Genomic DNA, 57,163 nt, shown 5'->3' on the forward strand with positions numbered 1-57,163 from the left:
CATAAAAAGGAAAAGCTTAATAATGAAATTAAAGAAGTAATTAGTAAGGAAATAGATGAAACAATAAGCAATGTTAATAGTTATGAGGAAAAAAAGGAATATATTTTTCCAAGTACTGATTTGCTTAATCCAAATAGTAAAACGCAATTAAATAGTTCTGATAAAAAAGATTTAATAGATAATGCTAATAAATTAGAAGAGACTCTAGGAAGTTTTGGAGTAGAAGCTAAGGTACTACAAGTAACAAAAGGGCCTTCGGTAACAAGGTTTGAGCTGCAACCTAGTCCAGGAGTTAAGGTTAGTAAAATAGTAAATTTAGCAGATGACATAGCATTAGGGCTTGCCGCTTCAGGAGTAAGAATTGAAGCACCTATTCCAGGAAAGGCTGCAGTAGGAATAGAAGTTCCTAATAAAAAGCAAACACCAGTATTTTTAAGAGAAGTGCTAGACTCAGATGAATTCAAAAATTCAAATAAAAAATTAGCATTTGCATTAGGTAAAGATATAGGAGGGTCTTGTGTTGTTGGAGATTTAAGTAAAATGCCACACACGTTAATAGCTGGGGCCACAGGGTCAGGTAAGAGTGTATGCATCAATTCATTGATAATAAGTATCTTGTATAAGTATTCTCCTGATGAAGTTAAACTTTTAATGGTAGATCCAAAAGTTGTAGAATTAAATGTTTATAATGGGATACCACATCTTTTAATTCCAGTAGTTACAGAACCTAAGAAGGCTGCGGCTGCTTTAAATTGGGCTGTAAATGAAATGACTAAAAGATACAACTTATTTGCAGAAAAAGGTGTAAGAAATGTGGATTCATATAATGCCTTATATGAAAAAGGGAGCGTTGAAGAAAAACTTCCTTATATAGTTATAATTGTAGATGAACTTGCAGACTTAATGATGGTTTGTCCAAATGATGTTGAAGATTATATTGGTCGTTTAGCACAGATGGCAAGAGCAGCGGGTATGCATCTTGTAATTGCTACACAAAGGCCATCTGTAGATGTAATAACGGGAGTCATTAAGGCAAACATACCTTCAAGGATATCTTTTGCAGTTTCATCTCAGGTAGATTCTAGAACTATTTTAGATAGCTCGGGAGCAGAAAAACTTCTTGGAAAAGGAGATATGCTGTATGCTCCAGTAGGAGAAAATAAACCTCAAAGAGTTCAAGGATGTTTTATTTCAGAGGAAGAGGTTGAGAATGTCATACAGTTTATAAAACAAGATGACAAAGAAATAATTTATGAAGAATCTATATTAGATCATATAAATAATGAAACTGAGGGAAGTAATTTAAGCGAAGGTGATGATGTAGATGAATTACTATCTGAAGCTATAAAATTGGTAGTAGATTATGAGCAAGCATCTACATCTTTTTTACAGAGAAGATTAAGGATAGGATTTAATAGGGCTTCTAGAATAATGGACCAACTTGAAGAGAGAGGGATCATTTCGCCAAAGGATGGAAGTAGACCAAGACAAGTATTATTAAGTAAAGATGAATTAATAAATTCTTCAGAAGATGATAATGAAAATTAGCTTGTAATCCCAAGTAAAGAGTTATAAAATTGATTTAGTAAACATAAAGGATACGCAGGAGGAAAATAACTTGAAAAAATATAAAGTAGGTATGGTAAGTCTAGGTTGTGATAAGAATAGAGTTGATTCGGAAATTATCCTAGGAACCATGAGTAAAGAATATGAAATAACTAATAATGCTAAAGAAGCTGACATTATTATCGTTAATACATGTGGGTTTATAGAAAAAGCGAAACAAGAATCTATTGATACCATATTAGAAATGGCGGAGTATAAGAAAAAATACAATTGTAAGCTTTTAATTGCTACAGGTTGCTTAACTCAAAGATATGGAAAAGAACTTAGCGAATTGATGCCAGAAATTGATATAATGCTTGGAGTTAATGATTATAAAAAGATAGATGAGCATATTAAAGTTTACATAGAAAATGAAAAAAAATCTTTAGAAGTCAACTATTCAGATGTAAATATAAATGAAGGGGAAAGAATATTAACAACTGATAAATATACAGCTTATATTAGAATTGCTGAAGGATGCAACAATTTTTGTACTTACTGTATAATTCCTAAGATAAGAGGAAAATTTAGAAGTAGAGAGATGGATAATATTCTTAAAGAAGCAAGAGAGCTAAGTAATAGCGGTGTAAAAGAGATCATTCTAGTTGCGCAAGATACAACACTTTATGGCACTGATATATATGGAGAAAAGAAACTGCATATATTATTAAAAGAGCTTTCCAAAATTGAGGGAATTGAATGGATTAGAGTTCTTTATTGCTACCCAGAAGAAATATATACAGAACTTATTAGTGAAATAGCATGTAATAATAAAGTAATGAAATATCTAGATTTACCAATTCAACATATAAGCGATAATATACTTAAATTAATGGGGAGAAAAACTACCAAGGAAGATATCATAAGAAAAATTAATGAACTTAGAAATAAAGTTTATGGAATTACATTAAGAACATCATTAATAGTAGGGTTTCCAGGAGAAAGTAAAGAGGATTTCAATGAACTTAAAGAGTTTTTAAAAGAATTTAGATTAGATAAGGTTGGAGTTTTCAAATATTCAAGAGAAGAAGGTACCCCAGCATCAGTGATGAAAGATCAAGTTTTAGAAGAAATTAAAGATACAAGAGAAGAAGAACTTATGTTGGTTCAAAAAGAAATTTCTAAAGAGATAAATGAATTGAAAGTTGGCAATGTTTATGATATTCTTGTTGAAGGGGATAATGGAGAATATTATTATGGAAGGAATTATGAAATGATTCCGGAAATAGACGGAAATATATTCTTTAAAAGTACTAGAGAGATAAGAAAAGGTGCAATTGTTTCAGTTAAGATAATTGACTGTACAGAATATGATTTAGTAGGAGTTGTAGATTATGAATCTTGCGAATAAATTAACTTTAGTTAGAATATTTTTAGTTCCAGTTTTTCTAATATTTATAGCTGCTAAAGACATTCCTTATGGTACATTTATTGCTACATTTATATTTGTTTTAGCATCATTAACTGATAAGTTGGATGGATATATAGCTAGAAGCAGAAATCAAATAACTAACTTTGGAAAATTCATGGACCCTCTTGCAGACAAGCTGCTTGTAACATCTGCATTAATTTCACTGGTTGAACTTCAAGTAGTTCCAGGATGGGCTGCAGTCATTATAATTGCACGTGAATTTGCAGTATCAGGACTTAGAACAGTAGCAGCTTCTGAAGGGAAAATAATTGCTGCTAGTTGGTGGGGAAAAATAAAAACTGTTATTCAGATTGTCGCTATTATAGTTTTACTTTTACAAGTAAATATAGGAACATCAGCATATTTAACAAAGTTGGTAATTGATACTGAATTCTTTAAGGATTTCTTTCAGTTTATGCCACAGATATTATTGGATGTAGCAGTAATAATTACGTTAATATCTGGAATGGATTACTTTAGAAAAAATAAAAATACTATTTCCACTAACAAATAATTTGGTTTGCATTTATGCAAACCTTTTTCATTGAAAGTTGAAATGATTAATTTAATACTTTTTAGGATAGAATATAGAAAATAAAAAAGTATGTGGGATATAATAGTATTTTTATTGACGAGAGAAAAATCATATATTATAATATACATATAGAACATAAGTTCGAAAGCAGAGAGGTGTAAAATATAATGAGTAATATAAATGTTGATAAATTAAAAGCTATAGAAAGTGCTATGGGTCAAATAGAAAAGCAATTTGGTAAAGGGTCTGTAATGAAACTAGGTGAAGATAGTCATTTAATAGTAGATGCAACTTCAACAGGTTGTCTTGATTTAGATATTGCACTAGGAATTGGTGGAGTTCCTAAGGGAAGAATAGTAGAAATATATGGACCAGAAAGTTCTGGTAAGACTACAGTAGCTTTGCATATTGCTGCAGAAGCACAAAAAAATGGTGGAGCTGTTGCATTTATAGATGCAGAACACGCTTTAGATCCAAGTTATGCTAGAAAGATTGGAGTAGATACTGAAAATTTAATAGTTTCACAACCAGATACAGGAGAACAAGGTCTTGAGATAGCGGAAGCATTAGTTCGTTCGGGAGCTATAGATGTACTTATAGTAGACTCGGTTGCAGCTTTAGTTCCTAGGGCTGAAATAGAGGGGGAAATGGGAGATTCACATGTAGGTCTTCAGGCTAGATTAATGTCACAAGCGCTAAGAAAGTTAACAGGTACTATAAAGAAGACCAATTGCGTTGCTATATTCATAAATCAATTAAGAGAAAAGGTAGGAGTTATGTTTGGAAATCCAGAAACTACTACCGGAGGTAGAGCTTTGAAATTCTATGCATCTGTAAGACTTGATGTTAGAAGAATAGATTCCATTAAAACTGCTGATGCTATTATTGGTAATAGAACAAGAGTGAAAGTTACAAAGAATAAGGTTGCACCACCATTCAAACAAGCCGAATTTGATATCATGTATAATGAAGGAATTTCTAGAACAGGAAATATAGTAGATGTTGGAGTAAAAGAAGGTATTGTTCAAAAAAGTGGGGCGTGGTTTTCTTATGGTGATGTGAGATTAGGGCAAGGAAGAGAAAATGCAAAAATATATTTAAAGGATAACCCAGAAGTAGCTTTAGATATAGAAAATCAAATAAGAGAAAAATACGCACTTCCTCTAAACACTAATTTACCACAAGAGCCTTCAGAAGAAGTAGACAAAGTTGAAGTAGAAGATAAATAATAAGAAAATATTTTAAGGTACACCTTGCTATTTATATATAACTAAATAGCAAGGTGTATATTTTATTAATTTATAAATAAAATAAATAATAGAGCTATTCGTTTAACAGACCTAAGTAAAGGTTTTCTTAAAGCGCGATAGCATGAGAGATTCATAGGAAAATCAAGTATTTATGAGATATAGCTATATTATATATTTATGAATCCCATTATTAATGAAACTTGACATAATTCTATTTTTCAGCTAAAATAATAACAAATACTGGTTTATCACATTCTTACTATTAGTGAGAAAGATATGACACCTAAACTACGCTTTCTTATTTATTTAAGATAGATAGTAAAGGCTAGGAGGTGTTTACGTGCCAACGTATTTAATAATAATAATAATAGATATACTTGTGCTGTTTATATTAGGTTTTATATCCTATAAGAGTATTCAAACAGCGTCAAAGAAGAAAATTGAATCGCTAGAAAATGAAGCAAAAGAAGTTTTGGTTGTAGCAAAAAAAGAAGCTGAAGCAACTAAGAAGGAATCTATATTAGAAGCAAAAGAAGAAGTTCATAAATTAAGAACTGATTTGGATAGAGATTCTCGTGAAAGAAGAAATGAGCTTCAAAGACTTGAAAGAAGGTTGATTCAAAGAGAAGAGTTACTTGATAAAAAGAGTGATGCTCTTCAAAAGAAAGATGATGCACTCAATGAGAGAATTGTTGAAATCGATAATATGGAAGTGAAAGTGAAAGAACTTGCTGAGCAGAGAAGGACGGAACTTGAAAGAATATCTGGACTTACTAGTGAAGATGCTAAGCAAATCCTATTAGATGAAATCAAGAAGGAAATTACTCATGATGCAGCCTTAATGATTAAGGACATCGAAGGTAGAGCTAAGGAAGAGGCAGACAAGAAGGCTAGAGAAATTGTAACAACTGCAATTCAAAGGTGTGCTGCTGATCATGTGTCTGAAACAACTGTTCAGGTTGTAGCTTTACCAAATGATGAAATGAAGGGAAGAATAATAGGTAGAGAAGGAAGAAACATTAGAACCCTTGAAACATTAACAGGAGTAGATTTGATTATTGATGACACTCCAGAAGCAGTTATTTTATCAAGCTTCGATCCTATAAGAAGAGAAGTAGCTAGAATGGCACTAGAAAAGTTAATAGTGGATGGAAGGATTCATCCGGCTAGAATTGAAGAGATGGTTGAGAAATCTCAAAGAGATGTTGAAAATGAAATCAAGGAAGAAGGAGAGCAAGCAGCTCTAGAAACTTCAGTGCATGGATTACATCCTGAGATAATAAGACTTCTTGGAAGATTGAAATATAGAACTAGTTATGGTCAAAACGTTTTAAAGCATTCCATAGAAGTTTCGTATTTAGCTGGTTTAATGGCTTCAGAATTAGGTTTAGATGTTACTCTAGCTAGAAGAGCTGGTTTATTACATGACATAGGTAAGGCCGTAGATCAGGAGCAAGAAGGTCCTCACGCCTTAATTGGTGGAGATCTAGCTAAGAGATACCATGAGTCTCCTATTGTAGTAAATGCCATCGCAGCCCATCATGGGGACGTAGAGATGGAATCTTTAGAAGCTATTTTGGTTCAGGCAGCAGATGCTATTTCCGCTGCAAGACCGGGTGCAAGAAGAGAGACCTTAGAAGCATACATCAAACGTTTGGAAAAGTTAGAAGAAATTGCAAATTCTTATGAAGGCGTAGAGAAGTCATATGCAATTCAAGCTGGTAGAGAGATTAGAATTATTGTTAAACCAGATCATGTTGACGATGTCGGAGCAGTAGAACTAGCACGTAATATTGTAAAGAGCGTCGAAGAACAATTAGAGTATCCAGGTCAAATTAAAATCAATGTTATTAGAGAAACTAGAGCAGTTGATTTTGCAAAATAAAGTTGAAAAATACATTTTGTTTATCAAAATGTATTTTTTATTTTTATTTATTAAAAAAAAAGAGGAATTTTACAATACAAGTAGAATATATTAAGTATGCATGATTGGGGGATGTCAACCTATAATGTAAACGATTAGTAAAAATGCTAGGAGGAATAATAAAAATGGAAGTATTAAAAGTGTCAACAAAATCAAATCCGAATTCAGTAGCAGGTGCTTTAGCTGCAATAATTAAAGAAAAGAGTATAGTAGAGATACAAGCAGTTGGAGCTGGAGCTATAAATCAAGCTGTTAAAGCTATTGCAATAGCGCGCGGCTTTGTAGCGCCAAGTGGTAAAGATATTGTTTGTGTACCTGCCTTCACCGATATAGAGATTGATGGAGAAGAAAGAACAGCAATAAAGTTAATTGTTCAACCACGATAATTTACACAATTATGGATAAAATTGAAACTTGGGGGAAAGCTAAATAAAGTATTGAAATTATTTTCAAAGTCATATATAATAATAAAAGTTAAGTGAATACTTATAGTTTATTTAAAGAGGTGAATACGATGGTTTCAAAAGAGGTTTTAGTAAAGAATGGTACTGGTTTACATGCTAGACCAGCTACATTATTAGTAAAAAAGGCTTCATCTTTCAAGTCTGATGTAAGCATTGAGTTCAATGGTAAAAAAGCAAACGTTAAGAGTTTAATTGGTGTTTTATCATTAGCTGTTACTAAAGATTCTTTAATTAAGGTTATAGCTAGCGGTGATGATGAAGCATTAGCTTGTGAGGAAATTGCTAAGTTAGTAGAAAACTTAGAAGATTAATTCATAAAGAAAGGCCCTTTAGGGGGCCTTTTTAATTTGCAATTTTTTTATTATATAATGTTTTATGTATATGGGAATAATTTAATTGAGTGATGTAATTATATTAAAATTGAATTTTTAAAATTAAAATATGAATTTTTTTTAAAAAGGTGAAAGATTTTAGTTTATATGATATAATACGAATGATAATAAAGAAAAAGCGAAATATATTCGTGCGGAGGTTGAAGATGAGAGATTTATATAATAATCCTTTAAATTCGAGATATGCATCTAGAGAAATGAGTTATATATTTTCAGATGATATGAAATTTACAACATGGAGAAAGCTCTGGGTTTCCTTAGCTGAATGTGAGAAGGAATTAGGATTAAATATTACTGATGAACAGATAATTGAGTTAAAAGCTCATATAAACGATATTAACTATGAAGATGCAGCTAAAAGAGAAAAGGAAGTAAGACATGATGTAATGAGTCACGTGTACGCCTATGGACTTCAATGTCCAAGTGCAAAAGGAATTATACATCTAGGCGCTACAAGCTGTTACGTTGGAGATAATACGGATATAATAGTGATGAGAGATGCATTACTACTGATAAAGAGAAAGATTGTTACAGTATTACATAGATTAAGCAATTTTGCAATGAAGTATAAAGATATGCCTACATTAGGCTTTACTCATTTTCAGCCAGCTCAATTAACTACAGTAGGTAAAAGAGCAACATTATGGATGCAAGATTTAGTTATGGATATTGAAAATATAGATTATTTGATATCTACGCTTAAATTAAGAGGAGTCAAAGGAACAACAGGAACTCAAGCTAGTTTTATGAATCTTTTTGAAGGTGATGAGGAAAAGGTTAAGCGACTAGATAAAATGGTGGCAGAAAGAATGGGATTTAAGAAAAGCTTCGGGGTTACAGGCCAAACCTATCCTAGAAAATTAGATTCAATTGTATTAAATACACTTTCAGAAGTTGCACAGAGTGCATATAAGTTTTCTAATGATTTGAGATTGTTACAAAATATGAAAGAAGTTGAAGAGCCATTTGAAAAGCACCAAATTGGATCATCGGCTATGGCATATAAGAGAAATCCTATGAGAAGTGAGAGAATGGGAGCTCTAGCAAGATATGTAATAGTTGATTCGTTAAATCCTGCTATTACAGCTTCTACTCAATGGTTTGAAAGAACACTAGATGATTCAGCTAATAAAAGAATAGCAGTAGCAGAGGCGTTCTTGGCTTTAGATGGTGTATTGAATCTTTATATAAATATTGCGGAAAATATGGTTGTCTATGATAAGGTTATAGCTGCGCATGTAAACAATGAACTACCATTTATGGCCACTGAAAATATAATGATGGAATCTGTAAAAAGAGGTGGAGATAGGCAAGAACTTCACGAAAGAATTAGAGAACATTCTATGGCAGCAGCGCAAAGAGTAAAAGGAGAAGGATTAGATAATGACCTTATTAAACGAATAATAGAAGACGATGGATTTAAGTTAACTAAAGATGAAATTATAGAAATAATTGATCCAATGAAGTTTGTTGGTAGAGCACCAAGTCAAGTCGTTGAATTCGTCAATGAGTATGTTAATCCTATTATTCAGGAAAATAGAGAGGCTATAGATGTTAGAAGTGAGATAAATGTTTAATTAGTAGAGAATTAAAAAGTTGTTTTAAAATGTAGATAATATATTTTAAAACAACTTTTATATTTTTAACAAAGAAATAAATATTTTATTAGGATAGTTGAATACGTATTCAATAATTGTTATAATATGTATTAAGAGATAAAAATTTCAAAAGGGTTATAAATAATTCAATAATGCTATGAATATTAATGATTATATATGTAAATAATAATTACTAAATTGGAAAGGGAGGGATTGAAATGGATAATAACAATTGTATACCATCTTTAGATAATTATGTGGCAAAGTTTATGGATGAAACAGGTTGTACGTTTGAAGAAGCGTGTGATGAACTAGGAATAAAGGAAGATGACTTTATCAATAAAAGGACCATAAAAGGTTAGTTTTTTAGGATCAAATTTTCAATTAGAGAAAGCAAAGAGTCTTGCTCTAAATCTCTAATTGAAATTTGGTCGTTAATTATATTAAAGTTAATAAATAGAATTAAATTTTACTTGTTATGTGATAATTTTGACCTTTTAGTATATTTCTTGCCATTTTCGTGAGAACCGATTTTTTTCCCATCTATTATGCCAATATCAGATCCAGCCTCAGAGTACATCTTACGTAATTCAGAATTAGATTTTGGATGATCTTTTAGTCTGTTCTTATTGTTATCCATATAAATGCCTCCTTTAGATATTCTTCTGTTACTAGGTTTCCCTATAAAATTAATATTATTTATCAACTGTAAAAAGCTATTTTTATTTATATTTAGAGTTACTAAGAATTTATGTTCTTTTTAAGTATGTTAATATATATAGAGAGAGTATAGGAGGAGTGATTCTTTGAATGAAAAAACTTTAAAAATTTTAGAAAAATATTATGGATATAAAAACTTTAGAAAAGGGCAAGAAAAAATAATCGAAAGTATTTTAGAGAAAAAAGATTTGCTAGCAATTATGCCAACTGGTGCTGGAAAATCAATTTGTTATCAAATACCTGCATTGATTTTTCACGGGATAACTATAGTTATATCTCCATTAATATCATTAATGAAGGATCAAGTCGATTCTTTGAGGTCAATTGGGATTGAGGCAGCATATATTAATAGTAGTCTTGATAATGATGAACTTAAAGAAATTTTTTATGGTTTGAAAAATAATAAATATAAAATAATATATGTTTCGCCGGAAAGGCTCGATTCAAAAATATTTTTAGAAGTAGTTGATGCAATTGATGTGTCGCAGATTGCTATAGACGAGGCACATTGCGTATCTCAATGGGGACATGATTTTAGAGTAAGTTATAGAAAAATAGGAAGTTTTATAAGTAGAAGAGACAATAAACCAGTCATAACAGCATTTACAGCCACAGCATCCTTGGAAGTTCGAAATGATATAGTTAGAATGTTAAATCTCAATGATCCGGAAATATTTGTGAATGGTTTTGATAGGGAGAATTTGGAAATTAGTATAATTAAAGAAGGAAGAAAAGAGAGATTTTTAAAGGAGTATATCCAAAAACATTCTGATATTTCAGGAATAATATATTGTGCAACTAGGAAAGATGTTGATTCAATTTATGAAGAAATTACGAATTTGGGATATCAGGTGGGAAAGTACCATGCTGGACTTAAAGATATGGAGAGAAAAGAATTTCAAGACATGTTTATCAAAGATAAAATAAATATTATGATTGCAACAAATGCTTTTGGTATGGGAATAGATAAGCCTAATATTAGATTTGTAATACATAACAATATGCCTCAAAGTATAGAAGCATATTATCAGGAAATTGGTAGAGCTGGTAGGGATGGTGAAAAAAGTGAATGTATTTTATTATTTACTCCAGGGGATATTCATTTGCAAAAGTATTTAATAGATACAGGACTTAGAAGTGAGCAGCGGAAGATAATTGCATATAAAAAACTTCAAGATATGGCCTCGTTAGTATATTCAGCAGATTGTTATAGAAAATATATATTAAACTATTTTGGTGAGGAAGCTATAGATAATTGTAATAACTGTAGCAATTGCTTAAGTGAAGGTGAAGTCACTGATAAAACAGTAGAAAGTCAAAAAGTTTTATCATGTATTGGAAGAATGAAAAGTGGATTTGGAATAACTATGGTTGTAGATGTATTAAGAGGATCTAAGAGCCAAAAGATTATTAATTATAATTTTCACACATTATCAACCTACGGAATTATGAAAGAATATAAAAAAGACGAGTTAATAGCTTTTGTAAATACGCTTATATCACATGGTGTTATAGATCAAGTTGAGGGTACATATCCTATATTAAAATTAAATAACTTATCTGTTAAGGTGCTAAAGGGCGAACATAGAGTGCTATTAAAAGAAGCTAAAGTAAAGGATTATGGATTTAAGGAAAATAATTTGTTTAATATATTAAAAGAAATAAGATTTAGCATAGCCTCTGAGGAAGGTATACCTCCTTATATGGTTTTTGGAGATGTGACATTGAAAGAAATGAGTACTAAATTACCAGAAACTAAAGAAGAATTACTTGAAATTTCAGGAGTAGGAGAAATTAAATGTGATAAGTACGGATTTAAATTTGCTGAAGAGATTAGAAAATATATTATTGAAAATAATACTATAAAGTCAAATAACGATGTGAATAGTATTAATAACAAAAAGTTTTATGTAAATAGTGACGAAAATCTATATCAGAAGCTTAGAAATTTGAGAGAAACTATAGCATTGAAAGAAAACAAAATTCCGTACTCTATAATCCATCAGAATTCATTAAAGGAGATTAGTGGTAGGTATCCTTTAACATTGGAGGAATTGGGTGATATCAGTGGAATTGGACCAAAAAAGATAGAGGCATATGGAAGAGATATAATATGTATAGTAAAAAATTATATTGAAGATAATAATTTAAATAGAAATTGGCAGGTAAAAGGAAGGTTAAAACTAGTTATTGATGGGGAAGAAAGAGAGAATGAAGAAATAGTTATAGATATGCTTAATGAGGGATATGAAATTAGTGAAATTTCAAATAGAACAGAAATCTCATTATCTACTATATTAGGATATGTTACTGAATATATTAAAGAAAATGGTGAGATTTTATTTAAACTGAATATAGATAATCTTTACAAAAAAGAAGAGGAAGAAGAAATTTTAATGGCTTGTAAAAGGTTTGGAGTTGAAAAAATAGGAGAAATTAAGAAAAGTTTAGACCCTAGAATTAAATATGAATCAATAAGAGCTGTAATTTTAAAAAATTATTATAATATAGTATAACAAGATAAGGAGAATAAAACTATTCTCCTAGATTTTAACGTCCCCTACGAGATGTTGTGATTATATATTCATTGTCTGTGAACTCATAGTCAGAAGTAGGGGTGTTAAATGATTTGTTTGGAGTTGGCATCTTTGTATTTGCCGAATGAATTACTCCTGAAGTTCTTTTTTTCTTGTCATTTTTGCTCATAATATCACTCCTTATAAATATATTATTTCTTAGATTCATTATAATAGTCATGAAAATTTGTTTTCTTAAATAGAAAATTAGTTTAATTTATGATAATATAAAGATGTTGGGACTCATATATTTATATTTAGGGGGGAAATATTATGGCTAAAGTAATTGGTTGTAGTTTAATAATTAAGGATGACTTTCACAATATTTTATTGTTAAAGAAGAAAGTCAAAAGAGGAGAAGTCGAAGTTTGGTCTTTGTTAACACAAAAACTTAGGGGAAAGGAAAGCCATGATAAATGTATTGCTAGAGGTGCAAAAGATATATTAAAATCTGTTATATTTGATGTGGAACCAGTTAAAGAATACATAGTAAATTCAGATGAAGATGAATGCGTTATGGTTTATACAGGTAGAATAAAAGAGAAAGCTGTACTCGATAAAGCATATAAAGAATGTAAGTGGATTGGATATAGAAACTTAGAAGACTATAATATTTTGCCATATGAAAAACAAATTTTATTAGATTTTTTTGAAAAGTAGATATAAATTCTTTTAAAGAAGGGAGCTAAATTAATATTAGCTCCCTAAATTATATATTAATTATTCGAATTTTATCATAAATTAAGGGATAAACTTCACTTAAGGGATAATTAAGTTTATTAAAGCTGTGGCAACAATATAAACAATTACCATCAGGAAAAGTTTCAGTTATAATTCCTGAATGAGAAAAAAAACCTTTCTTTATAGAGTGAAATTGAATAATGGCTGCTGGTTGTGTATGGAGTGAAGAACTAGTTTTTCTAAAGCCATTTTCTAAAAGAAAGTAATATAATTCATTTACTCTTATCCAAGTAGTTGTATATGGCTTCCATGTTAATGATAATGGTAGTCCTCCAAAGTGGAGACACTGGGAAATAAAATTGGTACAGTCTCCACCATCGCTATCAAAGTTCTTATATGCCTTGTTGGGAATAAGTGCATATTGTTGTGCATATTCAATCATTTTCTTTTTATCTAAAGAAAAATTTGATTGCACATTATTATCTCTATTAATATCTAAGGTATTATCAAGAAATTTTTCGTAAAATAAATTTATGTCTCTTACATTCTTGTACCAGAGTTGTATTGGTAAGTTATTTTTTAATCTAATTAAGATATCCTTTTCACTAGGGAAGTTTCTGGCTAGGGAATCGTATTCAATTGGGGATTCTTCTTTATTGCACATATATAATATTTTCATATCTTTTATTATAAAGAGATATTCAATTTCTTCTTTACATGTATGTTCCACAGATGAATCTATGAAAGAGAATGAGTGGTGAAATTTACTTAATAGCATAACGTAATTGTCTGTCTTTATAATTTTTAGTTTCTTTAATGTATAGTTATTCTTGTGAACTATTGTGTTTAATTTAGATCTCCATAAAGATTGAAATTTTTTCTTTAACATTATGAAATCAATAAGATCTTTATTAGATATAAATTCATTTAGTTTATTATATCTTCCGTTTTTATAAGGTTCTTTAAAAGTGTTAATAAATCTATATAAAAATAGTCTAAGCATTAAATTCCTCCAATTTATTCAGAGATTTTATAGTTAATATATGTTTCTAGCCATTTAAGAGTTACAGTGGTATAATATTCAAGAGTTCATTAGATTATCATATTATGATGAAATTTGATTATACAAAATGTTAAAAGAGAGGAATTTAATATGAAAACAATTTTTATTGTCGTAATATTTTTTATGGTTTTGTTTAATTTCTTTTGCTTTGTTCAAAGTAGAAAGTACTTAAAAAATGTTACTGGAAATGATGAAGAATCAAATAAGAACTATGAAAAAGCATTAAGGTTTATTAAAATATCTGTAGTTATATCTGTATTTATATGTTTGGTAGGTGCTACTGCAGTAATATTTATACAAATATTATAGTTTTTTATAACTGCTTGAAAGCTAGTATTTATATCCTAGTTTTCAAGCAGTTTTTTTACCTTTTTAGTATTATTATGTGAAATTTAGGAATAATAAATTTAGATTGATTTTTAGGAGGGTATTAAATGAAAAAATATGTTTGTACAATTTGTGGATATATTCATGAAGGAAATGAGCCACCAGAGATTTGTCCTATCTGTAAAGCAGATAAAAATAAGTTTAAAGAAATTAAGGATGAAATGAATTGGGCAGATGAACATGTTATTGGAGTTGGAAGAGATTTAAGTTCAGATATAATTGAAGATTTGAGGGCAAATTTTATGGGTGAATGCACAGAGGTTGGAATGTATTTAGCCATGAGTCGTCAGGCGGATCGAGAAGGTTATCCAGAAGTGGGGGAAGCCTATAAGAGGATAGCTTTTGAAGAGGCAGATCACGCATCAAAGTTTGCTGAAATATTAGGAGAAGTTGTAGTAGCTGATACAAAATCTAATTTAGAAGCTAGAGTTGAGGCTGAGTATGGAGCTTGCGAGGGGAAGAAGAAATTAGCTGATAAAGCTAAGGAACAAAATTTAGATTCTATACATGATACTGTTCATGAAATGTGTAAAGATGAAGCGAGGCATGGGAGAGCTTTTAAAGGCTTATTAGATAGATATTTTAATGATAGGAGAGATAGCTAATGGATAGAATTGAGTGTAGTGTAACAAGTTGTTCGCATAATAAAGGCCATGTTTGCTATTCAAACAGAGTAAATATTGGAGGGAAATCGGCAGAAAAGGAAGGTCAAACTTGCTGTGGATCATTTTTGAATAGAGTTCTGTATAGTGATCTTACAAATAACACAAATAGTCAAGGATCCTGCGATACTCTTGTTTGCTTTGTTAAGTCATGTAGATATAATGAGAATACTTTATGTGATTTGAAGCAAATTCATGTGGGGGGAAATTCAGCAGAAATTTACGATGAGACATTGTGTGAAAGTTTTGATAAAAAATAAATGCTTCTATAGATTATTAATATATGATAATTCCAATTATATCATAGTTTATTCGTTGGTTTTTTGTAAAAACTACATATGACAATGAATATATGGAGGTGATATAAGGATGAAAAACAAAAATATGAGCAATATAAAAGGAAAAATGAGAAGAAGAGAAGCAAAAGAAAACTTGTTAATGGAGTTAGCAGAAGATATGATGGATTTTGTTATGAAAACTAAAACATTTAAAAAAATGAAAAAAAGGCTAAAATAATAAATTGTAATTAATAGAATCGTAATAAAAAAAGGAAAAAATCACATAACTTTAATATTTTCGTTTGTTGAGTAATTAATTGACAAATAATTGAATTGCATGCTATTCTTTAGTTAATAAGAGAAAAGAAGCGTATGACGAAGATGTCATGAAATACTAAAAGTATTTCTGGCATCTTTTTTTATTAAGTTTTGTATACAGAGTGCAGAATTCTAAATAATTAAGGAGTAGTAATATGAAGAAAGTATTTGTAAAAAATTCAAGTGGTGTGTTAAAGAAAGTGCTAATGTGTAGGCCGACTTTTCTTAAAGCTGTTCCTATAAATGAAATTGCAAGAAAGTGGCAGGATGTAGGTTTAGATGTAGAGATAATGGAAAAAGAGCATAGGGAGCTTGTCAAAGCCTTCGAAGATAATGGAGTAGAGGTTGTAATGGTTGAAGCAGATTCAAGGCGTGGAAATTCAGTTTTTTCTAGAGATTTTGGAGGGTGTATAAGAGAAGGATATATACTAGGAAGATTTAAGGAGCCGGTACGTTTTTTAGAAAGAGATGTATATGAAGAGAAGATGAAAGAGTTAAATATACCAAAGGTTGCAGAATGTAAAAATGGATTATTTGAAGGAGGAGATTTTACATTTTTAGATAATGATACATTAGCAATTGGTATCGTTGAAAGAAGTAATGAAGAAGGAATTGAAGAGATACGAAAATCTTTATCTAAATATGGATATAAGGTAATAGAAGTTCCTTGTGACAAAAAGTATTTACATTTAGATTTATGTTTTAATCTAGTTGATGAAAAACTTGCAGTAGCATACAGAGATGGTTTGCCAGAAACTTTTTTGAAAGTATTAGATGAAAAGGGAATAGCTACAATTAGTATTACAGAGGAATGTGTGTTTAAACATGGGTGCAATTTACAATCAATAGGAGATAAAAGGGTAATATCATTAAAAAGCAATGGTTATGTTAATGAGGAGCTTAGGAAAAGAGGATTTAAGGTGATTGAATTAGATATAACTGAAATACTAAAAGCAGGTGGGGGACCACATTGCATGACTTTTCCATTAAGTAGATTGTAATTAACTTGAAAGAGGAGTGAATAATATATGGGGAGGCTTGAGGTAATAAAGAAGAACCAAACATTATCTGATAAAGCGTATGAAGTTATAAAAGAAGCAATAATATCGAATAAGTTAAAACCTGGGGAAGTACTTGGTGAAGAGAAATTGGCATATCAACTTAAAATAAGTAGAACTCCAATAAAAGCTGCTCTTTTAAGGCTTGTATATGAAGAAATTGCAGAAGTTAATGAAAGTAAAAATGTTGTTGTTTCAGATATAACTAAGCAAGATATCGATAATATAACAATAGTTAGAAAATCGTTAGAACCTTTAGCAGTTTTACTTCTAGCTAATAATCTAAAAAATAGAGAAATTAAAATATTAAGAGAGATTTTAAAAGAACAATCAAAAATGGTGTATGAAAAAAATAATAAGGATTATATTGAATTAGATTATGAGTTTCATATAAAAATAGCTGAATTTAGTAAAAATTCATTTTTGATAGATATGGTGAAAAAAGCAAATTTAATTACTAAAAGATTTTTAATTTTATCTGGAACAGTATCTAACTATAATAGAATAGCAAATGATGAACATTTAAAAATAATAGAGTATTTGGAGAATAAAAAGTATACATTAGCAAGTGAAGCAATGCGAGAACACCTTGATAACGTAAATATGAGAATGTTAAAACATTAATTTAGGAAAGGAATTAAATTCATAATATGTATGAGGAAATATTAGATTTAACTAAAAAATTAGTCAATATACCTAGCGTAAATAATACAGTTGGAGAAAAAAATATAGCCTGTTTTATTGAAAAATATTTAAGAGCAATTCCTTATTTTAAAAAGTATCCTACAAGAGTATTTCTAGGAAAATTAAATGATTCTTTAGACAGAAGAAATGTATTTGCTTTGATTAAAGGAGAAGGAGGAATTAGCAATAACACAATAATTTTACATGGGCATATGGATACTGTTGATGTAGATGATTTTGGAAATATTAGATCTCTAGCTTTTAATTGTGAAAAGTTAGAAGAGAAATTAAAGGAATTGGAATTGCAAGATGAAGTTGAAAGTGATTTAGAATCAGAAAAGTGGCTTTTTGGCAGAGGTGCTTGTGACATGAAAAGCGGTGTTGCAGTTTTCCTGGTGATAATAAAAAAATTAAGTGAGTTAGTTGAAAAAATAGATGGAAATATACTTTTATCGATTAATCCTGTAGAAGAAAATTCGCATACAGGCATTATTAAGGCATTAGATACTTTTAATGAATTAAAAGAAAAGGAAAAATTAAATTATCTTTTTGCAATAAATAATGATTATATATGCCCATTATATCCGGGTGATAAAACAAGGTATATCTACACAGGATCTGTAGGAAAACTATTGCCATGTTTCTATATACAAGGTAAAGAAACACATGTGGGACAATGTTTTGAGGGATTTGATGCTTCTACTATTGCAAGTGAATTAATAAGACAAATTAATTTAAATATAGATTTTTGTGATGTATACGAAGGTGAGTATACTTTGCCACCATCTGTTTTAAAGATAAAAGATTTAAAAAAGCAATATAATGTCCAAACTGCTTTTGAAAGCTTTGTTTATTTTAATTATTTTGTTCACAATGAGTCTATTAGTAATATTATAAGAAAATTAAAAAAGGTTAGCTTGAGAACATTTGAAAATGTACTAGCTTTAATTAATGAAAATTATAAAAAATACTGTAATATTACAGGAATTGGTTATGAAGAGATAAATTACAAAGTACAAGTCATGGAATATGATGAACTTTATGAGTTTGCTAAAGATAAATATTCAGGAAATCTGGAATGTATGATTGATAATCTTACAGATAAGTTTTTAGAAAATGGAGAAGATGTAAGGGAAATATCTCTAAAGATCACCAAAAAATTAATCGAAATATCTGATATTAAAATTCCAACAATAGTAATTTTTTTTGCAGCTCCATATTGTCCACATAACACTCTTAAAAAGGAGATAGAAGAAGAAAGAGAGTTATTTGATAAAATTAGTGAAATAGCAAAAGAGTTTGAAATAATTAGTGGTGAAGAGTATAAAGTTATGAGATTTTTCCCGAGTTTAACAGATAGTAGCTATTTAAAGGTTGATGACGATTATGAATCAATTGAAAGGTTATTTAGAAATTTTCCGGAATATATGAAATTATACAATGTACCAATAGAATTAGCTAAAGAACTTAATATACCAGGAATAAACTATGGATGTTTTGGTAAGGATGCTCACAAGTGGACCGAAAGAGTATATAAGCCCTATTCTTTTGATGTTTTACCAAAGCTCATTATGAAAACATTAGAAAGATATTTAATAAGGGGGTAATAATATGGAGAGCTTATATGAAAGATGTAAAAAAGTCATGCCGCCAGTAAGTGGTAGAGCCACTACTTTAGGGGTTTTAGGTGGTAAAGGAAGCTATTTAATAACAGAAGATGGAACAAAAATTCTTGATTTTGCTAGTGGGGTCGCTGTTTGTAATTTGGGACACAATAATGAAAAGATAGTTAAGGCAGCTATAGATCAAGTAAATACTTTAATACATGGGGGCCATAATGTAGTTTATTATGAATCCTATGTAGCTTTAGCAGAAAAGTTAGTTGAAATAACAGGTGGAGATACCATGGTGTATTTTAGTAATAGCGGAGCTGAAGCAAATGAAGGAGCTTTAAAGCTTGCTAAGTATATTACTAAAAGACCTGGAATAATAGCCTTTAAGGGTTCTTTTCATGGCAGGACTTTAGGGACAACTTCTATAACTACTTCTAATTCTGAGTATAGAAAGAACTATGAGGGACTTTTACCATCAGTTTATTTTGCTGAATATCCATATTTATATAGGACTTCTTATAAATACGATGGTAGAAATTGCCCTAAAGAATATTTTGAACAATTTAATGATATATTCAAAAAAATAATTGAACCATATTCAGTAGCAGCCATAATTATGGAGCCAATTCAAGGAGAAGGTGGTTATATAGTACCTCCAGTGGAATTTTTAAAATATGTAAGAGAAATCTGTGATAGATATGGAATTATGTTAATATTTGATGAAGTGCAAACTGGTTTTGGAAGAACAGGGAAGATGTTTGCATATGAACATTTTGGAGTAAGTCCAGATATTTTTACTACAGCAAAAGGAATTGCATCAGGATTTCCATTAAGTGCAATAATAGCAAAGAAAAAATATATGGAAAATTGGGTGGCTGGAGCTCATGGAGGCACATTTGGAGGAAATCCAGTTTCTTGTGCAGCTGCATTAAAAACCATTGAGGTATTACAAGAAGAAGCTATAGAAAATTGTAGTAAGATGGGGAGAATTTTAAAATCAAAGCTTGAAAGTTTAATGAAAAAATACAAATGTATTGGAGAAGTTAGAGGCATTGGATTAATGTTAGCTATAGAGATAGTAGATGAAGACGGTAATCCAAACACAGATTTTACAAAGAAGATAATATTATCATCTTTAGAGAAAGGACTATTGTTACTTTCTTGCGGATGTTATAAAAATGTAGTGAGATTTATAGCACCTACTACAGTTAGTGAGGAAGAAATAGATAAGGCAATTACTATTTTAGACAATGTCTTAGAAAAGCTATAGACAGTTATTTTATATAAAATAAATGGAGGTAAAAATGAGTAGATTTTTAAGTAATGAATTAAACAACTTAGAAGCATATGTACCTGGTGAGCAACCAAAAGATGTGAAATATATAAAACTTAATACAAATGAAAGTCCGTACCCACCTTCACCAAAAGTTATAGAAGCAATAAATAAGCTAGCGGTTGAAGGATTAAATTTATATTCTGATCCTGATACTCGTGAATTAACATTATCACTTGCAAAATTTTATTCAGTTAAGCCAGAACAAATTTTTGTAGGTAATGGATCTGACGAGGTATTAGCATTTATATTCAGAGCATTTTTTGATAAGGAGAGAAAAGGGTGTTTTCCGGATATAACATATGGATTTTATAAAGTATATGCAAAATCTTTCGGGATAGATTCAAATCAAATACCTTTGAGGGATGATTTTACTATAGATATAAATAATTATATAAATTGTGGTAGAAATATTATTATTGCTAATCCTAACGCTCCCACAGGATTAGTATTAAGTCATGAGGAGATTATTAAAATTCTAAAAACGAATACAGATAGGGTAGTTGTTATAGATGAAGCTTATGTGGATTTTGGAAGTAAGTCTTGTATAGATTTAATAAATAGTAATCATAATTTAATAGTAGTTCAAACCTTCTCTAAATCACGTTCCCTAGCAGGAGGTCGTATAGGGTATGCTATAGCGTCAGAGGAAATAATAGAAGATTTAAATAAAATTAAGTTTTCTTTTAGCCCATATAATATAAATTCTTTATCATCTATAGCAGGAATAGCATCAGTAAAGGATGAAGCTTATTTTTACGAATGTAATAAAAAGGTTATCAGAACTAGAGAAAGAGTTAAAGAAGAATTTAGGAAATTAGGATTTAAGGTGTTAGATACGAAAACAAATTTTGTATTTGTATCTCATGAAGATATGGCAGCCAGAGAATATCACAAAAAACTTAGAGAAAATGGAGTGTTAACACGTTATTATGACGAAGCAAGGATAGATAATTATGTGAGAATTACAATTGGTACTGATGAGGAAATGAATGAGGTTATGAAAATAACTGAAAAAATTTTAATTGAGTTTGCTAGTTTAGGAAAAGTTATTTGACTAAAAAGGGGGACTATTTTTGAAAATAGTAATATGTGATTATGAGGATGTACTAATTAGAGATATTGAATATGAAAAAAATCTTATTATGAATGGGTTAGAAGGGGCAGAAGTTATTATATATTCTTATAATAGTGGCAAAAAAGAATTTATTGAGACTATAAAGGATGCAGATGGGATAATTACAGCATTTTTAGAGATTGATGAAGAGGTTTTAAATAGAGTAGAAAAGTTAAAATGCATATCAATAAATGCCGTAGGTTATGATAATGTGGATATAAAAACTGCAAGTGAAAAAGGGATAGCAGTATGTGCGATAAATGAATATTGCACACAAGAAGTTGCAGATCATACATTAGCATTAATTTTATCTCTAACAAGAGGCATTAAGCATTATACAAATGATTTAGATAACAAAAGAATTTGGCAATATCAAACTATAAGTGGACTAAGAAGATTAGAAGGGCAAAAACTTGGTATATTTGGTTATGGGAAAATTGGTAAGGCTGTAGCTAAGAGGGCATTAGCATTTGGTATGGAAGTTATTACATTTGACCCATATGTATCCAAAGAAGATTGTGAAAGTGATGGTGTTCAACTTGTAAGTGCTGAATATATATTGGAAAAATCAGATATCATAAGTAATCACATGAGTCAAAGCAATGAGAATAAAGAATTTTTTAATATAGAAACATTTAAAAAGATGAATAAGTCCCCCTTGTTTATAAATGTAGCTAGAGGATCAAGTGTTAATGAGGATGATTTAGTTAAGGCATTAGATGAAGGATATATAAGTGGTGCTGGATTAGATGTTTTAGGGAATGAAAATCCAGAATTAGGGCAAAATAAACTTCTAAACAGAGAAAATGTCATTATCACTCCTCATGCAGCATTTTATTCAGATACTTCGATGAAAGAACTTCAGAGAATTTCTTGTGAAAATATGATAAATTACTTGAATGGTGAATTAAAAAAAGTTTCTAAGATTATAGCTACTAACTAATTATGTGCTACATTATAAAGAAAAGAGGTTGGAAAATGAAAAAAAATATATTGAAAAAATTTATTGGAATAGCCTTAATTACAGCCATATCAGTATCATTTGTAGGATGTGGAGGAAATAAGAAAGCATCAGAAGAAACCTTAAATAAAATTAAAGATAATGGTAAGGTAATAGTTGGACTAAGTGCTGATTATGCACCATATGAATTTCATGCAGTTATTGATGGTAAAGATGAAGTTGTTGGATTTGATATAGATTTAGCTAGAGAAGTAGCTAAAGACATGGGTGTAGATTTAGAGATTAAAGAGATGGAATTTGATCCTCTAATCGGGGCTCTTAAAGCTGGGCAAATCGATATGATTATTTCAGGTATGAATCCAGATGAAGAAAGAAAGAAACAAATTGATTTTTCAGATATATATTATGAAGCAAAGCACGGAGTATTAATTAAGAGTGAGGATAAAGGAAAATATACAAAGGTTGAAGATTTGAATGGCAAGAAAATTGGTGCTCAATTAGGTTCAACACAAGAAAAAATAGCACAGGAAAAAGTAAAAGATGCAGACTTGCAGTTATTGGCAAATGTTAATAATTTAGTCCTCGAATTAAAAACAGGAAAGGTAAATGCTTTAATTACAGAAGAACCAGTAGCTAATATGGTTATAAAAACTAACCCAGAACTAGTACTTTCAAGTATTAAATTTGAGGATGAGGGTGGAGGAAATGCAATAGGTATAAGAAAAAATTCACCAAAGCTTCTAGAGCAACTTAACAAAACAATAAAAAGATTAAAGGATTCAGGAGAATTAGATAAGTTTATTGTTAATGCAAATGATTTAGCGGCAAAGAATCAAAGTAATTCTTAAGCTAAGCTAAAATAGAGGAGGATAATGATGTTTAAGTTTGACTTTTTAGGTAAGTATTTCGGTAAGTTTTGTGAAGGGGCATCTATAACATTAGGCATATCCGCAATTACAGTATTTTTAGGAATTATCCTAGGATCTATTTTATTCTTTATGAAGAATTCAAATGTAAAAATAGGAAAGTTTAATCCACTAAGAATTATATCATCAGTTTATGTTGAAGTAATTAGAGGGACACCTATGTTGTTACAAATAATGATGGTTTATTCAGGTTCTAAATTAATATTTGGTATAGATATATCAGCATTTACTGCTGCTATAATTGCTATATCTTTAAATTCTGCAGCCTATGTTTCAGAAATAGTTAGAGCAGGAATAGAGGCTGTAGATCCTGGTCAGCTAGAGGCTGCTAGAAGTCTAGGAATGAAAAATTCTATGGCTATGAAATTAATAATTATACCTCAGGCTATTAGAAATATCTTGCCGGCTATTGGAAATGAATTTGTTGCAATAATTAAAGATTCATCTATGGCATCAGTAATAGGTGTTGGTGAATTAATGTTTTCATCAAAAATTGTACAAGGTGCTACTTATTTATCCCTTGAACCACTAATGATTGCAGCTGTATTTTATTTCATGATGACATTCTTATTGGGAAGATTTATGGGATATGTTGAAAGGAGATTAAAGCAAAGTGATATACGTTAAAGATTTACATAAAAATTATGGACCTAATAGTGTGCTAAATGGAATAAACGAGCATATTAAAAAAGGTGAGGTAGTTGTTGTAATAGGCCCATCGGGATCAGGAAAATCAACTTTTTTAAGATGTCTTAATCTATTGGAAGTGCCTAGTTCTGGAGAAATAATATTTGAAGGAAAAAATATTATGGAAAAGTCTATGGATATTAATAAACTTAGAGAAAAGGTAGGTATGGTATTTCAACATTTTAATCTTTTTCCTCATAAAACTGTTTTAGAGAATATAACTATTGCACCAATTAAGGTGAAAAATATAGAGCAAGAAGAAGCTAGTGAAAAAGCAATGGAACTTTTAGAAATGGTGGGTTTATTAGAAAAGAAAGATGCATATCCAGCATCCTTATCAGGAGGACAAAAACAGAGGATAGCCATAGCTAGAGCCTTAGCTATGGAACCAGATGTAATGTTGTTCGATGAGCCTACTTCAGCTTTAGATCCTGAAACGGTAGGAGAAGTATTAGGTGTCATGAAAAAGTTGGCTAAGGCAGGAATGACTATGATTGTAGTAACACATGAAATGGGGTTTGCAAAAGAAGTTGGTGATAGAATTTTGTTTATTGATGGAGGAAAAGTGTTAGAAGCAAATACACCGGAAGAAATTTTTAATAACCCTAAAAATCCAAGGACTATAGAGTTTTTATCAAAGATTTTATAGAATTATTGGCATAAGATTAATTTTAAGATATAAAATTATATATAAGTGTAACATTTTATATGAAAAGGAGTCTATAAAGATGGAAAACTTTTGTTATTCAATACCAACAAAAATTTATTTTGGTAAAGGGCAAATTCATAACCTTGGTAATGCTATAAAGAATTATGGAGATAAGGTGCTTATTGTTTATGGTGGTGGAAGCATAAAAAAAATAGGTTTATATGATAGAATGATTAATATATTAAATGAAAATAATATTACATATAAGGAACTATCAGGAGTGGATCCAAACCCAAGAATAGAATCTGTTAGAGAAGGAGCTAAGATTTGTAGAGAAAATGATATTCAAGTAGTCTTAGCAGTTGGGGGAGGAAGTACAATAGATTGCGCAAAGGTTATTGCAGCAGCAGTTCACTATGAGAATGACCCATGGGATCTTGTAAAAAATCCAATAAAAATAACTAAGGCTTTACCAATAGTTACTGTATTAACTCTAGCAGCAACTGGTTCAGAGATGAATAAAAATGCAGTTATTAGTAATATGAGTATTAATGAAAAAGTAGGTACAGCAAGTGAACTTATTAAGCCTAAAGTATCAATTATGGATCCTGAGTACACCTATTCAGTATCAAAGTATCAAACAGCAGCAGGTACAGCAGATATTATGAGTCATATTTTCGAAAATTATTTTACCCATACTGAGGCTGTAGATATTCAAGATAGTACAGCAGAAGGTTTATTAAGAACTTGTATAAAGTATGGAAAGATCGCTGTTGAAGATCCAACTAACTATGATGCTAGAGCAAATTTAATGTGGGCATCAAGTTGGGCTATTAATGGGCTTATATCTTATGGAACCAAGAATATAGGATGGACAGTACATCCTATGGAGCATGAGCTTAGTGCGTATTATGATATAACTCATGGTGTTGGACTAGCTATTCTAACACCACACTGGATGAAGTATTCCTTAAATAATAGTACAGTAAATAAACTTGCTCAGTATGGAATTAATGTGTGGGGTATAGACAAAAACTTAGACAAATTTGAAATAGCTAATAAAGCAATTGATAAAACATCACAATTCTTTAAAGAACTAGGCATTCCTATGACATTAAGAGAAGTTGGTATAAATGAAGAGAAGTTTGAGATAATGGCAGAGAAGGTAACAGCAAAAGGAAAACTCGGGACATTATATCCGCTAACTAAAGAAGATGTAATAAATATTTATAAGATGTCTTTATAAGTCTATTGAAAAATATTCCAGAATTATTTACTATTATTGAATGTTACTGTATAATTAGCTAGTGGGATAAGGTAATTAAAATGGGTAAATAAAGAATAATAGGAGAGAATATATGAGGGTAAAAATGGAGAGGCAAAGTGTGTCTATGAGAGATGATAAAAAGGCGCCAAATAGTGAGATTATTGAGGTAATGGGTAATTGTAAATTGAAGAATTTTATACAGATACTTGTTGAAAATTATTGTCCAAAAGTAGATAAGGATAAAGCAATTTGGGTATTATGGGATAGACATAAAGCTGTGGCGGTTTTTGACAGTGTAAATAATTATTATAAATGTTTTTATAATGAAGATTTACAGTTAAATGAAATATCAAAAGATGAAGAGAATGCTAAAATGTATCTATATTATAGAGAAGAAGAAAATATAGATAATGTATATAATGAGATAAGAGAAGAATTAATAGGGTAGTTGAATAAATGGATCTGTATTAAAATTTATATACAGACCCATTTATTTATTTATTTATTTATTTAGGTAATTGAGATAACATTTTTGCCCATGTTACAAACTTATTTTGAAGATAATAGTGATAAATAGGTTCACGTTGAATCATTATTTCAAAGTGATCAATGTTATCAATCTTTTCAAGGTAATTCCAAACACCAATTTTTGGAGTCCCGTCATAATTTACTATTTTATCAGATGAGCCTTCATGTGGACCAATAGCTGATCTTACACTAACTAGGCCATCATTTTCCCACCAACTGGCATCAACCTTTACTTTATTTGGTTGATTTTGTGTGTATACTCCCATATCTATTGCACTTTTAATAAGTAGAGGATGCATATTTATGTTAGGCAATTGATATTTTGTAGCTGGATCTTTATGTGTGTCGGAACAAGCAATAGAGAAATAATATATATCATTTTCAGCAGATACTAAGTTATTAAATTCTCGAGCACCTTCTAAAGATAAATCCCAAATGCTTAAATCTTTTGTGTTTTTCCAAATATTACTTTGAAAAACTCTTTTTAGATAATTATCAAAAGATTCATTAGGTGTTTTTCTAAGTCCCCATTGATCCATTCTTAAATCAAAGTTTGGACTAGTTGATGGATCTAGACCAGCACTTGCTGCAACTGATGCAAAAAATTGATGTACAAAAGGTTCGAAATTTTCTTGTATCTCAGCTTCCTGACTGCCATCGTGAGGTGTTGCAATTGTTGTTATACTGTCAATCCAATGCTTATTTCCTGTAAATAAAGTACTTGTGTTATTACCTGTTGCATTAATTTCGTCCTTATCTCCATGTTCAAGTAAATGAGCTAGCATTCTACTAGTTTCTCCACCCATACTGTGGCCGATTAGATGAATTTTTTGCAATTCGTTTTTATCTGAATATTCTCCGAATTTAGGGTACACTCCAGGAAAAGTTCTTCCATAACGGGCATGTCCATATTTTTTTGAGTGAGCTTCACCATAATCAACAGTACCACCTTTTAAATAGGCATATAATTCACAAGCTCTATCCCAGTTACTAGATATAGGGCCAATGGTTGGAGTAAATACGGTATAGCCTTTGCTAATTAATAATTCTCTTAAACTTGAACTTCCACCCCAATAGTTTTCATTAAACATTTCTTTATTTCCCCAACCACAAAGACCATGTACCATTACAATTGGGTAATTATTATTAAAATTGGGTATGTCGTTAGAAGTAGAAACCTTTGCTGTATTTGAAGATTGATTATTAGATCCTGTTGAAGCTAGTACATTATAAGGTATAGCAAAGATAATAAAAATGATAGATAGAAAATAAATAGCAATTTTTTTAATCTTTTTATTCATAAAATCCTCCTAAAAATCATATATTGTACGTACAACCATATAATACCATGGTTTACAGAATGTATCAAAATGCTGTATTTATGACTAAAAGTCATTTGATGCCATAATAGGAGAATAGCTAGATATATGTAAGTTTAAGTTTGTTTTTTGTTTTTTTAATAAATTATAGGTTTTACAGTTTATTAATTATGGAAAATTAAGATGTATGAAAAGGAGATTTTATAAAGCATACTGTTATTATATTTATTGAATATTGAGTACATAAATATAGTAGAATCATATACTATTAATAAAGTATTTTTAGGAGAATAATAATGATTAATGAAAGAAAGTACGTAATTTTATCTCTTGAATTGCATTTGTTTTTTTTGAGAATAATGAAAGAGCATGCATTATTTATGGAAGTTACATTTGCACCTAAGAATTCAAAGCTAGTAAAAGAAGCAGCTTATCATAGAGTACAATTTGAAAAAGCTTTAAATGAAGTAGTAAAACTCAGCAATGGGGTGGTTAGAGAGCGTATTTTAGAGTCAGGAGAAATAGTAACAGACTATACTTTAAGTATAGAAGGAAAAACTGAGCACTATACGGGTATTCCAATAAATAGAAGGATTACTAGTGAAGAATTAAGGTTAGAGTGTGGCATGGATTCTAAGATTAAATCAGATCTTGTAAGACGTGTAAAACAATTAAATAGAAGAATTAATAAAATTCTCGATGATTTAATAAATTTTAAGGTTAAAGTATTAGAAGGGGTCTTATCATGCAATTTGTTTACAATGAATTATCCATCACTTATTAAGCATATAATACATGAAGCAAATTACTATAAGGCAAATTTAATTGAAATTGAAAATAATAATAATATGGATTATAAGGATATTAAAGAAGGGGAAGTGTTTTGGGATGAGATTATGATGGAACATGCATTAACTTTGCGAGGTTTACTTGATCCATCAGAAAAAGCATTAATTGATACAGCAAATATGTTTTCAGAAAATTATAATTATCTATTAGATAATGCTAAGAATATTACAGAAAGCAACATATTAGGTATAACAAACGAAAATTTAAATGAAACTTTAAAGTTGAGAGATTTTAAAGAAGTTGGACTAAAAGGAACAGAAGAGTGCAAAATACAAGGAATTATTTTACCGCTTCTTCTTGATCATGTACTTAGAGAGGCTAATCATTTTATTAGGTTATTAAAGGATTATAATAAGAAAATTAATAGATAGAAAAACATTTAATATAATTTTAATATTCAAAAAGATATAATCTGAAATTTTCTCTAACACTTTTTTTAGTTATGAAGGTGTTGGAGATTTTTTCCTCAACTTTCCGCACATAAATTTATTTATTATTATAATACTAATAAAGTCAGGAGGTGATAAATATGAAGTTAGCACCACATGAGGCAATTGAAGCTCGTGAATTTATAAGTCAAGAAATGTTAGGGATAAAAAAAATTAGTGCAAGTATGAATATGGTTACTGATAGTGAGTTGAAAAGTTATATGCAAGATTGTATAGCATCTAAGAAAACTGCTCTTAAAAATATTCAGGCTACACTTCAAAGTCAGCAATAAATAAAAATAAGAGGTGAGAAAAGTAATGAATCAAAGTACTACTTTAACAGAAAAAGATGTTGCAATTGATTTACTTACAAGTTCAAAAGCAACAGTAACAACTTTAGCTAAAGCAATAACAGAAACAACAAATCCACAGTTAAGAGATACTCTTAGAAATCAATTAACTGCATGTGTTAATTCTCATTGTAGATTATCTGATATAGCAATAAATAAAGGTTGGTACGATGCATATGCAACGCCTGAGCAACAATTGCAAAAAGATTTATCAGAAATCAGCACAGTAACTCAGTAGTTGTACTAAAATAAGAGGCTAACAAAAGTAGGAGAAAGAATATGGAAAATAAGAATATGTTGACACCTCATGAAATGATTGAACTTAGAGAATTGATAGATGTAAATATTATTGGAGCAAAAAAAATACAGGCATCTATGTCAATGGTAGATGACGATGAGTTAGAATCATTTATGGAAAAATGTTTGAAAAATAAAAAAGAAAATATTAGTAGTATGGAAACTTTTATTGAGAATAATTTGAATGTAAAATAGAGGTGGTAATAATGTCATTTCTTAATATGTTACTTGGAGATAATGATAAATTGACAGAAAAAGATATTGCACAAGATATGATTAAAGATTCAAAGTTTGGAGTAACTTCTTTAACAGGAGCAGTAGCAGAAGCTACTAATCCAGAACTAAGAGAAATGCTAAAATCACAGCTAGATAAAGCTGTTAGTGAGCATTTTGAATTATCTGATATACTCATAAATAAAAATTGGTATCCAGCTTATGATGGACCCGCTGAACAACTTAAAAAGGATTATGAAAAAGCTAAAGATTTATTATAAAGTGTTATACATATATTATAGTTATGATTTTTACTATTAAGCTAAAAAGTCCGTCCCAATAAGCATATAGCAATTGGGGACGGACATAATTATAAAATATTACTTGCAATAAAAATCGTTAGGTTTTGCAATGTCTTGAACATGCATTAATGCTTCACCAAATCGTTGATAATGGACAACTTCTCGCTCTCTTAAAAAGCCCAAAATTTCTTTTATTTCAGGGTCATCTGTTAAATTCATAAGCCATTCATAAGTAGTTCTTGCTTTTTGTTCTGCGGCCATGTTTTCGTGTAAATCTGTAATTGGATCTCCTTTAGCTTGAATATAGGTAGCTGTCCAAGGATTACCTGTAGCATCTGTATAAAATAATGCCTTACCATGGTCAGCATAATGTCCAGCTAGACCAGCTTCCTTAATTTCTTTAATAGATGCATTTTCCATTAGTTGATAAACCATAGTTGCTATAATTTCAACATGTGCCATTTCCTCTGTTACTATCACCTAAAGGTGAATTAATCTGTCTAGGACGTTCTCTAGGAGAACCTATCAATATCATATCTAATTTTCTTGTTTTACTATTCCAAACAACAAATTTAACTAAACTTCTTATTAATCTTTTTCTTTCCTCAAAATCATTAGTAAAGTCATAGAATTGTTTAAAATTATCAAGAACGGTTAATAGTTCATCTAATGTTTCATGGGTATTGGATATTTCTTCATTAGCAGAATTAAGTTCTTCTAGTATGACATTAATCTCTTTATTTCTTTCAGTTAGTTTTTTTATCTCGGTTTTGAAAGGTTCTAATAGAATTGGATCATTGTCCATGTAAGCCATTTTCATTACTAGATTACTAATAGTTTTTTTATTATTTTCCATCTCTTTTATATAGTCGTTAGCCAGGTTCTTATTATTAAGTTTTATTCGATTCTTCTTTTTTATTTCTTCAAAGTTTTTAATCATATCTTCCTGAGTAAGTGATTTTAACGTTTTTACCACATACTCTTCTGCATCATATGCATTAAGAGCATCATTATCGCATCTAGAGGCAGACTTATTCCTTAAGTTACAGGAATAATACCTATAGGGATGCTTATTGGATAAATTCTGTCTAGGTGCCATGCCAGAGCCGCATTTAGAACATACTACTAATCCACTTAGTAATGCTTTTTGACTCGTACATTGTCTGTTAGACGCACGCTTTTTTATGTTCGTGTTTATCTCTTGACACTTAATCCAAATATCACTAGATATAACTCCTTGATGCTCTCCTACACTAATTATCCAATCTTCCATAGATGCAAAGCTACCATTATCTTTTCGTCTGTTATAAGGCATAATACCATTAGAGTCATTTATATTTTCAAGCCCATATATTTCACAACCATTTTTTTTAAAGTAATTTATAATTTTTTTATCAGCTACACAATAGACTGGATTATTTATTGTTTGCTTAACTAATTCTCTTGAAAATAAAGAACCTTTTCTGCTATAAATACCTTGACTTTCTAGTATTCTACTAACTTTTTGAAAACTCTTGTATTTTAAAAATAGTTCAAATACCATTTTAGGGATATTTATTTCATCTTCATTGATTTGAAGAATGTGTTTTTTTCTGCTTTTGCCATTATAATCAGGGTTTTCTACTTCTATAGACTTGTAACCAAGTGGGGGAGGACCACCAAGCCATCTACCAGTTTTTGATAATTCTCTTAGATTATCTCTTATACGTTCTGCGATAGTTTCTCTTTCAAGTTGTGCAAAAGTAGCAGATACATTCATCATTGCTCTACCCATGGCGGAAGAGGTATCAAATCTTTCATTAATAGATATAAAGGCTACATCATGCTTATTTAGTATTTCTATAGTTCCAGCAAAGTCAGCTACATTTCTTGAGATTCTATCAAGTCTATAGCATATAAGATGTGTAAAGTTTTTAATTTTTAAATCTTTCATAAGCTTTTGAAATTTAGGTCTATTAGTATTCCCACCTGAAAAACCCTCATCTTCATAGATTTCATATTGATCTATTCCAATGGTTTTTGCATATTCTATGCACATTTGGATTTGGTTTTCAATGGATTCACCTTTTTCGGTAAACTTACTTTTACGTGAATAGATAGCAGCTTTCACACTAAAAACTCCTTTCGTTTATTTTATATCATTTCTTAAAACGCCAAAGTTTGGTTCGAAATAGAGCATAATTCCATTACACTCACATAGTATTCCATTTTTTTGCCTATGATACTGAATAGCTTCATCAAAAAACTTATCTGTTATAGTTAAATATTCAGCAACTTCATATCTGTCTATTGCACCATTCTTTATAGCTTCAACCATCTTTTCTATGCTACAAAGTTTTTCAATTGCAATAGATCTAGCAACTCTTTCTTGTTTTCTATTTTTTATTATTGATTTATCAATAATATTACCAATAGTAGTGTAATAGTGTCCAAGTTCTTCAGCATATACACAAGACTTTTCGGCTGTGGTAGTTAATTTTTTACTTAAACCAATCTTATTACCTTTGCATAGACCTTTAGCCTTAGATTTAAAATTCTTTTCTATAACAATAATATTTTCTTTTTCACTTTCAGCTAATAATTGTTCAAATTGGTTCAAAATAATCACATCCTTATAGTTCGTTTAAATCTTCTTTCATCAATCGTTTTTGTTCTTCATCATCCTCAAAGTCATTATGTGCAGCTTGTGCTATTAAATAATCTTTATTATTTTTAGTATATTTAGTATATTTTTTTGATTTATTAGTTATTTCAGCTATTTTAAATTTTATAAATAAGTCGGTACTGTTTTGAAGATCCTCTAAATCAGAAGCTGAGATCTCGTATTGAAGGTTTGGAGTATCTAGAATTATATATCCTTCAGATTCATGAAATATTATTTCAAAACCTAGTATTCTTAAATATTGTTCAAAATAATAATTTTTAGGGCTTTCTATTTTAGGTTTATCTTCAAAAAATTCATTGATAGATACATTTAAAGCATTTGAGATTGCGTTTAAAGTATCTAAGCTAGCATTATATCTGTTTCTTTCGATGTCAGCTAAATAAGAGCGTGATATGTTAGCTTTTTTTGCAAGTTCAATTTGAGTCATTTTATTTGATTTTCTTAATTGCTTAATTTTTTCACCAAGATTCATAAAAATACCTCCATAGTCGGAATTACCGACTTAATAATTATATTATAACTAGGAAAAGTCGGAAATACAATATAACATATGACGGAAATACAAGTAAAAATAAGCATTGAGTAGTATTAGCTAGCTAATCTTAAAATTTGCTTAATTTTAGTCGGAAATACTTGGAAAATCTCTTTTACACAATGACGGAAATACAATACAATAAATATTAAAAGGAGGGACAAACTTATGACAAAGGAAGCAGGAAATGTATTAGGTAAGGCAGTTAAAGAAGGAAGGGAGAAAAAATCACTCACACAACAAGAATTATCAGAGGTAATAGATATATCCAGAAATTATGTGTCAGATATCGAATGTGGAAGATATATTCCAAGTGTGGAAAAGTTGATATTATTATCAAAGGTCTTAGAAATTGATTTAAATTTACTTAAAAATGACGGAAATACTCTATGAATATATTGTTGCCTTAGCTATAGAATAATAAACATTAATTTTAGAACAGCATATGATGTAGGACAAAGATCTTTGAGGTGAATTATATGAGAAAGAAAAAACCAATTGAAATAGTAGTTCACTATCCTGAAACGAAAGAAGGGTGGGATTTACTAAAGAAGTCACAGGCTACAGTTATGATTGATATTTTAGAAAACAAATTAGGCGAAGAAAGAGTTGAAGAACTTTTTGAATACATGAAAAGTAAGAAACAAACTGCATAAGATGAATAGGCTAATAGCCTTAGCTATTAGTATAACATAGTAAATCAATTGTAAATCCTATCTTAAAATTTAAAAGCAATTACTTTCTTGTAATTTTCAGCTTAAGAGTAAAAAAAAATAACTTTATAGGAGGAATTAAAAGATGGCAAAGTACAGATTACATGTTGATGAAACTGTAAATATACTTAACTATGTTGATATTGAAACGAATTTAAATGAAAGAGAACTTGATGCATTATTAAATAAAATTGAGCAAGATGAAATTACAAGTACAGCTAGTTTAAAAAGAAGATTAGAAGCTCAAGGAGTAAAGATAAAAAGTATTAAGTTGTGTTCAAAGCCTTATTACGTGGAAGCAAAAACTTTAGAAATTGAAGAATTAGAAGAACCACAAATGGAATGTTTTTTGATTAAATGTAAAGCTTGCGATTTAAACAAAACATATATTGAACAAGCTATAGAGACAGCAAGAGAAAAGATGAATAATAGTATAAACAAAAGCGGATTGCAGGCTGCTATAACGGTTCAATTAAGTCAAGATTTAGACGAATTAATTGTTTCACATATGAGGAAATAAGGATGGGGATTATTTTGGATATTCTAAGACTTATTGAAGACAGAAGAATTAAAGTAGTAGAACAAAAACCATTTAAGAAGATACTTTCAGAGGAACTTCAAAAGATATCAAAAGAAAAAGACTATAAGGACACGACCAAGTAATCCAAATAGTCAAACGTAAATATTCAAATTTATTATATCACATAAGAAAGGAGAATCAAATTGAAAGATTATATAGTGGAAAGGACAAAGGAAGAAGCTAATTATTTGCTAAGTACTAATGGTACGGTTAGGAAAACAGCTGCATTCATAAAAGTATCAAGGGGAACCGTTCATAGAGACTTAGTTAACAGATTACCAATAATCGATATGGGTTTATATAAAAAAGTAGATAAACTATTGCAGAAAAATTTTAATGAAAAGCATTATAGAGATGGTTTAGCTACGAAAAGGAAGTATCTAGGAGGGAATTATTATGGACAAGGTAGCATTAGTTAAATTTGCCAGAGGTTCATTTGATCAAGAGTATAGTTACTTTACTGATATTGAGAACTTAAAAGAAGGAAATTTATTAATAGTACCAACTAGTAATTCTTATAGTATAGCTTCATTTAGTCGATATTCAAAATCAAAGATACATCAAGAAAAAGCTGAAAAGTGGATTGTTAAAAATATTGGTCCAGATATTGAAGCTTATGAGGAGAAGCTGTTCTTAGGAGGGTTTGATTAATGAATGATAACTTAGACCTTATTAAAAAGATTGTTACTTTAGAAGCTTTGAAATTTGTAATTAAAGAGTTAGAGGAGATTAAAGAAATCAATAATGATGATTTCTTAGGTAATTAGTGATGATGAAGAAGCTTAGTAAGACAGAGTTTATGTCTTTAGTAATAAATGATTTATATAAAAGAAAACGTGTAGCTAGGGAAAAGCTTAAGGGTGCTGATGCACATACAATAGAAAATTGTAATAGAACTAAAAATTTTAGGAGGAATAAAAAGTTATGAAAATGAATGTGGAATTTGAATCAAGAGAGGATTTATTAAATTTTGTAGGTATGTTTGGAACAGCAGTAACTAATGCTGAAAAGACAGACAAATCAATAGGGGGAAAAGCAGAAGTTAAAAAAAATAAGACTGAAAATAAGAAGGATGATAAACAAAAGATAAAAGATGAAAAGGAAGAAGCACCTAAGGTTGAAGCAGAATTAGTTGTTGTAGATGAGACTCCTACAGAAGAACCTCCAAAGGATGTAGAAGCGAAAGAACCAGAAGTAGCAAGTATTACTAAGGAAATTATAAGAGCGATATGTTCTAAGGCTATAAAGGCAGGAAAATCTGCAGAAGTTAAAAATGTAGTGGCAAAATATGGTGCTTCAAAATTACCAGATCTAAAGGAAGAATGTTATGCAGATGCATATAGAGATGTGGAGGCGTTGCTATAATGGCCAAACATGCAATACTAAGTGCTAGTTCTTCACATAGATGGCTTAAGTGCCCACCTAGTGTTGAACTAGAGAAGGGATTTGAGAATAAAACAAGTACATTTGCAGAAGAAGGAACATTGGCCCACACACTTGGAGAATTAAGTTTAAGGTATCAACTTGGAGAAATAACTAAAAGAAGTTATGGAAGTAAGGTGAAAAAACTTATAACAGATAATGAGTTATATTCGGCAGATATGCCAGATTACGTTGAGGTGTATACAGATACTTGCATGGAAAAAGTAGCAGCAGCCAAAGTAGTAACTTCTGATGCAATAGCCATAGTGGAACAAAAACTTGATTTTAGTGAATGGGTTCCAGATGGATTTGGAACAGGTGATTTTGTAATAATAGCTGATGGAACAATGGAAATATGTGATCTTAAGTATGGAAAAGGTGTTGCAGTACCAGCTAAAGATAATTCACAAATGAGGTTATATGCTTTAGGAGCAATAACAGAGTTTTCTTTTCTATACGATATTCAAAATGTCAAAATGACAATTATACAACCTAGATTAGATAGCATAAGTACTGATGAAATAACAGTAGAAGAATTAATTGCATGGGCCAATGAATATGTTAAACCTAGAGCAGAACTTGCGATTAAAGGCAAGGGTGAATTTTGCGCAGGAGATCATTGCAAATTCTGTAGAGCTAAAGCAGTATGTAAGGCCAGAGCTGAAAAGAATTTAGAACTGGCTAAATATGAATTTGCAGATCCTAATGTATTAAACAATTTAGAAGTGTCTGACGTATTAGCTAAGGTTGATGAACTTACAAGTTGGGCCACAGATGTTAAAGAGTATGCGCTTCAAAAAGCTTTAACCGGTGAAGAATATCCAGGATTTAAAGTTGTCGAAGGTAGAAGTAATAGAAAATGGATAGATGAAAAGAAAGTTGGGGAAATACTACTTCAAGAAGGTTTCCTAGAAAATATTATATATACTAAAAAGCTTACAGGGATCACAAATATGGAAACAGCTATAGGAAAGAAAGAAGTTAATAGATTGCTCGGAGATTATATTATGAAGCCACCAGGAAAACCAACTTTAGCGTCTATAACAGATAAAAGAGAGCCCTACAACTCTGCTAAAGTTGATTTTCAGTAAAAATTGGTGAAAATATGAGTTATGCAGATGAATATTGCGAATATTTAGCTTTTAGAGAGCCTGAATGCATTTATGAAAATTATAAATACAAAGAAAAGAATTTATATTTTGCCAAAAAAGATTTTAATAAAGTGAATGATGATAATGGAGGAAAGAAAATTATGATAAAGGCAACAAGAACAGGAACAAAAGTAACTACAGGAAAGGTTAGATTAAGTTATGCTCATCTTTTTGAGCCACATGCAATAGAAGGAAATGAACCTAAATACAGTGTATCTGTAATTATTCCAAAGAGTGATACAGAAACATTAAAGGCTATCAAGGAAGCAACAGATCAAGCAAAGAAGGATGGAGCTAGTAAGTGGGGAGGAAAAGTACCACCAACATTGAAAACACCTTTAAGAGATGGGGATGTGGAAAGACCAGATGATGAAGCGTATACAGGATGTTATTTCTTAAATGCAAATTCTAAGAATAAGCCAGGTGTAGTTGATAAAAATGTACAACCTGTTTTAGATGCAACAGAAGTTTATTCTGGATGTTATGGTAGATTAACTCTTAACTTCTATGCTTACAATGCGAATGGAAATAAAGGTGTAGCTGCAGGTCTTGGTAATGTTCAAAAGCTTGAAGATGGTGAGCCACTTGGAGGATTTACACGAGCAGAAGATGACTTTGATGCAGTAGGAACTGCAGAAGATGATTTCCTAGGATAAAACTATGGATATTCTAAGCATAGATGTTGAAACATATTGTGATTTAGATATTAAGGATGTGGGTGCTTATAAGTATTGTGAGCATCCATCATTTGAAATATTGTTATTTGCATATGCTTTCAATAATGAACCAGTTGAAATTGTCGATTTTACTGCAGAAGAAAAAATACCAGAAAAAATTTGGAGAGCACTCATTAATGGGAAAACAATTAAGTCAGCTTTTAATGCAAATTTTGAAAGGAACTCAATTCAGAATTACTTACCTTTTAGATGTCATCCTGAACAATGGCAATGTACTATGATTAAAGCTTTAACAATGGGATTACCCGGTTCACTTGATATGGTAGGTAAGGCATTACATCTTGAAGAAGATAAGCAAAAGATGAAAGAAGGTAAGGAATTAATTAAATATTTCTGTAAGCCTTGTAAGTCAACTAAAACAAATGGCCAAAGAACTAGAAATTTGCCAGAACATGCACCAGATAAATGGGAAACTTTTAAATTATATTGTAAGCAAGACGTCGAAGTTGAAAGAGATATAAGAAATAAATTGAGCAGATATAAAACTATTCATAAAGAACAAAGACTTTGGGAGCTAGATCAACACATTAATGATAGAGGTGTTGGAGTTGATTTAGTTTTAATAGAAAAAGCTATTGAGTGTAATGAACAATACCATGAAAGGCTTATGAATGAAGCAAAAGAGCTAACGGGATTAAGTAATCCAAACAGCCCAACTCAGTTGAAAAAATGGATTGGTCAAAGAATAGGATATGCAGTTGGTAGTCTTACTAAAGACACTATACCAACATTAATACAAGATGCAGAGCTTCAGGGAAAAGATGAAGTTAAAAGAATATTAGAACTTAGGCAGCTTATGGGGAAGACTTCAATTAAGAAGTATAAGACAATGCAAGTTGCAAGATGCGAAGATGGTAGAGTAAGAGGACTATTACAGTTTTATGGAGCTAATAGAACTGGTAGATGGGCAGGCAGATTAGTACAAGTGCAAAACCTTCCACAAAATCATTTGCCAGATCTAGATGATGCAAGAAACTATATAAGAAATGGTGACTTTGATACAGTTGAACTTCTATATGATAGTATTCCAGATACATTAAGTCAACTTATAAGAACAGCTTTCATCCCTAAGAAAGGAAATAGATTTATAGTTGCAGACTTCTCAGCAATAGAAGCTAGAGTTATTGCATGGCTAGCAGGAGAAGAATGGAGATTAAAAGTTTTTAAAACTCATGGAAAGATATATGAAGCTTCGGCAAGTCAAATGTTTCATGTACCAATAGATAGCATTAAGAAAGGCTCTGATTTAAGGAAAAAAGGTAAAATAGCAGAACTTGCACTTGGTTATGGTGGAAGTGTCGGAGCTCTTGCAAGTATGGATAAGTCTAAAAGTATTCCAGAGGAAGAATTACCAGGACTAGTTAAGAGTTGGAGAAATACAAATTCTAATATAACTAAGTTTTGGTGGGATTGTGATAAAGCAGCTAAAAAAGCCATTAGAGAAAAAACAACAGTTGTATTACATCACGGAATTAAGTTTATATATGATCCAGGAGTACTATTTATTCAATTACCTTCAGGAAGAAGGTTAAGTTATATAAGACCTAAGATAGAACCACATGAAACATTTGAAGGGTACAAAATTACTTATGAAGGTATGGAGCAAACAAGTAAACAATGGAAAAAGCTTGATACTTATGGGCCAAAGTTAGTTGAGAATATTGTACAGGCCACTGCAAGAGATTGTCTTGCAGAAGCCATGTTCAAAGTTGAAAATAAAGGATATTCAGTAGTAATGCATGTCCACGATGAACTAATAATGGATGTACCTAAAGGCTATGGATCCTTTGAAGAAGTTAATGGTATTTTTGGTGAGCCTATTTCATGGGCTAAAGGATTACCACTTAAAGCTGATGGGTATGAATGTAACTATTATATGAAAGATTAATGATTACGTTAATGTGATTTTTTGTTATATTTAAAAGATTCCAGATCCTTATTCATAGCTTGACAAATTAGTTTTATCTCTTTTTTTGAGTATGAGGCTAATATAGTATGGTTAGAGTTATCTAGTTTATCCATTAAAATTTGGACTTCTTTATTGGCCATTAAGTAGGCAAATTGATATTTCTTAAGATAGTCATATTTCTCTTCCTGAGGAATATTTCTAATATCAAATTCACCTTCATCGGGCCAGTTTAATTCACAAACATCCAAATAAATTGAAGAAGAAGCACAAAAATCTTTATATGCTGCTAATTTTTCATTGTAAAACATATCAATATATTTCATTTGTTTTTGATGTTTGTTATTTATGTAGGCAGTAATAAATGGTGCAAAAATAGCAGAAATTGCAGCTATAAGAGCTACAATAATAGTAATATTAGAATTCATAAAATCAATCTCCTTTGCTTTATTTTAATATAATATATAGGATTTAAAAAAGAGTTAGTATATTCAACAACGAATTAAGAAGAAAATTATGAAATTTAGTAGTTGGATGTTCCTACAAGTGAAATAAGATGTAAAAATGCTCCGGATGTAGCTAGTGAAAAGGCGACAGCAAATATCACTGTTGCAATACAAGAGTTTTTAATCTGATTATATGAATAATTTCTGATAACTGCTATTAATGAAATTAGCATGAATAATATCTGTCCTAAGCAACCAACTAATTGGTAAATAATAAAAGTTGCTATTGATGTATCAACTGTAGACATATTAACTGGTGTTGTTGTTGATAATACGGATGATATATTGTTAGGTGGATATTTTGGATAGAAGAAAAAGTATACTACAACGAGCAAAGCACAAAAAGATACAACTAAATAAACAATTAAGTTACTGGTTAATGTTCCTCTAAATTTGGCAAATAATACAGTTAAAATGTAAATAAAAGCTATTATCAATACCGAATAAATTAAAATTGAGTTTATTTGATTAATATATTTTTTATAAACATTTGTAACAATTACTGCACAGAATATAAATCCCAAAATATAAGTAATTAAATCCTCTAAGGTATTTGGATTATTTGAAGATTTACTCTCAAAATTTATATTGGTATGAGTAGATTGATCTATATTGGTAGTATTATTAAAGCTACCTTTTATAGAGGGGCTATTTCTTCTGTTATTGATATTTACATTTAGATTTGGAATTTTATCACTAGTAACTACCTTATAAAGTATAAATAATACAGCAGCCAAAATTAGTAATACAATAAATGTCATTTTACATTCTCCCTTCAAATATGATTTATGAGTAATTTTACAATAAATTCTAAAATAATACAAGTTGTTTAGAAAAGAGGTGATAAAGTTGGAGGTTAAGACAAAAGATAAGCCTATTTTAACAATTAAATATGATGGTTCTATATCTTTAGCAACTGGAAGAAATAAAACATCAAAGCAGTGGAAGAATAAAACATTATTATACTCAGCTTTAGTTGAAAAGTTAAGTAATACAACAAGAACCCCAGAGACATATGCAGAATATAAGAATATGCCAAAGGTTGAGAGGGACAGAATAAAAGACGTTGGAGGTTTTGTTGGAGGTTTGCTGAAGAATGGTCGTAGAAAGGCTGAGAATGTTCAGAACAGAACTGTATTAACATTAGATTTAGATTATGTCAATGGTGATATATGGTCAAGCATAGAACTATTATGGGATTTTTCAGTTGTAATGTATTCAACTCATACTCATGCATCTGATAACCAAAGGTTGAGACTTGTAATTCCTTTAAGTAGACCAGTTCTACCAGATGAATATCAAGCAATAGCTAGAATGATTGCAGATGATTTAGGAATAGATCAGTTTGATGATACGACTTATGAGCCATGTCGTTTAATGTATTGGCCATCAACTTCAAGTGATGGAGAATATGTATTTAAAGTACAAGATTTACCTTGGTTAAATCCTGATGAAATATTAGAAAGATATACATTTGGTTGGCAAGATGTAAGCTATTGGCCAGAGAGTTCAAGGGCTAGAGCAAAATTAAATAAAGCTATTAGTAAGCAAGAAGATCCCTTAGCTAAGAAAGGTGTTATAGGTGCTTTTTGTAGAACCTATAGTATTACTGAAGCTATAGGTGAATTTTTAAGTGATGTTTATGCTGCAGGTGCTGATGATACAAGGTACACATATATAGAAGGCTCAACAACTGGTGGAGTAGTTGTATATGATGATAAATTCAGTTTTTCACACCATGGTACAGATCCAACAAGTGGAATACTATGTAATGCATTTGATTTAATAAGAATCCATAAGTTTGGTGAATTAGATGATAATGCAAAAGAAGATACACCAGTAAATAGATTACCTTCATTTACTAAAATGAAAGAATTTGCAGCTAATGATAAAAATGTTATGGAGACTATAGGTAAGGAAAGAATGATGTTAGCTCAAGAGGATTTTGACGTAATTGTACCAGATGAAGAAATAAGCACAGAATGGCTTAAAGAACTTACTTATACAGAACAAGGAAAGATTAGAAACACAATAAGTAACTTTTCTCTAATAATTGAAAATGAGCCATTACTTAAAGGGAAAATTGCATATAATGAATTTTCAAATAGAGCTGTAGTTATAGGCAAACTTCCATGGAGAAACAAGAATAATACAGAAGATTGGAACGATACAGATGATAGTGGACTGAGAGAATTTATCGAGAAATATTATTGTATAAGCTCTACTGCTAAGTGTGCTGATGCATTAGCACTAAGCTTTGAAAAACATTCATTTCATCCTATTAAAGATTATTTAAATAGCCTTATATGGGATGGTGAAAAAAGGGTTGATACATTATTTATAGATTATCTAGGGGCAGAGGATAGTAACTACGTAAGAACAGTAACAAAAAAGGTTTTAACTGCAGCAGTTGCTAGAGTATTTAAACCAGGTATTAAATTTGATAATATGCTTATTCTTAGTGGTAAGCAAGGTGTTGGTAAAAGTACTATTATTAAAAAACTTGGCATGGAATGGTACAGTGACAGTTTAACTACTGTAAGTGGTAAAGAAGCATATGAACAACTACAAGGAGTATGGATACTCGAGATGGCCGAAATGATGGCCACCAAAAAGGCCGATATTGAAGCTACAAAACATTTTTTAAGTAAGACAGAGGATATATACAGAGTTGCTTATGGAAGGCGTACAAGCAGATTTCCAAGACAATGTATATTTATAGGTACTTCAAATGAACATGAATTTCTAAGGGATAGAACAGGAAATAGAAGATTCTGGCCAGTAGATATTGCAATAAATAGGCCTAAGAAAAATGTATTTGAGGATTTAGGAGAATATGAAGTAGGTCAAATATGGTCCGAAGCTTTAGAACTATTCAATAATGGAGAAACTTTATATCTTAATTATGAGGAAGAAAAGGAAGCAAAGAAGCAACAGGAATCACATTCAGAGGAAAGCGCCAAAGCTGGTCTTATTGAAGAATACTTAAATAAATCTATTACAGAAAACTGGTACAATTTAGGTATAGCAGAGAAAAGAAATTATATACATGGTGGAGAGTTCGGAGATGTACAGGAAGGAACAATTCAAAGAAGTAAAACGTGTGTAATGGAGATATGGTGCGAGTTATTTAATGGAGATCCAAAGCAACTTACACCAATAATATCAAGAGAAATAAATGATATATTGAAAGGTCTTGAAGGTTGGAAGTCATATGATGGTAGATTAAGATTTGGAAAAATATATGGAACCCAAAGAGCTTTTGTGAGGAGTGAATAAGAAAATGATTCTTAGATTATGTCTTAAAGATAAAAGTAGTGTATTGGTAGAAGGATCAATGGAAGATGTAAATTATCAAGCAACTAATAAACAATTTATTAAAGTAACTAATTTTAATACTCAGAAAGCGGAAATGTATAACAAAGATTTTATTTGGTGTGTAAGAATTTCGACGCAGAATGATTTAGAGCATAGTAAGGTTTAAGTATGGAAGAGTCAAAAATTGAAAAATACTTAAAAAGGCAAGTAGAGAAAATAGGAGGTAAGGCTTATAAATGGAATCCAACAGGAGTAATTGGAGTGCCAGATAGAATGGTGCTCTTACCTGGTGGGAAAGTAGTCTTCGTAGAATTAAAGGCACCAGGCAAGAAACTTAGAAAGATTCAAGAATATAGGGCTAAAGAGCTAAGAGAATTAGGGTTTCAAGTTGAGTGTTTAGATACAATTGAAAAAGTAAATTTATTTGTGAAAAAGCAATGTTTCCATATATTTATTAATAAAATTAGTGAGGACACTTAGTGTTATTGCATTCGCTATCATTATTAACAATACAAGAAGTCCAATAATTGCTATGGTTAGGCCCTGTAGTAGGACATAATCCATCTTCATGATATTCATGATAATAGAGTGTTCCACTATGCCAATATACACAACATCTAGGAGGGCGTATCATATGAGGTGGAGTAGGGGCATACCACCCACAAAATTTAGTAGAACCAGTAGGTGTATAGGTTCCAGTAAGCGGATTATAACAAGCATCCTGACAGAAAATATATGGATAATAATAGTAAGTGAAATAATTTTCAACTAGTATTGTTTCAAATCCACAAGTAGGTTCTAAGTTAGTGCTAGATTTAATATTAGAAGCATCTCTATACAAATTTGGGTCACAATTATATTGTTTTTCATCAAAATATAGCATTAAAAAATCTCCTGATTATTAGTTATTATCAATATCATTATATATTAGTTATTTAGAAAAAGTGATAGAGTAGTGTGAAACAATAAAACCTCATATGAGTATTATTGCTTATTAATTAATATAGTGTGATTAAATTAGTTAAGCAAGTTAGTAAAATACAAAAGTATAGGGAGAAGGTGATTATATGAATTTTAAACCATGGGATTATCAAAAATATGCAATTAATCATGTAATGGATAATAATGCTGCAGGTTTATTTTTAGATATGGGCTTGGGGAAGACAGTTAGTTCATTAACTGCAATAGACAATTTATTATTTCTAGGTGACATAAATAAGGTTCTTGTTATAGCTCCGAAAAGAGTTGTAGAAGATACTTGGTCCACAGAAGTTGATAAGTGGGATCACTTAAGCAATTTAAGAATGGTAATGATTTTAGGAACTCCGAAACAAAGAGAGAAAGCAGTTGAAAAAGATGCAGATATTTATGTTATTAGTAGAGATAATGTTGTTTGGTTAGTTAAAAAGTACTTTAAAACGTGGAAATGGGACACTTGTATAATAGATGAATTAAGTTCCTTTAAGTCAAGTAAGGCCAAGAGGTTCAGAGCATTAAAGAAGGTAAGACCATATTTTAAAAGACGTATAGGGCTTACTGGAACACCTGCACCAAACTCATTAATAGATCTATGGTCACAACTTTATTTATTAGATGGTGGACAAAGGTTAGGAAGAACAGTTACAGGATATAGAGAGCAGTATTTTAAACCTGGGGATAGGAATGGTAATATAGTTTATAACTGGAATCTTAAAGAAGGCTCAGAGGAAACTATTCATAATAAAATATCAGATATTTGTATTTCAATGAAGGCCGAAGATTATTTAGAACTTCCTGAAAGAATTGATAATAAGATTTATATAGACTTGCCCAAGAAAGCTAAGAATCAATACAAAGAACTTGAAAAAGATTTAATAATAGAATTAGATGATAAAGATATAACGGCAACTAATGCAGCAGTATTAACAGGTAAATTACTTCAAATGGCTAATGGTGCAATTTATTCAGAAGATCATGAAGTTGTCGAGATACATGAAGAAAAGTTAAATACATTATTAGATATTATTGAAGTAGCCAATGGCAAACCAGTTTTAGTATTCTATTCATTTAAACATGATTTATGTAGGATTATGAAAGTCTTAAAAGATAATAAACTTAATGGGCAAGAGTTAAATGGTCAAGAAGATATAAAAAAGTGGAATAACGGAGAAATACCAATACTTTTATTACATCCTGCATCAGCAGCTCATGGACTTAATCTTCAATACGGTGGAAATATCATTATATGGTTTGGACTTACATGGAATTTGGAACTTTATCAACAGGCCAATGCAAGATTGCACAGACAAGGGCAAAAGGAGACAGTAATTATTCATCATATTATAGCTAAAAATACAGTGGATGAAGATGTAATAAAGACTTTAAGTGATAAAGAAGTTAATCAAAATGTACTTTTAGAAGCAGTAAAAGCACGATTAAAAGTAGTACGTGAACAATGTGAACAGAAATAATCAAACTTTCAAAATTAATGTAATTAGGCTTAAAGGGTGTGAATAAGATTAATTTTTACAGTTTCTTGAAGTGTGAACAACGTGAACATAATTTTTGACTTTGTTCACATACTTTGTTCACGCAATAAACATGGTAACCATAAGGGATTAAAAGCTACCGTGAACAATGTGAACAAAAAAATACTATAAAGTAGTATTAGTATAAATAGGCATATATGTATATACGCTTATACGCCTAATACACGTATTATATTATATAGAGAAAATTTGTTCACATTGTACACACCTAATAAACCAGATTTGTCTGAAAGTTAAAAATTGAAATGAAAGTAGGGAAATATAGGGATGAAGCTATTAATGCATATTTTAAAGAAGAATAATAAATTGAAAATAGATAATACAACAATATCCTTAAATCAAATAGCAGCTAAATTAACAGAGGAGCATAGTGAAGTGATTGAAGGTTTGGAGAATTATGATAAGGATAAAACACTAAGTAATTTAAAGGAGATCATAAGAGAAACTTTTGATTTAATACAAATGTGTATCTTGATTCTTTGGAGAGGTCATAGGAAGGCTTTGACATTTGATGAACCTAATTTAATACAAGATATTAATATTGAACATAAGAATAAACTGATAAGTGAAAGAATGTGGATAATAGAAACTGGAATAGAGATTGATGTAAAGGAGTAGATGAATATGGAACAAAAGGATATAACTTATGAGGAAGCAGTAAAGATTGGTATTCGTGAAGGAATAAAGTATATAAAAGACCAAGAATATCATAAAACCAAAAAGAGATATGATAGAAGGTTAAGAAATACAAGATTACTTTTAAAACATTATAGAACGTTGAAGGCTCATAATAAAATTGCTAATAGTTCAACCAATAAGATCTATGAAGAAAATGTGATAGACGTATTGGATGATATTGAGGCAATAGATGATGAAGAGCAATATGTACAAGCTTTAAGTAGAACAAAGATCAGAACTTTAATAATAGTTGGGCATATAAATAAGGCTATGAAATACTATGAAGCCATATGTAAAAACGAAGGCAAGAGCAAAGAGAGAAGATATCAAGTAATCAAATACATGTACATTGATTTGAGAGCAGATGATAGTATACCAAATTATGAGGAAGTAGCAGAATATTTTAATCTTAATGTTAAAACTGTTGGAAGAGATGTGAGATTAGCTATAGAAGATTTATCAATTTTATTTTTTGGTATTGATGGCATTAGCCTTTAAAATGTTAGTAGTGTCAATAGGGTATAAATTAGTAATAAAGCCATTTGATATAAATTTGAAGGATAAAAATGTTAGTTTTTGTTGGGATTGAGGTGGATTTTATACTATAGTATAATGGTATTATGAAAAATTATAGTTAAACGAAAGATGAATTAAAGTCTCCCTCGTAATATTGTTATTAATAAACCAGTAGAACAAAGAAAATATATTTTGAAAGGAAGTGGAATCCCTCCATGACTTGAGGATATATAGTAAATTCTATTGGTTTATTTTATAATTATTTGAGGTTTATAGAAGGAATATGCCAACTTTTGTATAATATTTATATAGGAGAGGGAGTGGAATAGTTGCAAGATTATAAAAAAATTAATCAATGGATTAAGCATGAAAAACTAAAATTACATGTAAAATATATTATTATTATAGCTATAACTATTATATCAATAATTATTGTTATTGCTGGTTATTGCAATAATAAATTCGTAGAACAAGTATCATTTGCTGGTACTGTAGCTTCTATTATCTTATCGGTGATAGCAATTATAATGACAATAATAGGAGAAAGTAAGTCAGATAATGTAAAAGATTCATTAATAAATCTAGCCAAAGAATTAGAGTTAGTTGTATCAGATGTAAAGTCGGCAACCAACAAATTAGAAAATGCAGCAATTAACAAAGATGATATTGATAAAATGCAATCTAGTATAATTGAAAATGTATCAAATTTATGGAGAGCAAATACCAATACACAAAATGAATTAAATGTTGATAATTTAAACTATTTAGAACTATTTAGAAGATATGTTGAAAAAATGGTTAAAGTATCACAAGATTATGATAAATATTTGTTTGCAATGTTTTATTACATAATACTAAGAGTGAAGAATACGGAAGGAACTGTTGATATTGACAAATTTTCAAATATATTAGCTTCAGTTAACTTGAAAAATAAACAGCTTTTAGATGTATCATGGCATAGCTCTTTTGCATTTTCTCCTGCAATTAATCATGCTAAACAAGACGAGGAATTAGTAAATTATATAGAGAATTCAATCAGTAAAAAGTACCCTAATATTAAAAGTATACTAGATTTAAATTATAATTAATAATATTTAGACTTAGAACTCATACTTACATGAGTTCTTTTTATTTTTCACAGAAAGTGAGGTGGCATTAATGGCCAAGTTATCTAATAAGCAAAAGTTGTTTTGTGATGAATATTTAATAGACCTTAATGTCACACAGGCAGCAATAAGAGCGGGATATACCCCTAAATATGCAGACTCTCAAGGATATAAGTTGTTAGAAAAGTCAGCAATTAAGGAGTACATTGATAGAGCTATAGCAGAGCGCTCAAGAAGAACTGGGATAAATCAAGATAGGGTTATTCAAGAGCTTGCAAGAATAGCATTTGTAAAAGCAGCAGATGTAATTAATGTTAATACGGCAACCGTAAAGAAGAATGTATCTGATGATGATCTAGCAACAATACAGTCAGTAAAGATTAAAACTGTTCCAACTGCATATGGCAAAGGGGTTGAAAGAGAAGTTAAACTTGCAGATAAAATGAAAGCATTAGAGTTATTAGGAAAACACTTAGGCATGTTTAATGATAAGGTAAAGTTTGAAGGTTCTGTACCAGTTCAAATAGTAGATGATATAGATGATTAGTAGAGTTAAGCTTACAGATATAATAGCTACAAGTTTCTACGGGGCGCATAAAGATATTAAACAAGGACTTCACACTCACTATTGGTTTAAAGGTGGTAGAGGTAGTACGAAGTCTTCTTTTATTTCTATAGAAATAGTACTTAATATGATGAAAGATGCTAAGCAAGGAATAATGTCCAATGCATTAGTGTTAAGGAGAGTAAAAGATACATTATCAGAGTCAGTAAGGGATCAGATTAAATGGGCTATCGATATTTTAGGAGTTAGTAATGAATGGCATGTACCAGAAAGTAAACTCACTATAACATATAAGCCTACTGGTCAAGTTATAAGGTTTAAAGGTGCTGATAATCCAAAGAAAGTTAAATCTACTAAAGTACCCAAAGGATATATAAAGTATACATGGTATGAAGAAGTAGATGAGTTTGAAAGCTATGATAAGATTAGAAATATTAATCAATCATTAATGAGAGGTGGACCTAAATTCTTTGTATTCTATTCATTTAATCCACCTGAAAGTCAAAGAAATTGGACTAATATGGAAGTGCTTGAAGAAAGAAAAGATAAATTCATTCATCATAGTACTTACCTAACAGTATCTAAGGAGTGGTTAGGAGAACAATTCATAATTGAAGCTGAACACCTCAAGAAAGTTAATTTAATTAAATATGAACATGATTATTTAGGAGATGTAACTGGAACAGGTGGAGAAGTGTTTAGAAACATAACAATAAGAGAAATAACAGATGACGAAATAAAGGTATTTGATAGATTAAAGAATGGATTAGATTTTGGTTATGCAGCAGATCCATTAGCCTATCTTTTAATGCATTATGATAAAACTAGAAAAAGGCTTTATATATTTGGAGAAGTTTATAAAGTGCAATTAAGCAATAGTAAGGCTGTAGAAAGTATTAAAAAATTAAATCCATCAAATAAGAGAGTAACTGCTGATAGCGCTGAACCTAGAACAATAAGTGAATTTCAAAAATTAGGACTAAATATAATAGGAGCAAAGAAAGGACCAGATTCAGTTGAACATGGTCTTAAATTTTTATCTGAAGAAATAGAAGAGATAATAATAGATCCTATAAGATGCCCTAACACAAAGAGAGAGTTCTTAGGATATGAACTTGAAAAAGATAAGGAAGGTAACTTTAAGGGAGAGTATCCAGACAAGAACAATCATACAATAGATGCTGTAAGATACGGAATGGAAGATGAAATAAATAGTATTAAAATAAAAATCAAAAATAAATCTAAATTAGGATTAAGGTGATAAATGAAAGTTGCATATATTTGAAATGCAACTTTCATTTGTCTTATTTAGCTTTTCTTACTAATGTCCAATTGTTTTTACCACATACTCCACAAGGTGCGAAGTTTTCACCTTCGCTATGAACAACTTCATTAGTGCATTTTGGAGTAGTACATTTATAAATTCCAGCTGGTAGATTTGGATCACTCATACTGTTACCCCCTTCCTATCATATTGATTAAATTATACCATAATTTACAAATAAAAGCACAAGTTGATATAAAATTACATGAAAGGGTGATTATATGGCAATTATAAAAGACAGAGATTTGTTGAATGAAGATGAAACAAACCTTGTTGAGTTATTAGTTAAATGCATACAGAGTCATAAAAATATGCTTGATAGATTAGAAAAGCTAAATAATTATTATGATGGAGAGCATAAGATACTAAGTAGGGTATTAAACAATGATAAACTTCCTAATAATAAAATAGTTGCTAATCATGCACAATATATAAGTGATATGGCTACAGGATATGTGTTTGGAGTTCCAGTAAGTTATGCAGGAAATGGAGCAGAAGAACTAAATAATATATTTACAATTATAGATGAAGATGGACACAATAATGATTTAGCTTTAGATATGAGTATATTTGGGTTTAGTTATGAATTAATTTATATGAATAATGCTGATGAACCAATTCCAGAACTTGCAGTGTTAAGTCCGCAAAATACTTTTTTAGTTGTTGATAATACTGTAATGCATAAGCCTATGTTTGCAGTAACTTACAATGAAAAAAGAGATATTAATGAAACATTAAAAGGTTATGATGTTAATGTTTATACAGAAAATAAAATATTCACATATTTTTTCAATGATTTATCAAACACTCAGCCAGAGTTAAAAGAAGAAAAGGAACATTATTTTAATGGAGTGCCAATAATTGAGTATCAAAACAACAAGAAGCTAATGGGAGATTTCGAAGGAGTTATAACAATTATTGATGCATACAATTTATTACAATCTGATAGAGTAAATGATAAAGAGCAAGTTGTAGATGCATTGTTAGCTGTAATAGGTGCAAGCTTAGGTGATGATGAAGATGAAATGACAGAAACTGCTAAGTTGTTAAAGGAAATGAAAATAATAGAAATACCAGCTGGTGGAGATGCTAAATGGTTAGTTAAAAACCTTAATGAAACAGAAATAGAAGTTCTCAAGAAAGCATTAAAGGATGATATTCATGAATTTAGTAAAGTTCCATGCCTTACAGACGAGAATTTTGTCGGTAATTCTAGTGGAATTGCAATGAAGTACAAGCTCTTTGGCATGGAGCAGTTAGGAAAAATAAAAGAGAGATATTTTAAAAGAGGATTAAGACAACGACTTAAACTTATTGAAAACATAGAGAATATAAGAGCTAAAAATTTTAAGGCTAGTGATATTGATATTACTATGAAAAGAAGTCTTCCAGTAGATGATGAACTTATGGCTAGGATAGCACAAGAGACAGAAGGATTTATTAGCTGGGAAACTAGAATTAAAAGGTTTGATCCTGATATTGACGTGGAAGAGGAAAGAAAAAGACTTGATGAAGAGAATCAAAAGAAAGTTGAACAGCAACAAAAGGTTTTTGGTAGTTACGATTTTAAAAATACTGAATCAGATAAAAATACCGAATTAGGTAAAGCTGGTGAGGTAGATGAAGAATAGTAAGTATTGGAGAAATAGAGCAGATTTACGTATGGAGAGTTATCATAAAAATAGTGATAATACTATAGCTTTAATTAATTCTACTTATGATAAGGCTATTAGAGATATTAACAAGGATATAAATAAAATATTCTATAAGTATCAACTTGGAAGTAAACTAACATCCAAAGAAGCAAGAGAGCTATTAAATTCTAATATATCGAAGAAAGAATTAGAGGATATTAGAAGGAAAATTAAACAAATACAAGACGATGGTATAAAAGCTTTTTTAATGGCCAAGCTTAATTCAAAGGCATATAAAGCAAGGATAACAAGGCTTGAAGCTATTAGGGAAAGTATTTATATTAATAGCAAAATAATAGCTGATATTGAGAAAAGAGCAAGTACATTAGGGTATATAGATAATATTAATAATGCTTATTATCATAGTATGTATGATATTCAAAAGGGTACAGGTCTAGCTTTTAACTTTTCTACCATGCATGCAACATTAATTGAAGAAATATTAAAGAATAAGTGGAGCGGTAAGCATTATAGTAAAAGAATATGGAATAATACTGATATACTTGCAGAAAAGCTTGGAGAAACCGTTACAGCTGGACTTATGTCAGGTAAAAATTCAAGAAGAATGGCAGCAGAATTAGAAGAGTTAACTCAGTATGGTAAACATGCAGCAGAAAGATTAGTAAGAACAGAAACAACGTATATTACAAATCAAGCTGAAATTGCTAGCTATAAAGAATGTAAAATAGATAAGTATGTTTTTGTAGCAACATTAGATTTAAGAACATCTTTACTATGTAGAGAACATGACAAAAAAGTATATGAAGTATTAAAGGCAGTATCAGGAATAAATCTTCCTCCACTTCATCCATATTGTAGGTCAGTAACTATAGCATACTTCGGAGAAGAAACTATTAATAATTTAAAGAGGCTTGCGAGGGACCCTAAAACAGGAAAAACTTATTTATTAGATAAGAATATAGGGTACGAGGAATGGTATAAGAAATATGTTATAGACAAATATGGAGAAAGAAAAACAAAAATGTTTGAGAAGATGATAAAGAATAAGTCATCGGATAGGAAACAGTATAAACAATATAAGAAAGTATTGGGTAAGGAATCACCAGAAACATTGGAAGATTTCCAAAATATAAAGTATAATGAAGTTAGCAAATGGGAAGAACTTAAAAAGGATTATTCAAAGACAGTTAGGTTTAATAGAATTGTCCAAGAATCAACTGATTTGCACATTAAAGGTGAAGTCATTAAGTATATTGATAGAATAGATATAACTGATTATAAGTTTGCTGATACACATATAAACTCAGAAAGAAATCATAATGTAAGTAAAGAAATGGCTCAAAATTATATAGATGAATCTGTTGTAGCATATAGTAGATGGAAAGGACAAGTAGTTGTTTATGTATCTGAGGGTGGTTGCAGTGTAGTAAATTTAGAAAATAAAATAATAAGTACAGCATACAAAAGTGAAGAGTATGATGAAAAATTTAAAAAGATTTTAGAGGTGGTAAAAGATAATGGTTAAGTGTCCAATTATAAATAAAGAAATTGATATAGGAGAATGTGTAGTTATTGTTGATGTTAGTGAAGGATGCATAAAAGAAAATATGTTACCTAGTGATGTTAAAAAGATCATTAAATGGCGTGAGATTTGTAAAAAATGTGAATATCATAATAATTAAGAAGCACTTATTTAATAGGAAATAGGTGCTTTTATTTATGGCTAAAAATAAAGAAGTAATACAATGTTTAAACAAGCAAATTAAATAAACTTAATGAAAATAGCAAAGTTACGTGTTTTTCATAAATACGGTTTTTTAGTTACATATAAAGTTATTGCTAAAAATTGAAAAAAAAGGTTGATATACATAAATTTTACATGGTATAATATAAAAAATACAGTTGAGGAGGAAATTCATGAGCGATCCGTACTTTATAATACCAGGAGTAATTTACTTAATTTTATTGTTTGCATTAATTTATTTTTTGGTTTTAGCAACTAAATTTATGAACAAAGGTATAAAAACATTTGATAGTATAATTAAATACTTAGAAAATAAAGAAAATGAAAAAGACTAAATAATAAAATTTTTATTTAGATATATTAGAAAAATGGAGAATTATAAAAGGGGGAATTTTTATGAAAAAATTTTTATTGACTACACTAATCACAGGCTTATTTGTAACAACTTCTATTTTTACATCACAAATTTCTGCGTCTGCATCCACAACTAATCAGGAAACTTCTTTATCTCAAGAAGATAGTGAGCAGAACTTTCCAAGCATTGATTCTATAAGGAATGAATTAAAGAATAATAAGGTTTCTGATTCTAAAATTGATGAGTTAATTTATAAATATGAAAATCATATACCATGGGATAACATTACAGAAAATAGTAAGTTTACCGAAACCTCATATACTTTTGATTATGTAACAACTACAAAAAAAGTTTTTGAAGATGGTTCGTATTCAGAAACAAAACTATATAAACCTAAATTTGCTACTGGAATTTCTGGTGGAAGTGTAGATAGTTCTACTTATCACACTAGTGTTTCAGATTGTACTGTTTATACTAACCTTGGTTTTGCTAAGTTAGCATTTAAAGCATCTTATACAATAAACTATGGTGACTATAATGATGAGATAACAGATGCATATGAGGCTCCAACAGTTGGTTATTCAAATGTAAGCGTAAGTTTAGTTCGTTCGAAGGAAACTAGTTTACAACATGCTAGAGCTCAAGTAACTGGAACTCCTTCATGGTTTACAGGAAGAACAGTGTTAGTATTAGATGTTGGGCAAAATGGTGCTAACGTGTATACTGAAAGAATTTAAAATAGAAATTTCCAATTTTTAAATAAAAAAATATATATATATATGAAGAAAGCTTAGATATCTTATCTAAGCTTTTTATTTTGTCCTAAATAAGACGATAAACTGTTTAATAATGTGAACATCATGGGCTTTGAACATGATGGGCAAGGAGGATTATATGTTTATACAAAATTTAAATCTAAGAAAAAAATTAGGTATGGGGAAGTTGCTTGAAGCGGATGCAGGAATTGGTGCTGGTGCTGGAAATGGAACAGGAGGGGAAGGAGAAGCTACTACTGGTACAGGAGAAGGTGCTGAAGGAGATAAAGGAACTGAGGGAGATAAATCTTTTGATGATATTTTAAAGGGAGATAAGAACTACCAAGGTGAATTTGATAGAAGAGTTAGAAAAGCTCTTGAAACTGCAAAGAATAAGTGGGAAACAGAAAAGGCTGCTGAATTAGAAAATGCTAAGACAGAAGCAGAAAAACTTGCAAAGATGAATGCTGAGCAAAAGGCAAAGTATGCAGAAGAAAAAAGAATAGCAGAGCTAGAGAAAAGGGAAAGAGATATTACTACCAGAGAACTTAAGGCACAAGCTTATGAAACTCTAGCAGAAAAAGGCTTACCTAAGGAATTAGTAGAGATATTAAATTATGAAAGTGCTGATACATGTAATAAAAGTATTGAATCAGTAGAAAAGGCTTTTCAATCTGCAGTAGAAAAAGCAGTTAATGAAAAGCTAAAAGGTGGGGATATACCTAAGGGTGGACAAGGTGGAAGCACAGGAGCTTTCAATTTTAATTTCACAGGGGTAAGATCTAAAACAACAAAATAATTATAAGAAAATCTAGTGTAGGAAATTAGATAGTATTTATAGTATTCTATGAGCTACTTTTATATGAAAATATGATTTAGAAAATTAGAAATTAAAAAGTTAATATGGGTTACATGATTTATATGTAGCCCATGCAAAAATTAAGTAAAATCAGTCCGTGTACAAGCGTGTACACGAGATATAAAAGAAAGAAGGAATGTAAAAATGGCAGTAAATTATGCAATACAATATTCAAGGGAATTAGCAAATGCTTATCCTTATGCTTTGTACTCAGGAGCATTATGGAGTACAGAAAATTCAAGTAAATATAAGGTAGTAGATGCAAAAACGATTAAGATACCTAAAGTATCAACTAATGGAAGGGTTGATGGAGATAGAGCAACAATAGGAGGATTTACTCAAAACTTTTCAAATGATTGGGAAACTAAGACACTTGCAAATCATAGAATATGGCAAACATTAGTACACCCACAAGATGTAGATCAGACAAATCAAGTTACATCAATAAGTAATATTACAAAGACTATGAATGAAACTAAAAAGTTTCCAGAACTAGATGTAATGATGTTTTCTAATTTATATAAGTTAAAAAATGCAAAGTCAGCAATTGCTGCAGAAACTGCAGCATTAGATTCTAAAACAGTATTAGCAAAATTTGATGCAATGATGGATGCCATGGATGAGGGGCTAGTTCCTCCTAGTGGCCGATTACTTTATTGTGATACTTATACAAAGACATTATTAGATAATGCAATAACTATTGTTAGGGCAAATGGTGATAAAGTACTAACTAGAACCTTAAGTAGATTAGATGAAGTTGATATTACAGGAGTTCCAACAACCTTAATGAAAACAGAGTATATATTTAATGATGGAAAAACTAAAGGTCAAGAAACAGGAGGAGTTTCGCCTAAAGATACTGCAGGAGATATGGCAATGATTTTAGTTCATCCATCAGCAGTTTTACCAGTAGTGTCTTATTCATTTGCACAGCTTCAAGAACCATCTGCATTAAGTCAAGGTAAATATGTGTATTTTGAGGAATCGTTTGAGGATGTATTTATTTTAGATGAAAGACATAATGGTATTCAAATCTGTGTAAAGAAAGCATCAGCCTAATTGAAGAGAGTGAAAATAATCTCGTAGAAATGAGGGGTTAATAT

The 57,163-nt window shown here is 30.2% G+C and carries 70 protein-coding genes and 1 pseudogene (1 of these 71 only partly in view); 59 read left to right on the forward strand and 12 right to left on the reverse strand.

The annotated features are described in order from the left end of the window. The 9 genes from FAY47_RS20790 to FAY47_RS20155 form a co-directional block, all read left to right on the forward strand. Positions 1-1,548: DNA translocase FtsK (locus FAY47_RS20790; RefSeq protein ID WP_243129522.1), on the forward strand; the 1,548-nt coding region annotated here is incomplete at its 5' end. A 70-nt stretch (positions 1,549-1,618) separates the two neighbouring features. After that, positions 1,619-2,956 (forward strand): 30S ribosomal protein S12 methylthiotransferase RimO, encoded by a 1,338-nt coding sequence (gene rimO, locus FAY47_RS02910; RefSeq protein WP_143314919.1) that lies wholly within the window; start codon positions 1,619-1,621, stop codon positions 2,954-2,956. Further along, entirely contained in the window at positions 2,940-3,530 is a 591-nt protein-coding gene (gene pgsA, locus FAY47_RS02915; RefSeq protein WP_143314920.1) for a CDP-diacylglycerol--glycerol-3-phosphate 3-phosphatidyltransferase, read from the forward strand. The genes rimO and pgsA overlap by 17 nt, the downstream gene beginning before the upstream one ends. Positions 3,531-3,718: 188 nt before the next feature. Then, entirely contained in the window at positions 3,719-4,780 is a 1,062-nt protein-coding gene (recA, locus tag FAY47_RS02920) for a recombinase RecA (RefSeq protein ID WP_143314921.1), read from the forward strand. 361 nt (positions 4,781-5,141) lie between these two features. After that, positions 5,142-6,686 carry a ribonuclease Y gene (gene rny, locus FAY47_RS02925; RefSeq protein WP_143314922.1) on the forward strand — a complete coding sequence of 515 codons (1,545 nt, stop codon included), beginning with the start codon at positions 5,142-5,144 and terminating at the stop codon, positions 6,684-6,686. A gap of 164 nt (positions 6,687-6,850) precedes the next feature. Further along, positions 6,851-7,111 carry a stage V sporulation protein S gene (locus tag FAY47_RS02930; protein ID WP_143314923.1) on the forward strand — a complete coding sequence of 87 codons (261 nt, stop codon included), beginning with the start codon at positions 6,851-6,853 and terminating at the stop codon, positions 7,109-7,111. A gap of 128 nt (positions 7,112-7,239) precedes the next feature. Next, complete coding sequence (locus FAY47_RS02935) at positions 7,240-7,500, forward strand: HPr family phosphocarrier protein (RefSeq protein WP_143314924.1); 261 nt, start codon at positions 7,240-7,242, stop codon at positions 7,498-7,500. Positions 7,501-7,727: 227 nt separating this feature from the next. Next, positions 7,728-9,158: an adenylosuccinate lyase gene (purB, locus tag FAY47_RS02940; RefSeq protein ID WP_143314925.1), complete on the forward strand. Its 1,431-nt coding sequence runs from the start codon at positions 7,728-7,730 to the stop codon at positions 9,156-9,158. A 239-nt stretch (positions 9,159-9,397) separates the two neighbouring features. Continuing rightward, on the forward strand, positions 9,398-9,541 hold the full coding sequence (locus tag FAY47_RS20155) for a hypothetical protein (RefSeq protein ID WP_185966693.1): 144 nt from the start codon (positions 9,398-9,400) through the stop codon (positions 9,539-9,541). A gap of 107 nt (positions 9,542-9,648) precedes the next feature. Here the strand turns inward: FAY47_RS20155 and FAY47_RS02945 are convergent, their stop codons facing one another. Continuing rightward, positions 9,649-9,819, reverse strand: coding sequence for a hypothetical protein (locus tag FAY47_RS02945; RefSeq protein WP_143314926.1), 171 nt, complete (start codon positions 9,817-9,819; stop codon positions 9,649-9,651). Between the two features lie 166 nt (positions 9,820-9,985). On the opposite strand from FAY47_RS02945, the gene recQ reads away from it, so the two are divergent. Then, complete coding sequence (gene recQ / locus FAY47_RS02950; RefSeq protein WP_143314927.1) at positions 9,986-12,415, forward strand: DNA helicase RecQ; 2,430 nt, start codon at positions 9,986-9,988, stop codon at positions 12,413-12,415. A gap of 34 nt (positions 12,416-12,449) precedes the next feature. On the opposite strand, the gene FAY47_RS20160 is transcribed toward recQ, so the two are convergent. After that, positions 12,450-12,605 (reverse strand): hypothetical protein, encoded by a 156-nt coding sequence (locus FAY47_RS20160; RefSeq protein WP_185966694.1) that lies wholly within the window; start codon positions 12,603-12,605, stop codon positions 12,450-12,452. A 143-nt stretch (positions 12,606-12,748) separates the two neighbouring features. Between FAY47_RS20160 and FAY47_RS02955 the strand changes: the two genes are divergently transcribed. Then, positions 12,749-13,135, forward strand: a complete 387-nt coding sequence (locus tag FAY47_RS02955) for a hypothetical protein (protein WP_143314928.1) — start codon at positions 12,749-12,751, stop codon at positions 13,133-13,135. Between the two features lie 49 nt (positions 13,136-13,184). On the opposite strand, the gene FAY47_RS02960 is transcribed toward FAY47_RS02955, so the two are convergent. Continuing rightward, on the reverse strand, positions 13,185-14,159 hold the full coding sequence (locus tag FAY47_RS02960) for an amidase domain-containing protein (RefSeq protein ID WP_143314929.1): 975 nt from the start codon (positions 14,157-14,159) through the stop codon (positions 13,185-13,187). Between the two features lie 150 nt (positions 14,160-14,309). On the opposite strand from FAY47_RS02960, the gene FAY47_RS02965 reads away from it, so the two are divergent. The 15 genes from FAY47_RS02965 to FAY47_RS03030 all read left to right on the forward strand — a co-directional run bounded on the left by FAY47_RS02965 (position 14,310) and on the right by FAY47_RS03030 (position 26,607). After that, on the forward strand, positions 14,310-14,528 hold the full coding sequence (locus tag FAY47_RS02965) for a hypothetical protein (protein WP_143314930.1): 219 nt from the start codon (positions 14,310-14,312) through the stop codon (positions 14,526-14,528). Positions 14,529-14,653: 125 nt separating this feature from the next. Next, positions 14,654-15,211: an NADH peroxidase gene (locus tag FAY47_RS02970; protein WP_143314931.1), complete on the forward strand. Its 558-nt coding sequence runs from the start codon at positions 14,654-14,656 to the stop codon at positions 15,209-15,211. Next, entirely contained in the window at positions 15,211-15,528 is a 318-nt protein-coding gene (locus tag FAY47_RS02975) for a DUF1540 domain-containing protein (RefSeq protein ID WP_143314932.1), read from the forward strand. The genes FAY47_RS02970 and FAY47_RS02975 overlap by 1 nt, the downstream gene beginning before the upstream one ends. Before the next feature lie 109 nt (positions 15,529-15,637). Continuing rightward, complete coding sequence (locus tag FAY47_RS20165) at positions 15,638-15,784, forward strand: hypothetical protein (protein ID WP_185966710.1); 147 nt, start codon at positions 15,638-15,640, stop codon at positions 15,782-15,784. Between the two features lie 235 nt (positions 15,785-16,019). Beyond that, entirely contained in the window at positions 16,020-16,865 is an 846-nt protein-coding gene (locus FAY47_RS02980; RefSeq protein WP_143314933.1) for an arginine deiminase family protein, read from the forward strand. A gap of 27 nt (positions 16,866-16,892) precedes the next feature. After that, the gene (locus FAY47_RS02985) at positions 16,893-17,546 is read left to right on the forward strand and encodes a GntR family transcriptional regulator (RefSeq protein WP_143314934.1); all 654 of its coding nucleotides are present in this window, start codon (positions 16,893-16,895) and stop codon (positions 17,544-17,546) included. A gap of 26 nt (positions 17,547-17,572) precedes the next feature. Further along, positions 17,573-19,213 (forward strand): M20/M25/M40 family metallo-hydrolase, encoded by a 1,641-nt coding sequence (locus FAY47_RS02990; RefSeq protein ID WP_143314935.1) that lies wholly within the window; start codon positions 17,573-17,575, stop codon positions 19,211-19,213. A 4-nt stretch (positions 19,214-19,217) separates the two neighbouring features. Then, positions 19,218-20,489, forward strand: coding sequence for an aspartate aminotransferase family protein (locus tag FAY47_RS02995; protein ID WP_143314936.1), 1,272 nt, complete (start codon positions 19,218-19,220; stop codon positions 20,487-20,489). A 34-nt stretch (positions 20,490-20,523) separates the two neighbouring features. After that, complete coding sequence (gene hisC, locus FAY47_RS03000; protein ID WP_143314937.1) at positions 20,524-21,609, forward strand: histidinol-phosphate transaminase; 1,086 nt, start codon at positions 20,524-20,526, stop codon at positions 21,607-21,609. 19 nt (positions 21,610-21,628) lie between these two features. After that, the gene (locus tag FAY47_RS03005; RefSeq protein WP_143314938.1) at positions 21,629-22,612 is read left to right on the forward strand and encodes a C-terminal binding protein; all 984 of its coding nucleotides are present in this window, start codon (positions 21,629-21,631) and stop codon (positions 22,610-22,612) included. Positions 22,613-22,647: 35 nt separating this feature from the next. After that, positions 22,648-23,478 (forward strand): transporter substrate-binding domain-containing protein, encoded by an 831-nt coding sequence (locus FAY47_RS03010; RefSeq protein ID WP_143314939.1) that lies wholly within the window; start codon positions 22,648-22,650, stop codon positions 23,476-23,478. A 24-nt stretch (positions 23,479-23,502) separates the two neighbouring features. Further along, on the forward strand, positions 23,503-24,183 hold the full coding sequence (locus tag FAY47_RS03015) for an amino acid ABC transporter permease (protein ID WP_143314940.1): 681 nt from the start codon (positions 23,503-23,505) through the stop codon (positions 24,181-24,183). After that, a complete protein-coding gene (locus FAY47_RS03020) occupies positions 24,170-24,892 on the forward strand; it encodes an amino acid ABC transporter ATP-binding protein (protein WP_143314941.1) in 723 nt (240 codons plus the stop codon). The genes FAY47_RS03015 and FAY47_RS03020 overlap by 14 nt, the downstream gene beginning before the upstream one ends. A 79-nt stretch (positions 24,893-24,971) precedes the next feature. Then, entirely contained in the window at positions 24,972-26,138 is a 1,167-nt protein-coding gene (locus FAY47_RS03025) for an iron-containing alcohol dehydrogenase (RefSeq protein WP_143314942.1), read from the forward strand. 112 nt (positions 26,139-26,250) lie between these two features. Then, positions 26,251-26,607 (forward strand): hypothetical protein, encoded by a 357-nt coding sequence (locus FAY47_RS03030; protein WP_143314943.1) that lies wholly within the window; start codon positions 26,251-26,253, stop codon positions 26,605-26,607. 58 nt (positions 26,608-26,665) lie between these two features. On the opposite strand, the gene FAY47_RS03035 is transcribed toward FAY47_RS03030, so the two are convergent. After that, on the reverse strand, positions 26,666-27,988 hold the full coding sequence (locus tag FAY47_RS03035) for a lipase (RefSeq protein ID WP_143314944.1): 1,323 nt from the start codon (positions 27,986-27,988) through the stop codon (positions 26,666-26,668). A gap of 314 nt (positions 27,989-28,302) precedes the next feature. Here FAY47_RS03035 and FAY47_RS03040 point away from each other — a divergent pair, with 314 nt between their 5' ends. From FAY47_RS03040 to FAY47_RS03060, 5 genes are all read left to right on the forward strand, one after another. Beyond that, positions 28,303-29,226, forward strand: a complete 924-nt coding sequence (locus tag FAY47_RS03040; RefSeq protein WP_143314945.1) for a DUF2935 domain-containing protein — start codon at positions 28,303-28,305, stop codon at positions 29,224-29,226. Positions 29,227-29,384: 158 nt separating this feature from the next. Continuing rightward, complete coding sequence (locus FAY47_RS03045) at positions 29,385-29,576, forward strand: hypothetical protein (protein WP_207729626.1); 192 nt, start codon at positions 29,385-29,387, stop codon at positions 29,574-29,576. A gap of 25 nt (positions 29,577-29,601) precedes the next feature. Continuing rightward, positions 29,602-29,871, forward strand: coding sequence for a spore coat protein (locus tag FAY47_RS03050; RefSeq protein WP_143314946.1), 270 nt, complete (start codon positions 29,602-29,604; stop codon positions 29,869-29,871). Positions 29,872-29,912: 41 nt separating this feature from the next. Next, positions 29,913-30,125 carry a hypothetical protein gene (locus FAY47_RS03055; RefSeq protein WP_143314947.1) on the forward strand — a complete coding sequence of 71 codons (213 nt, stop codon included), beginning with the start codon at positions 29,913-29,915 and terminating at the stop codon, positions 30,123-30,125. An 11-nt stretch (positions 30,126-30,136) separates the two neighbouring features. Then, positions 30,137-30,424 carry a spore coat protein gene (locus tag FAY47_RS03060; RefSeq protein ID WP_143314948.1) on the forward strand — a complete coding sequence of 96 codons (288 nt, stop codon included), beginning with the start codon at positions 30,137-30,139 and terminating at the stop codon, positions 30,422-30,424. Between the two features lie 99 nt (positions 30,425-30,523). Here FAY47_RS03060 and FAY47_RS03065 read toward each other — a convergent pair. From FAY47_RS03065 to FAY47_RS03080, 4 genes and pseudogenes are all read right to left on the reverse strand, one after another. Beyond that, positions 30,524-30,916 (reverse strand): annotated as a pseudogene (locus FAY47_RS03065) (manganese catalase family protein); the annotation flags it as partial. Next, positions 30,894-32,555 (reverse strand): recombinase family protein, encoded by a 1,662-nt coding sequence (locus FAY47_RS03070; protein WP_143314950.1) that lies wholly within the window; start codon positions 32,553-32,555, stop codon positions 30,894-30,896. The pseudogene FAY47_RS03065 and the gene FAY47_RS03070, both read right to left, overlap by 23 nt. Before the next feature lie 18 nt (positions 32,556-32,573). Further along, a complete protein-coding gene (locus tag FAY47_RS03075; RefSeq protein WP_143314951.1) occupies positions 32,574-33,044 on the reverse strand; it encodes a hypothetical protein in 471 nt (156 codons plus the stop codon). Positions 33,045-33,057: 13 nt separating this feature from the next. Next, a complete protein-coding gene (locus FAY47_RS03080) occupies positions 33,058-33,582 on the reverse strand; it encodes a helix-turn-helix transcriptional regulator (protein ID WP_143314952.1) in 525 nt (174 codons plus the stop codon). A 228-nt stretch (positions 33,583-33,810) separates the two neighbouring features. Between FAY47_RS03080 and FAY47_RS03085 the strand changes: the two genes are divergently transcribed. The 11 genes from FAY47_RS03085 to FAY47_RS03120 all read left to right on the forward strand — a co-directional run bounded on the left by FAY47_RS03085 (position 33,811) and on the right by FAY47_RS03120 (position 40,133). Then, positions 33,811-34,035: a helix-turn-helix transcriptional regulator gene (locus tag FAY47_RS03085; RefSeq protein WP_143314953.1), complete on the forward strand. Its 225-nt coding sequence runs from the start codon at positions 33,811-33,813 to the stop codon at positions 34,033-34,035. An 86-nt stretch (positions 34,036-34,121) separates the two neighbouring features. After that, the gene (locus tag FAY47_RS20170; protein ID WP_185966695.1) at positions 34,122-34,298 is read left to right on the forward strand and encodes a hypothetical protein; all 177 of its coding nucleotides are present in this window, start codon (positions 34,122-34,124) and stop codon (positions 34,296-34,298) included. A gap of 142 nt (positions 34,299-34,440) precedes the next feature. Further along, on the forward strand, positions 34,441-34,875 hold the full coding sequence (locus tag FAY47_RS03090) for an aspartyl-phosphate phosphatase Spo0E family protein (protein ID WP_143314954.1): 435 nt from the start codon (positions 34,441-34,443) through the stop codon (positions 34,873-34,875). Between the two features lie 2 nt (positions 34,876-34,877). Continuing rightward, entirely contained in the window at positions 34,878-35,018 is a 141-nt protein-coding gene (locus FAY47_RS20175) for a hypothetical protein (RefSeq protein ID WP_185966696.1), read from the forward strand. A 60-nt stretch (positions 35,019-35,078) separates the two neighbouring features. Then, positions 35,079-35,354, forward strand: a complete 276-nt coding sequence (locus tag FAY47_RS03095) for a sporulation transcriptional regulator SpoIIID (RefSeq protein ID WP_143314955.1) — start codon at positions 35,079-35,081, stop codon at positions 35,352-35,354. Next, on the forward strand, positions 35,332-35,586 hold the full coding sequence (locus tag FAY47_RS03100; RefSeq protein ID WP_243129523.1) for a hypothetical protein: 255 nt from the start codon (positions 35,332-35,334) through the stop codon (positions 35,584-35,586). Before FAY47_RS03095 ends, FAY47_RS03100 begins: the two co-directional genes overlap by 23 nt. Before the next feature lie 148 nt (positions 35,587-35,734). Next, positions 35,735-35,863, forward strand: coding sequence for a hypothetical protein (locus FAY47_RS21120; protein WP_279232033.1), 129 nt, complete (start codon positions 35,735-35,737; stop codon positions 35,861-35,863). Next, positions 35,860-36,300 (forward strand): hypothetical protein, encoded by a 441-nt coding sequence (locus tag FAY47_RS03105; protein ID WP_143314957.1) that lies wholly within the window; start codon positions 35,860-35,862, stop codon positions 36,298-36,300. Before FAY47_RS21120 ends, FAY47_RS03105 begins: the two co-directional genes overlap by 4 nt. Next, positions 36,300-37,448 carry a DUF2800 domain-containing protein gene (locus FAY47_RS03110; RefSeq protein WP_143314958.1) on the forward strand — a complete coding sequence of 383 codons (1,149 nt, stop codon included), beginning with the start codon at positions 36,300-36,302 and terminating at the stop codon, positions 37,446-37,448. Before FAY47_RS03105 ends, FAY47_RS03110 begins: the two co-directional genes overlap by 1 nt. 161 nt (positions 37,449-37,609) lie before the next feature. Continuing rightward, positions 37,610-38,164, forward strand: a complete 555-nt coding sequence (locus tag FAY47_RS03115) for a DUF2815 family protein (protein ID WP_143315103.1) — start codon at positions 37,610-37,612, stop codon at positions 38,162-38,164. Between the two features lie 4 nt (positions 38,165-38,168). Further along, the gene (locus tag FAY47_RS03120; protein WP_143314959.1) at positions 38,169-40,133 is read left to right on the forward strand and encodes a DNA polymerase; all 1,965 of its coding nucleotides are present in this window, start codon (positions 38,169-38,171) and stop codon (positions 40,131-40,133) included. An 8-nt stretch (positions 40,134-40,141) separates the two neighbouring features. On the opposite strand, the gene FAY47_RS03125 is transcribed toward FAY47_RS03120, so the two are convergent. Together FAY47_RS03125 and FAY47_RS03130 are read right to left on the reverse strand one after the other, a co-directional pair. Further along, positions 40,142-40,579, reverse strand: a complete 438-nt coding sequence (locus FAY47_RS03125; RefSeq protein WP_143314960.1) for a hypothetical protein — start codon at positions 40,577-40,579, stop codon at positions 40,142-40,144. A 95-nt stretch (positions 40,580-40,674) separates the two neighbouring features. Then, on the reverse strand, positions 40,675-41,418 hold the full coding sequence (locus FAY47_RS03130) for a hypothetical protein (RefSeq protein ID WP_143314961.1): 744 nt from the start codon (positions 41,416-41,418) through the stop codon (positions 40,675-40,677). Between the two features lie 88 nt (positions 41,419-41,506). Here FAY47_RS03130 and FAY47_RS03135 point away from each other — a divergent pair, with 88 nt between their 5' ends. Genes FAY47_RS03135 through FAY47_RS03145 form a run of 3 tightly spaced genes read left to right on the forward strand, consistent with a single transcriptional unit; the run spans position 41,507 to position 44,455 of the window. Beyond that, a complete protein-coding gene (locus FAY47_RS03135) occupies positions 41,507-43,936 on the forward strand; it encodes a virulence-associated E family protein (protein ID WP_143314962.1) in 2,430 nt (809 codons plus the stop codon). A 4-nt stretch (positions 43,937-43,940) separates the two neighbouring features. Beyond that, positions 43,941-44,141 carry a hypothetical protein gene (locus tag FAY47_RS03140; protein ID WP_143314963.1) on the forward strand — a complete coding sequence of 67 codons (201 nt, stop codon included), beginning with the start codon at positions 43,941-43,943 and terminating at the stop codon, positions 44,139-44,141. A gap of 2 nt (positions 44,142-44,143) precedes the next feature. Further along, complete coding sequence (locus tag FAY47_RS03145) at positions 44,144-44,455, forward strand: VRR-NUC domain-containing protein (RefSeq protein WP_143314964.1); 312 nt, start codon at positions 44,144-44,146, stop codon at positions 44,453-44,455. Here FAY47_RS03145 and FAY47_RS03150 read toward each other — a convergent pair. Further along, positions 44,439-44,858 (reverse strand): hypothetical protein, encoded by a 420-nt coding sequence (locus tag FAY47_RS03150; RefSeq protein ID WP_143314965.1) that lies wholly within the window; start codon positions 44,856-44,858, stop codon positions 44,439-44,441. The genes FAY47_RS03145 and FAY47_RS03150 overlap by 17 nt on opposite strands. Before the next feature lie 184 nt (positions 44,859-45,042). Between FAY47_RS03150 and FAY47_RS03155 the strand changes: the two genes are divergently transcribed. The 6 genes from FAY47_RS03155 (at position 45,043) to FAY47_RS03180 (ending at position 50,629) form a co-directional block, all read left to right on the forward strand. Next, complete coding sequence (locus FAY47_RS03155) at positions 45,043-46,425, forward strand: DEAD/DEAH box helicase (RefSeq protein WP_143314966.1); 1,383 nt, start codon at positions 45,043-45,045, stop codon at positions 46,423-46,425. Between the two features lie 345 nt (positions 46,426-46,770). Beyond that, positions 46,771-47,121 (forward strand): hypothetical protein, encoded by a 351-nt coding sequence (locus FAY47_RS03160; RefSeq protein WP_143314967.1) that lies wholly within the window; start codon positions 46,771-46,773, stop codon positions 47,119-47,121. 6 nt (positions 47,122-47,127) lie between these two features. After that, positions 47,128-47,679 carry a hypothetical protein gene (locus FAY47_RS03165; RefSeq protein WP_143314968.1) on the forward strand — a complete coding sequence of 184 codons (552 nt, stop codon included), beginning with the start codon at positions 47,128-47,130 and terminating at the stop codon, positions 47,677-47,679. Between the two features lie 347 nt (positions 47,680-48,026). Next, on the forward strand, positions 48,027-48,785 hold the full coding sequence (locus FAY47_RS03170; protein WP_143314969.1) for a hypothetical protein: 759 nt from the start codon (positions 48,027-48,029) through the stop codon (positions 48,783-48,785). Positions 48,786-48,855: 70 nt separating this feature from the next. Next, positions 48,856-49,350 (forward strand): terminase small subunit, encoded by a 495-nt coding sequence (locus FAY47_RS03175; protein WP_143314970.1) that lies wholly within the window; start codon positions 48,856-48,858, stop codon positions 49,348-49,350. After that, positions 49,343-50,629: a PBSX family phage terminase large subunit gene (locus tag FAY47_RS03180; protein WP_185966698.1), complete on the forward strand. Its 1,287-nt coding sequence runs from the start codon at positions 49,343-49,345 to the stop codon at positions 50,627-50,629. The genes FAY47_RS03175 and FAY47_RS03180 overlap by 8 nt, the downstream gene beginning before the upstream one ends. Positions 50,630-50,672: 43 nt before the next feature. Here the strand turns inward: FAY47_RS03180 and FAY47_RS20185 are convergent, their stop codons facing one another. Then, complete coding sequence (locus FAY47_RS20185) at positions 50,673-50,819, reverse strand: hypothetical protein (RefSeq protein ID WP_185966699.1); 147 nt, start codon at positions 50,817-50,819, stop codon at positions 50,673-50,675. A 94-nt stretch (positions 50,820-50,913) separates the two neighbouring features. On the opposite strand from FAY47_RS20185, the gene FAY47_RS03185 reads away from it, so the two are divergent. The 8 genes from FAY47_RS03185 to FAY47_RS03210 all read left to right on the forward strand — a co-directional run. Then, positions 50,914-52,323, forward strand: coding sequence for a phage portal protein (locus FAY47_RS03185; protein ID WP_143314971.1), 1,410 nt, complete (start codon positions 50,914-50,916; stop codon positions 52,321-52,323). Continuing rightward, positions 52,313-53,872, forward strand: a complete 1,560-nt coding sequence (locus tag FAY47_RS03190) for a minor capsid protein (RefSeq protein WP_143314972.1) — start codon at positions 52,313-52,315, stop codon at positions 53,870-53,872. The genes FAY47_RS03185 and FAY47_RS03190 overlap by 11 nt, the downstream gene beginning before the upstream one ends. Further along, positions 53,865-54,029: a hypothetical protein gene (locus FAY47_RS20190; RefSeq protein ID WP_185966700.1), complete on the forward strand. Its 165-nt coding sequence runs from the start codon at positions 53,865-53,867 to the stop codon at positions 54,027-54,029. The genes FAY47_RS03190 and FAY47_RS20190 overlap by 8 nt, the downstream gene beginning before the upstream one ends. Before the next feature lie 235 nt (positions 54,030-54,264). Next, positions 54,265-54,426 carry a hypothetical protein gene (locus FAY47_RS20195; protein ID WP_185966701.1) on the forward strand — a complete coding sequence of 54 codons (162 nt, stop codon included), beginning with the start codon at positions 54,265-54,267 and terminating at the stop codon, positions 54,424-54,426. Between the two features lie 61 nt (positions 54,427-54,487). Further along, positions 54,488-55,183 carry a hypothetical protein gene (locus FAY47_RS03195; protein WP_143314973.1) on the forward strand — a complete coding sequence of 232 codons (696 nt, stop codon included), beginning with the start codon at positions 54,488-54,490 and terminating at the stop codon, positions 55,181-55,183. Between the two features lie 157 nt (positions 55,184-55,340). Then, positions 55,341-56,000: a DUF4355 domain-containing protein gene (locus FAY47_RS03200; protein WP_243129525.1), complete on the forward strand. Its 660-nt coding sequence runs from the start codon at positions 55,341-55,343 to the stop codon at positions 55,998-56,000. 204 nt (positions 56,001-56,204) lie between these two features. Then, on the forward strand, positions 56,205-57,119 hold the full coding sequence (locus FAY47_RS03205) for a capsid protein (protein ID WP_143314974.1): 915 nt from the start codon (positions 56,205-56,207) through the stop codon (positions 57,117-57,119). Between the two features lie 42 nt (positions 57,120-57,161). Further along, positions 57,162-57,163: a 2-nt sliver of a phage head-tail connector protein gene (locus tag FAY47_RS03210; protein ID WP_143314975.1), read on the forward strand. It continues 322 nt past the right edge of the window; only 2 of the gene's 324 nt are visible here; its start codon straddles the right edge of the window (only 2 of its three bases are visible, at positions 57,162-57,163); its stop codon lies beyond the right edge, outside the window.

It is taken from the genome of Clostridium sp. HBUAS56017 (assembly GCF_007115085.1).
GTDB lineage: Bacteria > Bacillota > Clostridia > Clostridiales > Clostridiaceae > Clostridium > Clostridium cibarium.

Coding starts and splice junctions, on each gene's coding strand:
- FAY47_RS03080 (WP_143314952.1), bottom strand. CDS start 33,582: ATGAATCTTGGTGAAAAAATTAAGCAATTAAGAAAATCAAATAAAATG.
- FAY47_RS03120 (WP_143314959.1), top strand. CDS start 38,169: ATGGATATTCTAAGCATAGATGTTGAAACATATTGTGATTTAGATATT.
- FAY47_RS03145 (WP_143314964.1), top strand. CDS start 44,144: ATGGAAGAGTCAAAAATTGAAAAATACTTAAAAAGGCAAGTAGAGAAA.
- FAY47_RS03015 (WP_143314940.1), top strand. CDS start 23,503: ATGATGTTTAAGTTTGACTTTTTAGGTAAGTATTTCGGTAAGTTTTGT.
- FAY47_RS02930 (WP_143314923.1), top strand. CDS start 6,851: ATGGAAGTATTAAAAGTGTCAACAAAATCAAATCCGAATTCAGTAGCA.
- FAY47_RS03180 (WP_185966698.1), top strand. CDS start 49,343: ATGATTAGTAGAGTTAAGCTTACAGATATAATAGCTACAAGTTTCTAC.
- FAY47_RS20195 (WP_185966701.1), top strand. CDS start 54,265: ATGAGCGATCCGTACTTTATAATACCAGGAGTAATTTACTTAATTTTA.
- purB (WP_143314925.1), top strand. CDS start 7,728: ATGAGAGATTTATATAATAATCCTTTAAATTCGAGATATGCATCTAGA.
- FAY47_RS03205 (WP_143314974.1), top strand. CDS start 56,205: ATGGCAGTAAATTATGCAATACAATATTCAAGGGAATTAGCAAATGCT.
- FAY47_RS03185 (WP_143314971.1), top strand. CDS start 50,914: ATGGCAATTATAAAAGACAGAGATTTGTTGAATGAAGATGAAACAAAC.
- FAY47_RS02975 (WP_143314932.1), top strand. CDS start 15,211: ATGGATAGAATTGAGTGTAGTGTAACAAGTTGTTCGCATAATAAAGGC.
- FAY47_RS03030 (WP_143314943.1), top strand. CDS start 26,251: ATGAGGGTAAAAATGGAGAGGCAAAGTGTGTCTATGAGAGATGATAAA.
- FAY47_RS03045 (WP_207729626.1), top strand. CDS start 29,385: ATGAAGTTAGCACCACATGAGGCAATTGAAGCTCGTGAATTTATAAGT.
- FAY47_RS03125 (WP_143314960.1), bottom strand. CDS start 40,579: ATGAATTCTAATATTACTATTATTGTAGCTCTTATAGCTGCAATTTCT.
- hisC (WP_143314937.1), top strand. CDS start 20,524: ATGAGTAGATTTTTAAGTAATGAATTAAACAACTTAGAAGCATATGTA.
- FAY47_RS02960 (WP_143314929.1), bottom strand. CDS start 14,159: ATGCTTAGACTATTTTTATATAGATTTATTAACACTTTTAAAGAACCT.
- FAY47_RS03165 (WP_143314968.1), top strand. CDS start 47,128: ATGGAACAAAAGGATATAACTTATGAGGAAGCAGTAAAGATTGGTATT.
- recA (WP_143314921.1), top strand. CDS start 3,719: ATGAGTAATATAAATGTTGATAAATTAAAAGCTATAGAAAGTGCTATG.
- FAY47_RS20170 (WP_185966695.1), top strand. CDS start 34,122: ATGAGAAAGAAAAAACCAATTGAAATAGTAGTTCACTATCCTGAAACG.
- FAY47_RS03115 (WP_143315103.1), top strand. CDS start 37,610: ATGATAAAGGCAACAAGAACAGGAACAAAAGTAACTACAGGAAAGGTT.
- FAY47_RS03160 (WP_143314967.1), top strand. CDS start 46,771: ATGAAGCTATTAATGCATATTTTAAAGAAGAATAATAAATTGAAAATA.
- FAY47_RS03085 (WP_143314953.1), top strand. CDS start 33,811: ATGACAAAGGAAGCAGGAAATGTATTAGGTAAGGCAGTTAAAGAAGGA.
- FAY47_RS03025 (WP_143314942.1), top strand. CDS start 24,972: ATGGAAAACTTTTGTTATTCAATACCAACAAAAATTTATTTTGGTAAA.
- FAY47_RS03010 (WP_143314939.1), top strand. CDS start 22,648: ATGAAAAAAAATATATTGAAAAAATTTATTGGAATAGCCTTAATTACA.
- FAY47_RS03090 (WP_143314954.1), top strand. CDS start 34,441: ATGGCAAAGTACAGATTACATGTTGATGAAACTGTAAATATACTTAAC.
- FAY47_RS02980 (WP_143314933.1), top strand. CDS start 16,020: ATGAAGAAAGTATTTGTAAAAAATTCAAGTGGTGTGTTAAAGAAAGTG.
- FAY47_RS03100 (WP_243129523.1), top strand. CDS start 35,332: ATGGACAAGGTAGCATTAGTTAAATTTGCCAGAGGTTCATTTGATCAA.
- FAY47_RS20190 (WP_185966700.1), top strand. CDS start 53,865: ATGGTTAAGTGTCCAATTATAAATAAAGAAATTGATATAGGAGAATGT.
- FAY47_RS03150 (WP_143314965.1), bottom strand. CDS start 44,858: ATGCTATATTTTGATGAAAAACAATATAATTGTGACCCAAATTTGTAT.
- FAY47_RS03035 (WP_143314944.1), bottom strand. CDS start 27,988: ATGAATAAAAAGATTAAAAAAATTGCTATTTATTTTCTATCTATCATT.
- FAY47_RS03050 (WP_143314946.1), top strand. CDS start 29,602: ATGAATCAAAGTACTACTTTAACAGAAAAAGATGTTGCAATTGATTTA.
- FAY47_RS03175 (WP_143314970.1), top strand. CDS start 48,856: ATGGCCAAGTTATCTAATAAGCAAAAGTTGTTTTGTGATGAATATTTA.
- FAY47_RS02970 (WP_143314931.1), top strand. CDS start 14,654: ATGAAAAAATATGTTTGTACAATTTGTGGATATATTCATGAAGGAAAT.
- FAY47_RS02990 (WP_143314935.1), top strand. CDS start 17,573: ATGTATGAGGAAATATTAGATTTAACTAAAAAATTAGTCAATATACCT.
- FAY47_RS03040 (WP_143314945.1), top strand. CDS start 28,303: ATGATTAATGAAAGAAAGTACGTAATTTTATCTCTTGAATTGCATTTG.
- FAY47_RS03130 (WP_143314961.1), bottom strand. CDS start 41,418: ATGACATTTATTGTATTACTAATTTTGGCTGCTGTATTATTTATACTT.
- FAY47_RS20160 (WP_185966694.1), bottom strand. CDS start 12,605: ATGAGCAAAAATGACAAGAAAAAAAGAACTTCAGGAGTAATTCATTCG.
- FAY47_RS03105 (WP_143314957.1), top strand. CDS start 35,860: ATGAAAATGAATGTGGAATTTGAATCAAGAGAGGATTTATTAAATTTT.
- FAY47_RS03195 (WP_143314973.1), top strand. CDS start 54,488: ATGAAAAAATTTTTATTGACTACACTAATCACAGGCTTATTTGTAACA.
- FAY47_RS03190 (WP_143314972.1), top strand. CDS start 52,313: ATGAAGAATAGTAAGTATTGGAGAAATAGAGCAGATTTACGTATGGAG.
- FAY47_RS02985 (WP_143314934.1), top strand. CDS start 16,893: ATGGGGAGGCTTGAGGTAATAAAGAAGAACCAAACATTATCTGATAAA.
- FAY47_RS20155 (WP_185966693.1), top strand. CDS start 9,398: ATGGATAATAACAATTGTATACCATCTTTAGATAATTATGTGGCAAAG.
- FAY47_RS03155 (WP_143314966.1), top strand. CDS start 45,043: ATGAATTTTAAACCATGGGATTATCAAAAATATGCAATTAATCATGTA.
- FAY47_RS03060 (WP_143314948.1), top strand. CDS start 30,137: ATGTCATTTCTTAATATGTTACTTGGAGATAATGATAAATTGACAGAA.
- FAY47_RS03055 (WP_143314947.1), top strand. CDS start 29,913: ATGGAAAATAAGAATATGTTGACACCTCATGAAATGATTGAACTTAGA.
- FAY47_RS20185 (WP_185966699.1), bottom strand. CDS start 50,819: ATGAGTGATCCAAATCTACCAGCTGGAATTTATAAATGTACTACTCCA.
- FAY47_RS03110 (WP_143314958.1), top strand. CDS start 36,300: ATGGCCAAACATGCAATACTAAGTGCTAGTTCTTCACATAGATGGCTT.
- FAY47_RS02945 (WP_143314926.1), bottom strand. CDS start 9,819: ATGGATAACAATAAGAACAGACTAAAAGATCATCCAAAATCTAATTCT.
- FAY47_RS02935 (WP_143314924.1), top strand. CDS start 7,240: ATGGTTTCAAAAGAGGTTTTAGTAAAGAATGGTACTGGTTTACATGCT.
- FAY47_RS21120 (WP_279232033.1), top strand. CDS start 35,735: ATGTCTTTAGTAATAAATGATTTATATAAAAGAAAACGTGTAGCTAGG.
- FAY47_RS02955 (WP_143314928.1), top strand. CDS start 12,749: ATGGCTAAAGTAATTGGTTGTAGTTTAATAATTAAGGATGACTTTCAC.
- FAY47_RS02995 (WP_143314936.1), top strand. CDS start 19,218: ATGGAGAGCTTATATGAAAGATGTAAAAAAGTCATGCCGCCAGTAAGT.
- FAY47_RS20175 (WP_185966696.1), top strand. CDS start 34,878: ATGGGGATTATTTTGGATATTCTAAGACTTATTGAAGACAGAAGAATT.
- pgsA (WP_143314920.1), top strand. CDS start 2,940: ATGAATCTTGCGAATAAATTAACTTTAGTTAGAATATTTTTAGTTCCA.
- FAY47_RS02965 (WP_143314930.1), top strand. CDS start 14,310: ATGAAAACAATTTTTATTGTCGTAATATTTTTTATGGTTTTGTTTAAT.
- FAY47_RS03200 (WP_243129525.1), top strand. CDS start 55,341: ATGTTTATACAAAATTTAAATCTAAGAAAAAAATTAGGTATGGGGAAG.
- FAY47_RS20165 (WP_185966710.1), top strand. CDS start 15,638: ATGAAAAACAAAAATATGAGCAATATAAAAGGAAAAATGAGAAGAAGA.
- FAY47_RS03140 (WP_143314963.1), top strand. CDS start 43,941: ATGATTCTTAGATTATGTCTTAAAGATAAAAGTAGTGTATTGGTAGAA.